This window comes from Streptomyces sp. NBC_01261 (genome assembly GCF_036226385.1).
Lineage (GTDB): Bacteria > Actinomycetota > Actinomycetes > Streptomycetales > Streptomycetaceae > Streptomyces.
The window spans coordinates 4,182,714-4,238,345 of the sequence record NZ_CP108463.1; the positions used below are offsets into that span (position 1 = coordinate 4,182,714).

Sequence of the window (55,632 nt, forward strand, 5' to 3'; positions counted from 1 at the left end):
CGCGCCGCCGAGGCCGACGTCACCCGCTTCCGTTCGGTCCGGGCGCGGCTGCGGGCGGTCTTCGAGGCGGCCGACGGCGGCGACGAGACGCTCTCCGTGAACCTGCTGAACTCGCTGCTGCTGGAGTTCCCGGTCAGCCCGCAGATCTCCGGGCACAACTTCCGCGACGACGACGGCCGCCCGCTGTGGCACATGCACCTCGCGGACCACCCGTCGAACGCGACGGCCGGCTACGCGGCGATCGCGGCCATGGGTCTGGCCTTCCACCTCACCGAGTACGGCGTCGACCGCCTGGGCCTGTGCGAGGCCGCGCCGTGCCGCAACGCCTACCTGGACACCTCGACGAACCGCTCCCGGCGCTACTGCTCGGACCGCTGCGCGACCCGCGCCAACGTCGCCGCCTACCGGGCCCGGAAGCGCCTGGAGGCCGACCGGTCGGGGAGCACGGGCCTGGCGGCCGAGAGCGCCCAGCGGACGAGCGCGAGCGGCGAACGCTGACCGGACTTCGGCGGCCGGTACCGGAAACGCACCTTGCCCAGCACCAGATCCTCGGGAACGGTGCCGTAGTCCGTGCTGTCGCCTCCGGCGAACGCGTTGTCCCCCAGCACCCACCACCCCCCGTCCCGCCGCTCCGCGGCCCGTTTCACGACCAGCAGGTCCTGCTGGAACGGATGCCTCAGCACGACGATGTCGCCGGGCCTGATCCGCGCCCCGTACTGCACCACGAGCAGATCCCCGTGCAGCAGCGTCGGCACCATGGACGGCCCGGTCACCTCGGCCGTCCCGAAGGGCAGTGCGGCCCTCCCGCGCTCGGTCTCCTGCGACAGCTCCGGCATCCCCGGCACCTCCCCGGTCCTATCCTCCACCAGTCTGAGTCCGACCCTGGACTTTTGTCCTAAGCCCATGGGGGCACTCGCGAAATCAGCTTCTCCAGGGAGTAATGTCCCACCTGAGAAGACGATCACGAGGAAGGAACGCTCCATGCTTTCCCGCCTGTTTGCCCCCAAGGTGAAGGTCAGCGCGCACTGCGACCTGCCCTGCGGTGTGTACGACCCGGCCCAGGCCCGCATCGAGGCGGAGTCGGTGAAGGCCGTGCAGGACAAGATGGCCGCCAACGACGACCCGCACTTCCAGGCGCGCGCCATCGTCATCAAGGAGCAGCGCGCCGAGCTCGCGAAGCACCACGTCTCGGTGCTCTGGAGCGACTACTTCAAGCCCCCGCACTTCGAGAAGTACCCGGAGCTGCACCAGCTGGTCAACGACACCCTGAAGGCCCTCTCGGCCGCCAAGGCGTCCACCGACCCGGCGACGGGCCAGAAGGCGCTCGACTACATCGCCCAGATCGACAAGATCTTCTGGGAGACCAAGAAGGCCTGACACCCAGTCGGCCCGTCCCGACCGACCGGCGATCGGTGCACCATCGCAGGTCAGCGGGTACGGGGAAGGGGCTCCGCCGGTTCGCCGGTGGGGCCCCTTCGTCGTTCCCGGCCTGGCGCGGGCGGCCCCGTGCCATCCTGGACGACGTGAACCGCGACGATCTCGTACGGCTGCGCCAGGCCCGCGACCGCATGAACCGCGAGTACGCCGAACCGCTCGACATGGCCTCGATCGCCCGCACCGCGCTGATGTCCCCGGGCCACTTCCAGCGCAGCTTCCGCGCCGCGTACGGGGAGACGCCGTACGGCTATCTCATGACCCGGCGGATAGAGCGCGCGAAGGCGTTGCTGCGGCGCGGGGACCTGAGCGTCACCGAGGTGTGCATGGCCGTCGGCTGTACGTCCCTCGGGTCCTTCAGCTCCCGCTTCACCGAGCTGGTCGGCGAGACCCCCAGCGCCTACCGGGCCCGTTCGCACGAGGCGGGCGCGGTGATCCCGTCCTGCGTGGCCCGCACCTTTACCCGGCCGAACCGGGCGGGACCGCCCCCGCGCCCCTAGCCTGTCCTGCATGGACCTGAAACTCCGCCAGTGCTTCATCGCCGTCGACGACCACGACAAGGCGCTCGCCTTCTACTGCGACGTGCTGGAGCTGGAAATCCGGAACGACGTCGGTTTCGAGGGCATGCGGTGGGTGACCGTGGGGTCGCCGTTGCAGCCGGACGTGGAGATCGTGCTGGAGCCGCCGGCCGCGAACCCGGACGCCTCCCCCGCCGACAAGCAGGCCATGGCCGAACTGCTCGCCAAGGGCACCCTGCGCGGGGTCAACTTCACCACCGCCGACTGCGACGCCCTCTACGCCCGGGTCCAGGAGTCCGGCGCCGAGGTGGTCCAGGAGCCGACGGACCAGCCGTACGGCGTCCGCGACTGCGCCTTCCGCGACCCGGCCGGGAACATGCTGCGGTTCATGCAACGGAGCGAGGACTGACCGGGGGCCGAAAAACACGCGGGCGGCTCCCCGCCCCGCGCCTACGATCACGCGATGAGCGCTACGAACATCCGCTGGACCTACGCCTTCGTCGACCGCCCGCACGGCCGCCTCGGCGCCGCCCGCGACTTCTGGACGGCCGTCACGGACACCCGGCTGTCCGAACTCCGGGGTGAGAAGGGCGAGTTCGTCACCCTGCTGGCCGACCGCACCGACCCCTGCGTGAAGATCCAGGGCGTGGACGCCGGCCCCGGCGGCGCTCATCTCGACTTCTCCGTCGAGGACGTACCGGCGTTCGTGGAGTCCGCGCTGCGGCTCGGCGCGGCGACGGTCGCCGAGCACGACGGCTGGGCCGTACTCCGGTCCCCCGCGGGGGAGTTGTTCTGCGCCGTCCCCTGGCACGGCGAGTCCGTACGGCCGCCCGTCGTGGCCGACACCCGCCTCGACCAGGTCTCCCTCGACATCGGCCCCGGCTCCTTCGACGCCGAAGTCGCCTTCTGGAGCGCCCTGTTGCCCGACTGGGCCGCACTGCCGGGCGCACTCCCGGAGTTCCACGTGCTCAAGCCCCCGCCCGGCCAACCGATCCGCATCCTGCTCCAGCGCCTCGGCGAGGAACGCCCCGCCACCGCCCATCTCGACCTGGCCTGCGCGGACATCGACGAGGCCGTCGTACTGCACGAGCACCTCGGCGCGACCGTCGTCTCCCAGGGCACGCACTGGACGGTGATGCGGGACCCGGCGGGCGGTGTCTACTGCCTCACGGGACGCGACCCGGAGACCGGCGGGCTGCCTGACCGTCCCTGACGCAGACGACGATCACCCGCGGGCCGTCGTACCGCGAGTCCGTCGGCCTCGGGCAGGCGCTCGCCGTGTCCTGATTCTCCTGCCGCTGCCGCTGCGTCCCGCTGGGCGCCCGTGCGTCACCGGAGTCCCGCAGCCACAGCGTGAGCCCGCCCCCGACGGCCACCGCGACCGCCCACGCGACCAGGGCCCGGCGCCATAACCGACTCACGCCGTCCACACCTCCACATCCACCACCGCGCCCACCGGAATCGCCCCGTACACATGCGGGAACTCCTCCCCGCCCGGCTCCGGCGCCTCGTACTTCAGCGGCGCGTCGAGCCGGGCCGGGTCCACGACCAGGACCACCAGCTCGTCGGGGCCGTCGTAGGAACCGTACAAAAAGGCCGCCACGCGCGGGAGTTGGGTACGGGTCGAGCAGTGGATGAAGCCCTCCTCCTGGAGGGTGCGGCCACGGGTCGACCACTCGTAGCTCCCCCGCGCGCGGGCCGCGTCCCACAGGGCGCGCTCGGTGATGTGGAGGACGGGGGTGGTGGTGAGTTCCTGTTCCGACATAAGCCCACGCTACGGCCCCCCTGCCCGCCCTCGCTACGGCTTCGGCTCGCGCCACATCGGGTACATGCTCGGGCCGTCCGGGAGGTCGAGGGTGGTGTCGGTGAAGGTGTAGCCGAGGCGTTCGTACAACTTGGTGCTGCGTTCGCTGCTCGCCTCCAGGTACGCGGGCAGGCCCTCGCGGTCGCAGCGGTCCAGGACGTGCCGGATGAGCGCGGCGCCGAGGCCGTCGCCCTGGCGGTCCGGTGCCACGGCGATCATCCACAGGTACTCGTGGGCCCGGCCGGCGGGATGCGACTCCGCCATGAGGCGGGCGATCGCCTCCACCCGCTCGTTGTCCGGATCGACCAACTCCCGTAGCCCTACGGCCTCGTCCTCGCCGTTCTCCGGATGCGCCTCGGCCGGTACCGACAGCCACAGCGCGCAGGCCGCGCCGTCCTCCGCGAGGTCGATCCGGCCGTCGGCGAACACCGCGTCGGTGAAGGCGGCCATCAGCCTGTGGTGGGTCGTACGGCGGTACTCGGCGTCGGGGAAGACCCAGCCGCTCACCGGATCGTCCTGGAATGCCTCGTCCAGCAGCCGGACGACCGGCTCTCTGTCGCCCTCGCCCGCCGCCCGTATCGCCACGCCCATGTTCCGCCCACCCCAAGGTCTCAACAGTCGTATTCCGTACGGGTGTTGAGCCTATCCGGGTTTCGGTGAACGATGGCGGGCCCCGCGCACCGTGGGGATGCGCGGGACCCGCCGGTCCGGGGCCTCCGGCTGCCGCGCGGGGTCAGGTCCGCGCGGTTCCGGAAGGTCCCGGAGTCATCAACTGCTGCGCCGGGTCACGAACTCGGCCAGTGCGAGCAGACCGCCCGCGTCCTGCGGGTCCGGGATCGCCCGGGCCAGCTCCTGCACGGCCCGCGCCATCCGGTCGGCCGCCTGGTCCTGCGCCCAGTCCCGGCCCCCCGCCCGCTCGACGGCGAGCGCGGTGCGCTCCAACTCCCCTTCCTCGTAAGGCATTCCGTACAGTTCCGCGAGTTCCACGGCCGCCGGTGTGCCCGAGGTGAGGGCGGCGACCACGGGCAGGGACTTCTTGCGGACCGCGAGGTCGGCGCCGGCCGGTTTGCCGGTGCGGCCGGGGTCGCCCCATATCCCGATGACGTCGTCGATCAGCTGGAAGGCGAGCCCGGCCTGGCGGCCGAACGCGTCCAGCGCCTCGACGTCCTCGGCGGACGCCCCCGCGTACAGCGCGCCCACCGCGCAGGCGCAGCCGAGCAGCGCGCCGGTCTTGGCCTCGGCCATGGTGAGCACCTCGTCGAGGGTGACCTCGCCGGGGGCGCGTTTCTCCATGGCCGTGTCCGCGTGCTGGCCCTCGCACAGTTCGACGACGCAGTCCGCGAGCCGGGCCGCGGCGGCCGAGGACGCCGGGTGCGGGTCCACGGCGAGCAGCCGGAGGGCCAGCGCCTGGAGGGCGTCCCCGGCGAGGATCGCGTCGGCGTCGCCGAACACGGTCCACGCGGTGGGCCGGTGCCGGCGGGTGGTGTCCCGGTCCATCACGTCGTCGTGCAGCAACGTGAAGTTGTGGACCAGTTCCACCGCCGCCGCGGCCCGTAGTGCGCTCGCCCGGGCCCGCTCGCCGCCGAGTGCGGTGGCGGCGGCCAGGACGAGGGCGGGGCGGATCGCCTTGCCGGCGTTGCCCGCCGCCGGTGTGCCGTCCGCGTGCTCCCACCCGAAGTGGTAGAGCGCGATCCGGCGCATCGAGCCGGGCAACGAGTCGATCGCCGCGCGCAGTTCGGGGTCGACGGACGTCCTGGCCCCCTCCAGGATCACCGCCGCCTCGTGCCCGTCGGACGGCGGTGCCGGCCGTATCGAAGATGTCGGCCGTGTCGAAGGTGTCGGCGGTGTCCCGTCGAGCGGCCGGGTCCCGTCAGGTGGTGGGCTGCCGTCGGCGGGGTGTTTCGTCTCCGTCCCGAACTCGGCCATGGGGTCCCCCTCGGAGCGTCCGCGGACGGTGACGTTTCCGCTGCGGCCGGTCGCGTTCGACCGGGGTGTACCCGCCCTTTTGGGCGGGAACACCGCGTCCAGCTGCTGAAACGTCACCTCCAGCGGCCGATCTCGACGTTCTCCAGGACGCCGAGGGCGTCGGGCACGAGGACCGCCGCCGAGTAGTAGGCCGTCACCAGGTATTTGATGATCGCCTGTTCGTTGATGCCCATGAAGCGCACCGAGAGGCTCGGCTCGATCTCGTCCGGGATGCCGGCCTGCTGGAGGCCGATGACACCCTGGTCGGCCTCGCCGGTACGCAGGGCGATGATCGAGGTGGTCCGCCGGTCGCTGACCGGGATCTTGTTGCACGGGTAGATCGGCACGCCGCGCCAGGTCGGGATGCGGTTGCCGCCGACGTCGATGGACTCCGGGACCAGTCCGCGCTTGTTCAGCTCGCGGCCGAACGCGGAGATCGCGCGCGGGTGGGCGAGGAGCATCCTGGTGCCGCGCCGCCTGCTGAGCAGTTCGTCCAGGTCGTCCGGGCTGGGGACGCCGTCGTGGGGCTGGAGCCGCTGGTCGTACTCGCAGTTGTTGAGCAGGCCGAACTCGCGGTTGTTGATGAGTTCGTGCTCCTGGCGTTCCTTCAACGCCTCGACGGTGAGCCGGAGTTGCTGCTCCGTCTGGTTCATCGGCTGGTTGTAGAGGTCGGCCACGCGCGAGTGGATGCGCAGGACGGTCTGGGCGACGCTCAGTTCGTACTCGCGCGGCCTGGCGTCGTAGTCGACGAACGTGTGCGGGATGTCCGGCTCGCCGGAGTGGCCCGAGGCGAGGTCGATGGACTTCTCGCCGTACTTGTTGGTGCGCTGCTCGGGGATCGCGCGCAGCTGTGTGAGGTGGTCGCGCAGGGTCTCGGAGCGCTCCGCGACCTGCTCGACGTCTCCGCGGGCCAGGATCAGCACCGTGCAGGCGGTGTCCGCGCGGGCCGTGTACTCCCAGATGGCCTCCGGGTCGAGCAGTGCCTGCTCGCCGAAGTAGGCGCCGTCGGCGAGGACCCCGAGGACCGTGTCGTCGCCGTACGGGCCCGTGCCGACCTTCTCCACCCTGCCGTGCGCCAGTAGGTACACCTCGTCGGCCTGGCCGCCGAACGACGCGATCGCCTCCCCGGGGGCGTACTCGCGCTGGCGGCAGCGGGTGGCCAGTTCCGAGAGCACCTCCTCGTCCTCGTAGTCCCGCAGCGCGGGCAGTTCGCCCAGCTCCGCGGGGATGACCTCGACGCGGTCGCCGGTCTTCACGAATGTCACCCGGCCGTCGCCCACGGAGTAGCTCAGCCGTCGGTTCACCCGGTATGTACCACCCTGCACGTTCACCCACGGCAGTGTGCGGAGCAGCCAGCGTGAGCTGATCTCCTGCATCTGCGGCGCGGACTTCGTGGTCGTGGCCAGGTTCCGCGCAGCCGCAGTACCAAGACTCTGCTGCGGCTTGTTCTGCTCCGCGCGGACCTCTTCGCCTACCGACATAGAGAAATGCCCTCCCCATTCATGCCCGGCACCTGTGCGCCCGGCATCGTTCTCGCGCACCAGCCTTCCTCACTGAGCGTGCTGGTGGTATTACCCGAAAGAGCGGGACTGGATCTTCAACTGCTGGGCACAGGGGCCGTTCACGTCGAATGGTGTTCGAGTTGCCGCTGGGTCGGCCGGTGTCCGGAACGGCTCGCACGCCGTGCGAACAAGTCGTCCGTACCGCGCTTTTTCGGTACAAGCAGCGATACGAGACGGCCTTGCACAGCGGCCGTCGCACAGCACGAAGGAGGCGTCATGGCCTCACCCATGTCCGCGGGCGGTTTCCTGGCCGGTATGAAGGCGGAGGGCGTCACCGTCGTCGAGGTCGGCGACTGGGAGCACCACAACCGCAACCACAAGGGCCCGTGGGGACCCGTCCACGGCGTGATGATCCACCACACGGTCACCAAGGGCAGCGCGCGGACGGTGGCACTGTGCCGCGACGGCCGCCCCGACCTCCCCGGCCCCCTCTGCCACGGCGTCATCACCAAGGACGGCCGCCTCCACCTGGTCGGCTACGGCCGCGCCAACCACGCGGGCCTCGGCGACGACGACGTCCTGCGCGCGGTGATCGCCGAGAAGGCGCTGCCGCACGACAACGAGGCCAACACCGACGGCAACCGGCACTTCTACGGCTTCGAGTGCGAGAACCTCGGCGACGGCGAGGACCCGTGGCCCGAGGCCCAGTTGGAGACGATCGAGAAGGTCTGCGCGGCGATCTGCCGCCACCACGGCTGGTCGGAACGATCGGTGATCGGCCACCTGGAGTGGCAGCCCGGAAAGGTGGACCCGCGGGGGTTCACGATGACGTGGCTACGGAACCGGGTCCACGACCGGCTGAAGTGACGCCTGGGTGGGGGGCGGCATGGGCTCGGGTGGCATGGGCCCGGGGCGCGGCGTGGGCGGGGTGGCATGGGTCGCCGGGCGGCATGGGTCGCGGGCGGCATGAGGAGGGGGGTGACACGGGCGGCACGGGTGAGATGGACGCCTTGGGCGGCACGGGCGCCTCTGACGGCCTGGGTGATTTCGAATGCCCTGGGCGACCCGGGCGCCTCGGGCAACCCCGCCGACACGGGAGGCACGGGAGCTTCGGGCAACCCGCGCGATCCGAATGCCCCGGGCGACACGAGCACCTCGGGCAACCCCGCCGACACGGGTGGCACGAGAGCTTCGGGCAACCCCGGCGATCCGGATGTCCCTCGCAACCCGAGCCACATGAGCTCCCCTCGCAGCCCCGGCAACCCCGGCAACCCCGGCAACCCGAACGCCCCGGGTGACAATGGTGCCGTGACCAGCACCGACCTCGCCGCTCTGCGGCCCCGGCTTCCGTCGCCGGTGGAGGAGATCGCGGATCGGCGCTTCGGCCGGCACGGCGTTCGGCTGTTGCTCAAGCGGGACGACCTGATCCATCCGGATCTCATCGGCAACAAGTGGCGCAAGCTCGCGCCCAATCTCACGGCGGCGGCCGGGCGTACGGTCGTCACGTTCGGCGGTGCCTACTCCAACCACCTGCGCGCCACCGCCGCCGCGGGGCGCCTCCTGGGGCTGTCGACAGTGGGCGTGGTCCGTGGGCAGGAGCTGTCCGACCGGCCGCTCAATCCGTCCCTGGTCCGGTGCGTGGCCGACGGGATGCGCCTCCATTTCGTCGACAGGTCGACGTACCGGCGCAAGACCGAGGCGGAGAGCCTGGCCGCGATCCTGCGCGGGGCGGGCGCGGAGGACGCGTACGTGATCCCGGAGGGCGGCAGCAACTCCCTTGCGGTGCGCGGCTGCCGGGCCCTGGGTGAGGAACTACGCGCGCGTGCCGACGTCGATGTCGTCGCCCTCGCGTGCGGGACCGGCGGCACACTGGCCGGACTGGCCGCCGGACTCGGCCCTGACCAGGGCGCCTTGGGGATACCGGTCCTCAAGGGCGGCTTCCTGAGCGCCGACACAGAGGAACTGCAGAAGCGCGCCTTCGGTGGCCGCCGGGGTGATTGGTCGCTCGACGACCGCTTCCATTTCGGGGGCTACGCGCGCGTGCCGGCCGAACTCGACGCCTTCGCCGAGGACTTCGAGGACCGGCACGGGCTTGCCGTAGAGCGTCTCTATGTCGCCAAGTTGCTGTGCGGACTTGTCGCCCTGGCCGATGAAGGCGCCTTCCCGCGCGGGAGCACGGTCGTCGCGGTGATCACCGGGCGGCCGTTGACGTAAGACCCCCTCCAGTGGCCGTAACCACCACTGAGCGCTCCGCTGGAGGTGCCGCGAGGTGCCGTCGGTCGTCTACGGCACCATCGTGACTGGTCGCGCCCGCGCGGTGGGGCCGCGGAATCGGCGCAGCCCCATGCCCCGCCCCGCTCAGGCCGCCTCCCGGTAGGCCGCCGCCTCCTCCAGGTCCAGCCTGCGCAGCAAGGTGCGGAGCATCTCGTCGTCGATGTAGCGGCCGTCGCGGAGGCGGACGAACATCGAGCGTTCGGCGCTGATCATCTCGCGGGAGAGGCGGCGGTAGGTGTCGTCGACGGTCTCGCCGGTGACGGGGTTGGTGGCGCCGAGGCGCTCCCAGACGGCGTTGCGGCGGCGTTCCAGGACCTCGCGGAGGCGGTCGGCCAGGGGAGGCGGCAGGGCGTTGCGTTCGTCCTCCAGGAGGGCCTCCAGGCGTTTTTCGGCGACGCGGGAGGCCTGCGCCTGGGCGTTGGCCTCGGCGAGGGTCTCGGCCTGCTGGTCGCGGCCGGGGAATTTCAGCAGCCGGATGATCGGGGGCAGGCTCAGCCCCTGCACCACCAGGGTGCCGATGACCGTCGTGAAGGTCAGGAACAGGATGAGATTGCGCTGCGGGAAGGGACCGCCACCGTGCACCGTGAGCGGGATCGAGAAGGCGATGGCCAGCGAGACCACGCCTCTCATGCCGGCCCACGCGGTGGTCATCGCCCCCTTCCAGGTGGGGCTGTCCTCGCGCTCCCTGATCCGCGCCGACAGGATGCGGGGGATGAAGGCCGCCGGGTACACCCATACGAACCGGGTCGCGACGACCACCAGGAAGAGCGCGATCGCGTACCAGGCGGCGTCCAGGCCCCGGTACTCGCCAAGTCCCTTGAGGACCACCGGCAGTTGGAGTCCGATCAGGGCGAACACCGCCGACTCCAGGACGAAGGCGACCATCTTCCACACGGCCTCCTCCTGGAGGCGGGTCGCGAAATCGACCTCCCACGCGCGGTGGCCCAGATAGAGCGCCACGACCACGACGGCGAGCACCCCGGAGGCGTGCACCTGCTCGGCGACCCCGTAGGCGACGAACGGGATCAGCAGGGAGAGCGTGTTCTGCAGCAGCGCCTCCTTGAGGTGGGTGCGCAGCCAGTGGATCGGCACCATCATCAGGAGCCCGACCCCGACCCCGCCGACGGCCGCGAGCAGGAACTCCCAGATGCCGCCGGCCCAGGTGGCACCCTCGCCGATCGCGGCCGCGAGGGCCACCTTGTAGGCGGTGATCGCGGTGGCGTCGTTCAGCAGGGACTCGCCCTGGAGGATCGTCGTGATCCGTGACGGCAGCCCGACCCGGCGGGCCACCGCCGTCGCCGCGACCGCGTCCGGCGGCGCCACCACCGCGCCCAGCACCAGCGCGGCGGTCAGCGGCAGCCCCGGCACGATCACGTAGGCGGCCCAGCCGACGACGAAGGTCGCGAAGAGCACGTAGCCGACCGACAGCAGTGCCACGGGCCGCACTTGGGCCCGCAGGTCGAGGTACGAGCTGTCGGTGGCCGAGGTGTACAGCAGCGGGGGCAGCAGCAGCGGCAGCACGACCTCCGGGTCGAGGGTGTAGTCGGGCACCCCCGGGACGTACGAGACGACCAGCCCGACCGCGACCAGCAGCAGCGGTGCCGGCACCGGGGTGCGCCGGGCCCCCGCGGCCACCACCGCGCTCCCCGCCACCAGCAACAGCAGTGGCATCACGTCCATCGTTCTCGCCCACCCTCGTTTTTTCGCGCGGCCAACCGCACACCCGTCGTAATCTGGCAATCATGAAACAGTGCACGCACGCCGACGCGCTGCCGCTCCCCGAACCGGGGCCCCAGAGCGAGACCTGTCTGGAGTGTCTGGCGGCAGGCACCCACCCGGTGCAGCTGAGACAGTGCCTCTTCTGCGGCCATGTCGCCTGCTGCGACTCCTCGCCCCTGCGCCACGCCACAGCACATCACAAGGACTCCGGACATCCGGTGATGCGGACGTTCGAGCAAGGGGAGAGCTGGCGCTGGTGCTTCGTCGACCACGTCCTCCTGTGACGCCGTGAATCACGTGCTCCCGTGACGCCGTAATCCGACCGCCGGTTTCGACGGTTCGACCGTCTGACGTCTGGGTACGTCAACCCGGCGCGCGCTCTTCCCAATTGGGCCCGCAGGACCCCTAGCCACGGAGCGTATCCGTAGGTTTACTATGAGTGACAACATGGGGTTGGGGTCCCGGGGACAGAAAAGTTCGGAGCGCGGTAGCGTCACCGCTGAACCAAGTATCGCGTTACCCCGGGGGGCGACCCCTGGGCCCCCGAAAGAGCTTGTACCACCTTGGAGGTGAGGGTGTCCCAGATCGCAGGCGAGCCCGCGACCCAGGACTTCGTGGAAGTCCGGCTGCCGGCTGCGGGTGCCTACCTGTCGGTGCTGCGTACGGCCACGGCCGGCCTCGCGGCCCGTTTGGACTTCACCCTCGACGAGATCGAGGACCTTCGCATCGCGGTGGACGAGGCCTGCGCGATCCTGCTCCAGCAGGCCGTGCCGGGCTCGGTGCTCAGCTGTGTCTTCCGTCTCGTGGACGACTCGCTCGAAGTCACCGTCTCCGCCCCGACGACGGACGGTCACGCCCCCGCGCGCGACACCTTCGCGTGGACCGTGCTCTCGGCTCTCGCGGGCAAGGTCTCATCGGCAGTCGACGAGGACAAGACCGTTTCGATCAGCCTCTACAAACAGCGCGGCGCGGGACCCGGGCCGGCGTGAGGAACGGGGACGGGCCGGTGCGGGACGAAGAGCGCGGCACACGGGAGCTGCCGGCCGAGGGCGGCTCAGACGGATCCCGCCGCACGGCGGACGACGGCTCCCTCGTGCCACGCGGCGGAATCCCCGAACAGGCCCGGCCGCACCCGGAGGAAGAACCCTCGGAGGCCGGTGTGATGGACGACGGTCAACGTGAGCAGGACGGTGCCGTGCGAATTGGTGGGGTCTCCCCCGTTGCCGGGGGTTCCCCCGCTCCGACTGGGTCGAGCGCGGGGGAGGAGGCGAAAGCTCGGGAAGGGGCGACGGGCCAGGCGATGAACGAGCACGAGCGGGACAACGTGGCGGCCACGCAGAGCGTGCAGGTCACACGGCACGACCCCCAGGACCGCAGCGGGGCGCGCGCGCTCTTCATCGAGCTGCGCACGCTCGATGGCGGCAGCGTCGAGTACGCGGAGCTGCGCAACCGGCTGGTCCGTATGCACCTGCCGCTCGTCGAGCACCTCGCGCGCCGCTTCCGCAACCGCGGCGAGCCGCTGGACGACCTGACCCAGGTCGCCACCATCGGCCTGATCAAGTCGGTCGACCGCTTCGACCCGGAGCGCGGCGTCGAGTTCTCGACGTACGCGACCCCGACGGTCGTCGGCGAGATCAAGCGGCACTTCCGTGACAAGGGCTGGGCGGTGCGCGTCCCGCGCAGGCTCCAGGAGCTGCGTCTGTCGCTGACCACGGCGACGGCGGAGCTCTCGCAGCGGCACGGCCGCTCCCCCACGGTCCACGAGCTGGCCGAGAAGCTGGGCATCTCGGAGGAGGAGGTCCTGGAGGGCCTGGAGTCGGCCAACGCCTACTCCACGCTGTCCCTGGACGTCCCCGACACGGACGACGAGTCACCGGCGGTCGCGGACACGCTCGGCTCGTACGACGAGGCCCTGGAAGGCGTCGAGTACCGCGAGTCGCTCAAGCCGCTGCTGGAGGACCTGCCGCCCAGGGAGAAGCGCATCCTGCTTCTCCGGTTCTTCGGCAACATGACGCAGTCGCAGATCGCGCAGGAGGTCGGCATCTCGCAGATGCACGTGTCCCGGCTGCTCGCCCGGACACTGGCCCAGCTGCGGGAGAAGCTCCTGGTCGAGGAGTAGAACCCGGCCGGGATCAGCTCTTCGGCTCTTCGGTTCGTCGACCGGGCCCTCGGATTCCGAGGGCCTGTGTCGTCGCCGGGTTCACCAGCAGCACCAGCGCGGCGATCGCGACCGCCGCGAGCGCGATACCGGCCGGGATGGCCACGCTGTCGGCCCGGAGCAGGTTGTAGGCCACCGGCAACGCCATGACCTGGGTGATGACCGCCGGACCCCGGCTCCAGCCGCGCCGCCCGATCAGCCCGCGCGCGGCCAGCAGCGGCAGCAGCGCGAGCACCACCAGGGTCACCCCACCGGTCACGGCCTGCTGCCGGTCGTCCGGTTCCCCGGTGACACCCAGGACGAGCATCCACACGCCGGCGACGGCCAGTGCCAGCCCCTCGACGGCGACGAGCACCGCCGCGTAGGTCAGACGGCGCGGACGGGGTCCGTCGGGGCCGTCGGTCTCCGGGGCGGGGGTCTGCTCAGCACTCACCCCAGAAGGGTAGCCCTCGGGATCCGGCCCCAGGTGTTCAGGCTCACGCCGTCTCCTCTTACCCAACGCCTACCTCGGTATGGGCCGAGTACCCCCCAGTAGGTACGCTGCAACTCATGCGTGCACTTCTCGTGGTCAATCCGGCGGCAACCACCACAAGCGCACGTACGCGCGACGTCCTGCTCCACGCGCTCGCGAGCGAGATGAAGCTGGAAGCGGTCACCACGGAGTACAGAGGCCACGCGCGCGACCTCGGCCGGCAGGCCGCGGAGAGCGGGAACGTCGACCTGGTCGTGGCCCTCGGCGGCGACGGCACGGTCAACGAGGTCGTCAACGGCCTGCTGCACACCGGCCCCGACCCGGAGCGCCTGCCCGGTCTCGCGGTGGTCCCCGGCGGCTCCACCAACGTCTTCGCCCGCGCCCTGGGCCTGCCCAACGACGCCGTGGAGGCGACCGGCGCCATCCTGGACGCCCTGCGCGAGGGCCGCGAGCGCACGGTCGGCCTCGGGCTGACCTCCGGGACGCCCGGCACCGAGGACGAGGCCGTGCCCTCGCGCTGGTTCACCTTCAACGCCGGGCTCGGGTTCGACGCCGGAGTGGTCGGGCGGGTCGAGCAGCAGCGGGAGCAGGGTAAGAAATCCACGCACGCGCTCTACGTGCGTCAGGTGGTCCGGCAGTTTCTCGGCGAGCAGCACCGCCGGCACGGGACGATCACGCTGGAGCAGCCCGGCGCGGACCCGGTCACCGATCTGGTGGTGGCCATAGTCTCGAACACCTCGCCCTGGACGTATCTCGGCAATCGCCCGATGTACACGTCACCTAAGGCGTCGTTCGATAAAGGCCTCGACGTACTCGGTCTCAGCCGCCTGTCCAGCGCCGCGGTTGCCCGGTATGGCACCCAGTTGCTCACTTCGTCCCCCGAACGCGGGCCCCATGGCAAGCACGCTGCGGCCCTGCACGACCTGAGTGAGTTCACCTTGCATTCGAAGGTCCCCCTGCCCCTCCAGATGGACGGCGACCACCTCGGACTGCGTACGAGCGTGACGTTCACAGGCGTACGCCGTGCACTGCGTGTGATTGTGTGAGCAGAAAGGGCTGAAGTCCTTTCACTCGAACGTTTAGACCAGGGTCCACCCCATGGAAGTACGGCTGTGACCTAGTCGACACCGAGGAATCAAAAAAAACTTTCCGGAAGGGGTTGTATCCGCCGCTGAGGTTTGCGAGTCTCTACGTGGCGATCGAGACGGCCCGCAACACCGGCCTCCACGGATCACCGGAACCCCTCTTCAATCCACAGGACCTCCGCCAGTAGACCTGGCGTTCGGCCCTTCACTTGTTGAGGGATTCGTGAAAGCGTTCACATTCACAAGCAACCCGCACGTAATACCAAGGAGAGGTAGCAGCCATGGACTGGCGTCACAACGCCGTTTGCCGCGAGGAAGACCCCGAGCTCTTCTTCCCCATCGGCAACACCGGTCCTGCGCTGCTGCAGATCGAGGAAGCCAAGGCCGTCTGCCGTCGCTGTCCCGTTATGGACCAGTGTCTGCAGTGGGCGCTTGAGTCCGGCCAGGACTCCGGCGTCTGGGGTGGTCTCAGCGAGGACGAGCGCCGCGCCATGAAGCGCCGCGCCGCTCGCAACCGTGCCCGTCAGGCATCCGCCTGACGCCCACCCCGCTAACAGCCTGAGCTTGGCGGCGCGTACAGCGAGTACGCATCTCCCGCCCCCGAGCCGCAGCGCGCAGTACCCCCGATGCGCATAGCAACGAGCGATTGGCCCCGGACCGTCAACTGGTCCGGGGCTCTTTGCTGTTCAGGTCCGCGCGCATACGACCGTCCAGGTCTGCGCGCGTAGCGCCGCTCAAGCACCCGTGTGCGTACGGCTGTTGACGCACGCGCGTGTGAAGATCGTGTGCACGTACGTCACTTGTGCGCCTGCACCGGGACGTCCAGGATCACCCGGGTCCCCCGCTCCGGACCCGGCACCATGTCGAACGTGCCGCCCAACTCACCCTCCACCAGCGTCCGTACGATCTGCAGGCCCAGGTTGCCGGAGCGGTGCGGGTCGAATCCCTCGGGGAGGCCTACGCCGTCGTCCTGCACGGTGACCAGGAGACGGGCGTCCTTCACGGTGCCCCCGCGGACCGCGGAGACCTCGACCGTGCCCGTCTCGCCCTCGCGGAAGCCGTGTTCGAGGGCGTTCTGCAGGATTTCGGTGAGAACCATGGAGAGCGGGGTCGCGACCTCGGCGTCCAGTATTCCGAAGCGTCCGCTGCGCCGGCCGGTGACCTTGCCCGGGGAGATCTCGGCGACCATCGCGAGCACCCGGTCGGCGATCTCGTCGAACTCCACTCGCTCGTCCAGGTTCTGGGACAGCGTCTCGTGCACGATCGCGATGGAGCCGACCCGGCGTACGGCCTCCTCCAGCGCCTCCCGGCCGCGCTCGGAGTCGATGCGGCGGGCCTGGAGACGCAACAGGGCGGCGACCGTCTGGAGGTTGTTCTTCACCCGGTGGTGGATCTCCCGGATGGTCGCGTCCTTGGTGATCAACTCCCGCTCGCGGCGCCGCAGTTCGGTGACGTCCCGGAGCAGGACCAGTGAACCGATGCGGGTGCCCTTGGGTTTGAGGGGGATCGCCCGGAACTGGATGACGCCGTCGCGTGCCTCGATCTCGAACTCGCGGGGCGCCCAGCCGCTGGCGACCTTGGCGAGCGCCTCGTCCACCGGACCCCGGGTCGGAGCGAGTTCGGCGGTGGTCACGCCCAGGTGCTGGCCGACGAGGTCGGTGGCGAGGCCCATGCGGTGGTACGCGGACAGCGCGTTGGGCGAGGCGTACTGCACGATGCCGTCGCCGTCGAGGCGGATCAGTCCGTCGCCGACGCGCGGCGAGGCGTCCATGTCGACCTGCTGGTTCGGGAACGGGAAGGAACCGGCCGCGATCATCTGCGCGAGGTCCGACGCGCTCTGCAGGTAGGTGAGTTCGAGGCGGCTCGGGGTGCGCACGGTGAGGAGATTGGTGTTGCGCGCGATGACACCCAGGACGCGCCCGTCCCGTCGTACCGGAATCGACTCGACCCGGACGGGGACCTCTTCGCGCCACTCGGGGTCGCCCTCGCGGACGATCCGGCCCTCGTCCAGGGCCGCGTCCAGCATGGGGCGGCGCCCGCGCGGGACGAGGTGGCCGACCATGTCGTCCTGGTACGAGGTGGGCCCGGTGTTCGGCCGCATCTGGGCGACGGAGACATAGCGGGTGCCGTCGCGGGTGGGGACCCACAGGACCAGGTCGGCGAAGGAGAGGTCGGAGAGCAGCTGCCACTCCGAGACCAGCAGGTGCAGCCACTCAAGATCGGAGTCGTCGAGTGCTGTGTGCTGGCGTACGAGTTCGTTCATGGAGGGCACGTCTGCGAGCGTACCCGCCGGTCTGTACCTGTCCTAAAAACACCCGCGGGCCGCGGCGCCTGAGAGGGACCCTCAGCCCTCTCGGCACCGCAGCCCGGAGCAGCAACGGCCACGGGGTGTGCGGTCCCGATCGGCCGATGGATGAGGAGCCGGGGCAGTCAGGGCAGAGAGCCTCGGTTCCTCGGTCCGTCCTCCTGTGCGGGGAGGACGGAGGCTTACGCCTTTAACACATTGTGGACTAGACCACATGCCGTGTCCATGCTTTGAAGGATGTTGACGAGCCTAACCGTGTCGGGTCCTGTGCGGGACTGATTGGTCATGCGAATTTCCGTGGCCGGACCACGGGCTCAGCGGGTCTCCGTCACCTTGGCCAGGGCGCGGGGCGCGTCCGGGTCCTGGCCGCGGGCGATGGTGACCTCGTAGGCGAGGAGCTGGAGCGGGAGGATCTCCAGGATCGGCTGGAGTTCCTCGGGGACGCCCTCCACGGGCAGGACGAAACCGGCCGAGGCCCGGTCGACCTGGCCGGCCGGGCCGATGACGACCAGGTCGGCGCCCCGGCCGCGCAGCCGGTCGAGGACGGGTTGGAGGGCGGAGCCGCCCTTGCCTGCCGTCACGACCGCGATGACCGGGGAGACGTTGTCGACCATGGCGAGGGGGCCGTGCAGGAGGTCGGCGCCGGAGTAGGCGAGCGCGGGGATGTAGCTGGTCTCCATCAGCTTGAGGGCGGCTTCCTTGGCGGTGGGATAGCCGTAGCCGCGCGAGGTGATCACCATGCGTTCGGCGAAGCGGTAGCGGGAGGCGAGGGTGCGGACCTCGTCCTGGCGGGCGAGGAGCTGCTCGGCGAGGTCGGGCAGCGCCTTGGCCGCCGCGCCGTCGCCGCCGCGCAGGCCCTCGACGAAGAGGTAGAGGGCGAGCAGGGAGGCCGTGTACGTCTTGGTCGCGGGGAGGGCCTTCTCCGGGCCGGCCATGATGTCGACGTGGTACTCCGACACGGCGGCCAGGGGTGAGTCCGGGTTGTTGGTCACGGCGACCGTGATCGCGCCGGCCTCGCGGGCGGCCCGGGTCGAGGCGACCAGGTCCGGGGAGCCGCCGGACTGGCTGACGGTGACGACGAGGACGTCGGTCAGGTCGGGGCGGGCGCCGTAGGCCGTGGTGGTCGACATCGAGGTGAGTCCGCAGGGCAGGCCGAGGCGGATCTCCAGGAGGTACTTGGCGTAGAGGGCCGCGTTGTCGGAGGTGCCGCGGGCGGTGAGCAGCACGAAGCGGGGCTTGCGGGCGGCGACCTCCTGGGCGACCTGGCGGATGCGCGGGGCGCCCTCGTCCAGGATCCGGCGCAGGACGGCGGGCTGCTCGGCCATCTCGCGGGCCATGATCCGGCCGGGGAGTTCGTTGTCGGGGGCCGGGGTCGTGGCGGTCATGCGGGGTCCTCCGGAGGTCGGTCGGGGCTGTGCTGCGGTGTCCATTTCACCCCCTCTGCGCGAGGTGCGCCCCTGTTGGGCGGTTACCGGTTCCCGGACAGGCGACGAACTCTGGGAGGCGGGAGCCTCCTCTGTTAGATTGGTGCGCGGATTGGTCTAAACCACACAGCTCTTCCGGGTTCCTCGAAGCCCCTCTGCAGAACGGCAGGCCAGCGTGGAAGTTGTCATCGTTCCGGACGCCAAGTCGGGCGGCGAACTCATCGCCGAGGCCATGGCACAGCTCCTCCGGCGCAAGCCGGACGCCCTTCTCGGCGTGGCCACCGGGTCGACGCCGCTGCCCATCTACGAAGCCCTCGCCGCCCAGGTCCGTGCCGGGGCCGTGGACACCTCGCGGGCCCGGATCGCCCAGCTCGACGAGTACGTGGGGCTGCCCGCCGAGCACCCGGAGTCGTACCGCTCGGTGCTGCGGCGCGAGGTGCTGGAGCCGCTCGGGGTCGGGATCGACGCGTTCATCGGCCCGGACGGGACCGCCCCCGACGTGCAGGCGGCGTGCGAGGCGTACGACCGGGCGCTGGGCGAGGCCGGCGGGGTGGACCTGCAGATACTGGGGATCGGGACCGACGGGCACATCGGGTTCAACGAACCGTGCTCGTCGCTGGCCTCGCGGACCCGGATCAAGACGCTGACCGAGCAGACCCGGGTGGACAACGCGCGGTTCTTCGACGGCGACATCGAGCAGGTCCCGCACCACGTCATCACCCAGGGCATCGGCACGATCCTGGAGGCCCGGCACCTAGTGCTGCTCGCGACCGGCGAGGGCAAGGCGGACGCGGTCGCCGCGACCGTGGAGGGACCGGTCGCCGCGGTGTGCCCGGCGTCGGCGCTCCAGTTGCACCGGCACGCGACGGTCGTGGTCGACGAGGGTGCCGCGTCCAAGCTGAAGCTCGCGGACTATTTCCGGCACACGTTCGTCAACAAGCCGGACTGGCAGGGGATCTGACAGGTTCTCACATCCGTACATGCCGGTGCCGGACCCGCTCGTGGAGGGTCCGGCACCGGTGTATTCGGGGGTGTTCCCCTGGTCGGGGTCGCTCCCCCGGCTCACGGTCACGCGCCCGCGATGACCTCCGCCGCCGCGTGGCCACAGACCCGGGCCGCGCCGTGAGTCGCGATGTGGAGGGCGCCCCGGGGCGGTGCCTGCGGAACGCCCATCTCGACCACGACGGTGTCGGGGCGGGCGGCGAGCAGGGTGTCCAGGGCGTCCGCCATCCAGGGGTGCCGGTGTTCGTCCCGGACCACGACGACGATGCGCCGCGTCCCGGCCGCCTTCAGGACCACGCCCCCCGCGTCCTCCCCGGCGAACCCGGCCGTCTCCGTGCCGGGCAGCAGCCGGGCGAGTTCCGCGGCCACGCCCCAGGGGGTCTCGTCGCCCACGGCGATGTTCGCGACCGGAGTGAGGAGGGCGACGTACGGCGGTTCGGTGAGCGGGGTGAAGTCGTCGGCCTCGGTGACCGTGAGGGCGCGACGGGCGGCGACGAGACCGACATCCACGCGCGTCACGCCTCCCGCTGACGCGGAGCCCGGCTGCGCGTCGGTCTCCGCTCGCGAAGCGGCGGCGGCACCGGAAGCCGTCCACCGGGCCAACCCCCGTACTCGTTCCGCCGCTTCGGCCAGGCGGTCCTCCGGGAGGTCTCCCGAGCGCACCGCTCCCACCAGCGCGTCGCGCAGGCGTCGTACCGTCTCGTCGTCCGCGAGGCCTCCGCCCACACAGATCGCGTCGGCGCCGGCGGCGATCGCCAGGACGCTGCCGCGTTCGATGCCGTAGGTGGCGGCGATGGCCTGCATCTCCATGCCGTCGGTGACGATGAGGCCGTCGTAGGCGAGTTGGCCGCGGAGGAGGTCGGTCAGGATGCGGAGGGAGAGGGTGGCCGGGTGGTCCGGGTCCAGGGTGGGGACCAGGATGTGGGCGCTCATCACCGCGCGACTGCCGGCGGCGATCGCCGCGCGGAACGGGAGCAGTTCGCGGTGCTCCAGGACCGTCGACTCCGCGTCGATGCGCGGCAGGGCGTGGTGGGAGTCGACCGCCGTGTCGCCGTGGCCCGGGAAGTGTTTGGTGCAGGCGGCGACGCCCGCCGACTGGAGGCCGGTGACGTAGGCCGCCGTGTGCCGGGCGACCAACTCCGGTTCCGCGCCGAAGGATCGGACGCCGATGACCGGGTTGGAGGGGTTGGAGTTCACGTCCGCGGAGGGGGCCCAGTTCAGGTTCACGCCGCAGGCCGCGAGTCTGCGGCCCAGCTCGTGGGCGACCGCCCTCGTCAGTTCCACGTCGTCCACCGCGCCCAGGGCGTGGTTGCCCGGGAAGGAGGAGCCCGTACGGGCCTCCAGGCGGGTGACGTCTCCGCCCTCCTCGTCGATCGCGACCAGCACGTCGTCCCGTTCGGACCTCAACTGGGCGGTCAACGATGAGAGTTGCTCGGGTGACGCGATGTTGCGGCCGAACAGGCCCACCGAGGCCAGGCCTTCGCCGAGGCGCCGGAGCAGCCAGTCGGGGGCCGTGGTGCCGAGGAATCCCGGCTGCAGGACGGTGAGGGCGTCGCGCGTCAGGCCGTCCTTTGCAGAATCAGACGCTGTTGTACCGCCGGCGAGTGTCGTCATCGGTTGGCGTTATCCCTTCACAGCGCCCGCGGTCAGCCCCGCGGCCATCTTGCGCTGGACGATGAGGAACAGGACGACGATCGGCACGGCCATCATCGTGGCGCCGGCCATCATCGGGGCGTACTCGGTGCCGTGCTTGGTGGTGAAGTTGCCGAGCCAGACGGTCGCCGTCTGGTGCTCCTGGCTGAGCAGCATGAGGGCGTACAGGTACTCGTTCCAGGCCTGGATGAAGCCGTAGACCGAGGTGGCGACCATGCCCGGGGCCAGGAGCGGGAAGACCACACGGATGAAGGCGCCGGTGCGGGAGCAGCCGTCGACCATGGCCGCCTCCTCCAGCTCCTTCGGGATGTTGACGATGAAGCCGCGCAGGGTCCACACCGTGAACGGGAGGATGAAGGTCAGGTACGTGATGACCAGGCCGGAGAGCTTGTCGTACTGGTCGAGGTCGTTCAGGAGCAGGAAGACCGGGATGATCATCGACACCAGCGGGACCATCTGGACCGCGAGGATGCCGACGATCACGACCTTGCGGCCGCGGAAGGCGAAGCGGGAGATGGCGAGCGCGGCCAGCAGGCCGACGACGACGCCGATCACGACCACCGACAGGGACACGATGAGGCTGCGGCCGACCGGGCCCCAGAAGTCGGCGATGTCCAGCGCCCGGCGGAAGTTGTCGAGCGTGATGCCGGTGGGCAGCAGGCTCGGGTCCGGGTCGATGGCGTCCTTCGCCGGTTTGAACGCCGTGTCGAGCATCCAGTAGAGGGGGAAGCCGACGACGACGAAGACGAGCAGGCCGAGGAGGTTCCAGCCGACCTTGGACTTCCGGCGCCCACCGGTCGGCTTCCGGGGCGCGTCGGTCGTGAGCGCGCTCATTCGACCTCTCCGATCTGAAGCATCTGACGCATGTAGACGGCGACGACCCCGAGCAGCAGCACCACCGTGACCAGGGCTATCGCGGAACCCTGTCCGTAGTCGTTGACGACGAACGCGCGGTCGTAGGAATAGGTGCTGAGCAGTTGGAAGTCGGCCTCGGGGTGACCGCCGCGCATCACGAACACCTGGGGGAAGACGCCCATGTCCCAGATCACCGAGAGGGTCGTGAGCATCACGATGATCGGCTTGAGGATGGGCAGGGTGACGTACCGGAAGACGCCCCACGCGCCGGCGCCGTCGAGGCGGGCGGCCTCCTCCAACTCCTGGGGGACCTGGGTGAGTCCGGCGCTGAGCGTGATCACCACGAAGGGCACCGCGCCCCACACCACGAGCAGCATGATGACGAGGAGGCCCTGCGGTCCGCTGGCGAACCAGTTGTGGCCGATCATGTCGACGCCCGGCAGCTTGCTGAGCAGCGCGTTGAAGACGCCGTAGTCCGAGTCGAAGAGCCACTTGAAGACGGTGGTCGCGACGATGACCGGCATGCCCCAACTGGCCACCAGGACAACGTTGATGAGCGTCTTCACCCAGCCGGAGACCTTCTGCTGGAGCAGGGCGAGCGCCATGCCCGCGACCATCGTGAAGATGACCGAGCCGGCCGCGAAGACGATCGTGCGGACGACGACGCCCCAGAACTCGCCGTCGCCGAGGATGCCGGAGAAGTTGTCGAAGCCGATCCACTCGGCGGGCTTGAAGCCCCACAGCTGGGACTGGCCGAAGGACTGGAACGACAGGGTGACCAGGCGGACCAGCGGATAGCCCATGACCAGGGCGAGGATGAGCAGACAGGGCGCGAGCAGCAGCCAGGGGACCCCGGCCCCTCTCGACGTCCGCCGTCCGCGGGGTGCGTCGGAGACGCGCGGTGGGGGCGCCTGCCGCGGCGGCGGCACCTTGGCAGGGGTGGTCGTGTCGGCACTCATCGCGCGCTCCTCAGCGATCCCTCAGGTCGTACGGCCGTGCTTCGTACGAGTGGCGGGGCCCTGCCCCGAGAACACCGAGGTGTCCAACAGGGCCCCGCACTGGGTCCTGCCGTCAAACTCCCGTCGTCCGCCCGGAGGGCGGGCCCGGCGCCAGGCGTCGCCGGGCAGGCGGGAGTTTGGCGGCAGGGCCCCTGGTCACTTGGTGTTGATGACCTTGTCGATCGCGGTGTCCGCGGCCTTCGCGGCGTCCTCGACCGACTGCTTGCCGGTGCCGATGTTCTGCAGCATGGTCTGCAGGACCTGGGCCTTCTCGACCTGGCCCCAGCCCGGTGCCATCGGGACGAACCAGTTGGACTCGGCCGCGGTGGCCGGGACCGCCGTCGCGGGGTCGCTCTTCAGCGTCGCGAGGTCGGTCTTGTTGTTCGGCAGGTTGCCCTTGGCCATCAGGCCCTTCTGGCCGGACGGACCGGTGAAGGCGTTGATCCACTCGGCCGCGAGGGCCTGCGCCTTGGACTTGACTGGGACGGCGAGGTCCGAACCGCCCAGGAACACGGGCATGTTCTTGCCGGACGGGCCGGGCATCACGAAGTTGACGAGGTCGGTCTTCAGCTTGCCGCCGGTCTTGTCGTTCTTCGGGTCGGCGGCGGTCGCGCCCTCCCACGCGGCGGCGAAGATCATGGACGCCTTGCCCTGGCCGTACACGATGTAACGGTCGGACTCGTCCTTGGTCTTGTCGCCGTGCATGTACTTGTCGATGACCGACTTCCACTCGTTGAGTCCCTTGATGGACTCGGGCGAGGAGAGGCTGGCCTTCCAGTCGCTGCCGGACTGGGTGGCGATGGCGCCGCCGGCGTCGTAGACGAAGGACATGGCCGCGTACCAGTCACGGGTGGGCTGGTACCAGGCGCTGAACTTGCTGCCTTCCTTCTTCTGGATCTTGTCCAGGTCGGCGGTCAGCTCGGCGTACGTCGTCGGGGGCGCCTTGACGCCGACCGAAGCGGCGATGTCCTTGCGCCAGTTGGCGACGCGGCCACCGGCGTAGTAGGGGACGCCGTAGGTCTTGCCGTCATAGGTCACGGAGGCCTTGAGGCCGTCGAGCCAGGCGGAGGAGTTGGTGAACTTGGCCGGGTCCACGGGTGCGAAGGCGCCCTTGACCATGTAGCTCAGCATCTCGGTGTTGCCCATCTCGACCACGTCGGGCACCTTGTCGGTGGCGAGAACCGCGTCGAGCTTGGTGTTCTTGTCCGGCCAGCCGTAGTACTCGTGCTTGATCTTGACGCCCGGGTGCGCCTTCTGCACGGCCGCGTCGGCCGCCTTCACCAGCTGGGGCCAGTTGTTCTGCGCGTCGACGGTGAGCCAGACGGTCAGCTCCTTGGCGTCGGCGCCGCTGTTCGAAGAGCTCTTGTCGTCGTTGCCCCCGCACGCCGCGATGGAGACCATCATGCCCGCGATACCGATCGCGGCTATCAGCTTGCGCTTCACGCCACCCTCCTCAGGGATGCCTGCCACACCTCCCGCCCAAGAGCCGGGACCTGAACCAATGGTGTAGACCAGTACCGGGAGCTTGGACCAGACCAGAGGGCCTGTCAAGGGTGCTCGAAACGGCCCTGACCAGCCGTTATGCGACCTACATATGCAGGAACCTTTAAGTAAGAAGGCAGCGAAAACAAAGGCGCCGGAGTACTCTCTTCCGCTAGACCACTTGGCGCTGTGGACTAGACCAAAAGAGACGGCGACGGTATACAGAGGGGATCACCAAGTGACCCTTGTCCGGAGCCCGGAAGGCGGAGCATGAGCACCGACGTCAGCAGTGCGGAGAACGAGGGTGGGGCCACCGTCCGCACCGCGCGTGTGCCGAAGTACTACCGCCTGAAGAAACACCTGCTCGACATGACGGAGACGCTGCCGCCCGGCACCCCCGTCCCGCCCGAGCGCACCCTGGCCGCGGAGTTCGACACCTCGCGCACCACCGTGCGCCAGGCACTTCAGGAACTGGTCGTCGAGGGCCGCCTGGAGCGCATCCAGGGCAAGGGCACGTTCGTCGCCAAGCCGAAGGTCTCCCAGGCCCTCCAACTCACCTCGTACACCGAGGACATGCGAGCCCAGGGCCTCGAACCGACCTCGCAGCTCCTCGACATCGGCTACATCACCGCCGACGACACCCTCGCCGACCTGCTCGACATCACCGCCGGCGGCCGGGTGCTGCGCATCGAGCGCCTGCGCATGGCCAACGCCGAACCGATGGCCATCGAGACGACCCACCTCAGCGCGAAGCGCTTCCCCGCCCTGCGCAGGTCGCTCGTCAAGTACACGTCCCTGTACACCGCGTTGGCCGAGGTCTACGACGTCCACCTCGCCGAGGCCGAGGAGACCATCGAGACCTCGCTGGCCACCCCGCGCGAGGCGGGCCTCCTCAGCACCGACGTCGGCCTCCCGATGCTGATGCTCTCCCGCCACTCCATCGACAAGGAGGGCAAGCCGGTGGAGTGGGTGCGCTCGGTGTACCGGGGGGACCGCTACAAGTTCGTGGCCCGCCTCAAGCGCCCGCAGGACTAGTTCGTGGCGAGACTCAAGCGCCCACAGAACTAGGGGACTTACGGAGTTACCCGGGTTGCTCTACGTTCCACCCGTCGTCGCATGGACGGGAGGGCAACCCGGTGCGTACCGCGAACGTCCGAACCATCGTCGTCTGGACCCTCGTCGCGCTCGTCGGCGCGGCGGGCTGGTCCGTGCTCGCGCTGGCGCGGGGCGAGAACGTGTCGGCCGCCTGGATGGTCGCCGCCGCGCTCGGCTCGTACGCCATCGCCTACCGCTTCTACGCGAAGTTCATCGCGTACCAGGTGCTCAAGGTCGACGGCACCCGGGCCACCCCGGCCGAACGCCTCGACAACGGCATCGACTACCACCCCACCGACCGCCGCGTCCTGCTCGGCCACCACTTTGCCGCGATCGCCGGCGCGGGCCCGCTGGTCGGACCCGTACTCGCCGCGCAGATGGGCTACCTGCCCGGCACGGTCTGGATCATCGCCGGGGTCATCTTCGCGGGCGCGGTCCAGGACATGGTGGTCCTGTTCTTCTCGACCCGGCGCGACGGCAGGTCACTCGGGCAGATGGCCCGCGAGGAGATCGGCCCGTTCGGCGGCGCCGCCGCGCTGGTCGCCACCTTCGCCATCATGATCATCCTGCTCGGCGTGCTGGCCCTGGTCGTCGTGAACGCGCTGGCCTCCTCCCCCTGGGGCACCTTCTCCATCGGCATGACCATCCCGATCGCCCTCCTGATGGGCTTCTATCTACGGGTACTTCGCCCCGGCCGCGTCTCCGAGGTCTCCCTGATCGGCGTGGCCCTGCTGCTGCTCGCCCTGGTCGCGGGCCGCTGGGTCGCCGAGTCGTCCTGGGCCGGCACCTTCACCCTCGCGCCCTCGACACTGGTGATCTGGCTGGTGGGCTACGGCTTCGTCGCCTCGGTCCTCCCCGTCTGGACCCTGCTCGCCCCGCGCGACTACCTCTCCACCTTCATGAAGATCGGCACCATCGGCCTGCTGGCGATCGGCGTCGTGGTCGCCCTGCCCGCCCTGAAGATGCCCGCCGTCACCGACTTCGCGAAGCACGGCAACGGCCCGGTCTTCGCCGGCTCCCTCTTCCCGTTCGTCTTCATCACGATCGCCTGCGGCGCCCTGTCCGGCTTCCACTCGCTCATCTCCAGCGGTACGACCCCGAAGATGATCCAGAAGGAAACCCAGATCCGCATGATCGGCTACGGCGCCATGCTGATGGAGTCGTCCGTCGCCGTCATGGCCCTGGTCGCCGCGAGCATCATCGACCCGGGTCTGTACTTCGCGATGAACGCCCCGGCCGGCGCGATCGGCACGACGGTGCAGAACGCCTCGCAGGTGGTGAGCAGTTGGGGCTATCACGTCTCCCCCGCCGACCTCGCGCAGGCCGCGAAGAACGTCGACGAGGCGAGCCTGCTGTCCCGCACCGGCGGGGCGCCCACCCTCGCGGTCGGTGTCTCGGAGATCTTCTCCAAGGTGAGCGGCGGGAGCCTGCGCGCCTTCTGGTACCACTTCGCGATCATGTTCGAGGCGCTGTTCATCCTGACCGCGCTGGACGCGGGCACCCGCGTGGGCCGGTTCATGCTCCAGGACATGCTCGGGAACGTCTACCGGCCTTTCAAGAACGTGAGTTGGCGGCCCGGCCTGGCCCTGACGAGCGCGATCGTGTGCGCGCTGTGGGGCTACTTCCTCTGGGTCGGCGTCCACGAACCCCTGGGCGGGATCAACCAGCTCTTCCCGATCTTCGGCATCGCCAACCAGCTTCTCGCGGCCGTCGCCCTCGCCGTCTGCACCACCCTCCTGGTGAAGTCCGGCCGCCTCAAGTGGGCCTGGATCACCGGGATTCCACTCGCCTGGGACGCGACGGTCACCCTGACCGCGAGCTGGCAGAAGGTGTTCTCCGGCGACCCGAAGGTCGGCTTCTTCAAGCAACGCTCGGTGTTCCAGGACGCGATGGACGCGGGCAAGGTCCTGCCGCCCGCCAAGTCGATGGACGACATGCGCACCGTGGTCACCAACTCCACGGTGGACGGGGTGCTTTCGGCCATTCTCGCGGTGCTCGTCGTGGTCGTGATCGCGGACGCCCTTCGCGTCTGCGTTCGACACATCCGCCGTCCCGCGCTCTCGACGCTGAGCGAGACGCCGTACGTCGAGTCGAACATCGTGGCACCGGCCGGGCTGATCCCGACCCGCGAGGAGAAGGAGGAGGTGGCACGCGATGCGGTCGGCGCCGATGCGGGCGGCTGACCGGCTGGTCCGTGGAGTGCGTTGGTACGTCCGGGAGTTGATGGACGAGTCGGCGTACGACCGCTACGTGGCGCACGTCCGACGGGACCACCCGAAGGCGGAGGTCCCCGGCCGCCGCGACTTCGAACGGATGCGGACGGACCGCCAGGAGGCCGACCCGCGCCAGGGTTTCCGCTGCTGCTGACACCGATGTCAGGCCTTCACAGAATCGACATGCCGATATGCGGACGAGGTCTTCCGTACGCGCGATGCCGTGACCTAGATTGCCTGCGCATTACACAGGCGATCATTGAGGTGACGGAGCCGCGACATGTCAGACGTACCCGAAGTTCCGCCCGAACCGGCACCACCGCTGGTGACACCGGCCCGCGTCGTCATCGCGGTCTGCCTCGTCGCGCCGTTCGTGGCGCTGCTCTGGGTCGGCTCCTACACCAAGATCGACCCCACGTTCATCGGCGTCCCGTTCTTCTACTGGTACCAGATGCTCTGGGTGCTGATCTCGACGGTGCTGACGATGACCGCCTACAAGCTGTGGCAGCGCGACCAGCGGACCCGCCATGGAGGTAACCGGTGAACGACGGCGTGAACGGCGTCGCTCTCGGCGTCTTCATCTTCTTCTTCCTGGCCGTCACGGTCCTGGGCTTCCTGGCCGCCCGCTGGCGCCGCGCCGACAACGAGCAGAGCCTCGACGAATGGGGCCTGGGCGGACGGTCGTTCGGCACCTGGGTCACCTGGTTCCTGCTCGGCGGCGACCTCTACACGGCTTACACGTTCGTGGCGGTCCCGGCGGCGGTCTACGCGGCGGGCGCGGCCGGCTTCTTCGCGGTGCCGTACACGATCCTCGTGTACCCCCTCATCTTCACGTTCCTGCCCCGCCTCTGGTCGGTGTCGCACAAGCACGGATACGTGACGACCTCGGACTTCGTGCGCGGGCGCTTCGGCTCCAAGGGGCTGTCCCTGGCCGTGGCGGTCACCGGCATCCTCGCGACGATGCCGTACATCGCGCTCCAACTGGTCGGCATCCAGGCCGTGTTGGACGTCATGGGGGTGGGCGGCAGCGCGAACTCCAACTGGTTCGTGAAGGACCTGCCGCTGCTGATCGCGTTCGCGGTGCTGGCCGCGTACACCTACTCGTCCGGCCTCCGCGCGCCCGCCCTGATCGCGTTCGTGAAGGACGGGCTGATCTACATCGTGATCACGGTGGCGATCATCTACATCCCGATCAAGCTCGGCGGCTTCGACGACATCTTCAGCGCGGCGGGCGCCAAGTTCAAGGCGGCCGGGGCGGGCGGACTCGTCCCCGCACCGGCGGGCCAATGGACGTACGCCACACTGGCGTTGGGCTCGGCACTGGCCCTGTTCATGTACCCCCACTCGATCACCGCGACGCTCTCCTCCAAGAGCCGCAACGTGATCCGCCGCAACACCACGATCCTGCCCCTGTATTCACTGATGCTGGGCCTGCTCGCGCTGCTCGGCTTCATGGCGATCGCGGCCGGAGTCAAGGTCACCAACGGTCAGTTGGCGATCCCCCAGCTGTTCGAGAACATGTTCCCGGACTGGTTCGCGGGCGTGGCCTTCGCGGCGATCGGCATCGGAGCGCTCGTGCCCGCGGCGATCATGTCCATCGCGGCGGCGAACCTCTTCACCCGCAACATCTACAAGGACTTCATCAAGCCGGACGCGACCCCGGCCCAGGAGACCAAGGTCTCCAAGATCGTCTCGCTCCTGGTGAAGGTGGGCGCCCTGGCCTTCGTCCTGACGATGGACAAGACGGTCGCCATCAACTTCCAGCTCCTGGGCGGCATCTGGATCCTCCAGACCTTCCCGTCCCTGGTGGGCGGCCTCTTCACCCGCTGGCCGCACCGCTGGGCCCTCCTCACCGGCTGGGCGGTCGGCATGATCTACGGCACCCTCGCGGCCTACGGCGTGGCCTCCCCGACCCAGGACCACTTCGGCGGCTCGTCCAAGGAGATCCCCGGCATCGGCGAGATCGGCTACATCGGCCTGACGGCATTCGTCATGAACGTGGTCGTCACGGTGGTCCTCACCTTCGCCCTGAAGGCGTTCAAGGCCCCCGAGGGCGAGGACGAGACAAGCCCCGGCGACTACACGGCGGACGCGGGCGACCCGGGAGTGAAGGAGGAGCTCCCCGTGATCGCCGGTCACTGACTCCACCCAAGGGGCGCGGGAACTGCGCGACCAGCCACGACGAACCCGCAGCGGGCCACCGGGAGCACCCCCTCGGCGGCCCGCTGTTCGTACACACTGACCCACATGGACATCCTCATCCGCCGAGCGGTCCCCACCGAATACGAAGACCTCGGCAACATCACGGCGCAGGCCTACCTACAGGACGGCCTCCTCGACTACGGCGACGACGACCCCTACCTCCCCGTGCTGAAGGACGTGGCAAGCCGAGCCGCAGCCGCCGAGGTCCTCGTCGCCGTGGAGGGCGACCACCTCCTGGGCGGAGTCACCTTCGTCCCCGGCCCCGGCCCCGTGGCCGACATAGCGCGACCCGGCGAGACAGAGATCCGCGCACTGGCGATCGCCGGCGTCGCCCGCGGCCGAGGCGCCGGCGACGCCCTCGTCCGCGCCTGCATCGACCGCGCCCGAGCCACCGAGGGCTGCACGGCCGTAGTCCTGTCGACCCAGAGCTCCATGCACGCGGCCCACCGCATCTACGAACGCCTGGGTTTCGTCCGCACCCCCGACCGCGACTGGAACCCCGTGCCACACCTGGACGATCTCACTCTGCTCACCTACAAGCTGACACTCTGAAACCACCGCGACACAACATCTGGTGGTGACGTGACAGGCGAGCACAAGATGTATGCTCATGCTCGCTGTCGCCGCAGGGGAATCCGGTGCGAATCCGGAACTGTCCCGCAACGGTGTACTTGCGTGCATATGCACGCCTGGCCAGTCCGAGGACCTGCCGACGGCGCGCGTCCGGCCACCCGGCCGGGCGCATGACGTCCGGGCCTCGTGGAGTGGGCCGGTGGACGCGACGCCCCGTGCGCTCGTGTACTGCCGCCTGCCCTCGGCGAGGCCCCGTGCCGAGCGAGGGAGAGCCCCACCGTGACCATCGCGCCAGCAGAGCCGGCATCAGCGACCCAGGTGAACGAGGCGATCGTAGCGACCGCGACCGGACCCGGAACCGACGTTCCCGGAACGGCTGTTCAGGGCGCCGACGGCCCCGGTACCGCGATCCTGCGGACCCTGACCGAGCTGACCGCCGACCTCCCCGACGCCGACCCGGGCCGGGTCGCCGCCGCCACGTTGCGCGGCCGGTCCGCGCACGCGGACGTGGCGGAACTGCGCGAGCTGGCCACGGAGGCGGCCGCCGGCCTCATCTCCGAGGACCCGGTCTACTCCCGGCTGGCCGCCCGGCTGCTGACGATCAGCATCGCCGCCGAGGCCGCCTCCCAGGGCGTCACGACGTTCACCGAGTCCGTCGTCGTGGGCCGGCGCGAGGGCCTCATCGCCGACCGCACCGCCGAGTTCGCGACGCTGCACGCGGCCCGCCTCGACGCGCTGATCGCCGCCTCCTTCGACGAGGGCGCCGACGACCGCTTCGGCTACTTCGGCCTGCGCACCCTGTACAGCCGCTACCTCCTGCGGCACCCGATCACCCGCAAGGTCATCGAGACCCCCCAGCACTTCATGCTGCGCGTGGCCGCCGGTCTCGCCGAGGACGACTCGACCCGCGCCCTGGACGAAGTGGCCGCGCTCTACCGCCTGATGAGCCGCCTGGACTACCTCCCGTCCTCCCCCACGCTCTTCAACTCCGGCACCCGGCACCCCCAGATGTCGTCCTGCTACCTCCTCGACTCCCCGCTGGACGAGCTGGACTCCATCTACGACCGCTACCACCAGGTCGCCCGCCTCTCGAAGCACGCCGGCGGCATCGGGCTGTCGTACTCCCGCATCCGCAGCCGGGGTTCGCTGATCCGCGGCACGAACGGGCACTCCAACGGCATCGTCCCGTTCCTGAAGACGCTGGACGCCTCGGTCGCCGCGGTGAACCAGGGCGGCCGGCGCAAGGGTGCCGCCGCGGTGTACCTGGAGACCTGGCACTCCGACATCGAGGAGTTCCTGGAGCTGCGGGACAACACCGGTGAGGACGCCCGCCGTACGCACAACCTGAACCTCGCGCACTGGATCCCGGACGAGTTCATGCGCCGGGTGAACGCGAACGGCGACTGGTCGCTGTTCTCCCCCGCCGACGTGCCCGAGCTGGTCGACCTGTGGGGCGCCGAGTTCGACGCCGCGTACCGCAAGGCCGAGGCGCAAGGACTCGCCAAGAAGACCATCCCGGCCCGTGACCTCTACGGCCGCATGATGCGCACCCTCGCGCAGACCGGCAACGGCTGGATGACCTTCAAGGACGCGGCCAACCGCACCGCCAACCAGACGGCCGAGCCGGGCCACACGGTCCACTCCTCCAACCTCTGCACGGAGATCCTGGAGGTCACGGACGACGGTGAGACGGCGGTCTGCAACCTGGGTTCGGTGAACCTCGGCGCGTTCGTGGTCGGCGACGACATCGACTGGGAGCGCCTGGACGAGACGGTCCGCACGGCCGTCACCTTCCTGGACCGCGTGGTCGACATCAACTTCTACCCGACCGAGCAGGCGGGCCGTTCCAACGCCCGCTGGCGCCCGGTCGGCCTGGGCGCGATGGGCCTCCAGGACGTCTTCTTCAAACTCCGCGTCCCCTTCGACTCCCCGCAGGCGCAGGCCCTTTCCACGCGGATCGCCGAGCGCATCATGCTCGCCGCCTACGAGGCCTCCGCCGACCTCGCCGAGCGCAACGGCCCGCTGCCGGCCTGGGAGAAGACCCGTACCGCCCGCGGTGTCCTGCACCCCGACCACTACGACGTGGAACCGACCTGGCCGGAGCGCTGGGCCGCGCTGCGGGAACGTATCGCCCAAGTCGGCATGCGCAACAGCCTGTTGCTGGCCATCGCGCCCACCGCCACCATCGCGTCCATCGCGGGTGTCTACGAGTGCATCGAGCCGCAGGTCTCCAACCTCTTCAAGCGCGAGACGCTGTCCGGCGAGTTCCTCCAGGTCAACTCCTACCTGGTGAACGAGCTGAAGCAGCTCGGCGTGTGGGACGCCCGCACCCGTGAGGCCCTGCGCGAGGCCAACGGCTCGGTACAGGCCTTCAGTTGGATCCCGGCCGAGGTCCGCGCCCTGTACCGCACGGCGTGGGAGATCCCGCAGCGCGGCCTGATCGACATGGCCGCCGCCCGCACCCCGTTCCTGGACCAGTCCCAGTCCCTGAACCTGTTCCTGGAGACGCCGACGATCGGCAAGCTCTCCTCGATGTACGCGTACGCCTGGAAGCAGGGCCTGAAGACGACGTACTACCTGCGCTCCCGCCCGGCGACCCGCATCGCCCGCGCCGCCCAGGCCCAGGCTCAGACCCAAACCCCCATCCCCGTGCAGCAGTTGACCCCCGACGAAGACGCGGTCGCCTGCTCCCTTGAGAACCCCGAGTCCTGCGAGGCCTGCCAGTAATGAGCTCCACCGAAAAGAACCTCCTCGACCCGGGCTTCGAGCTGACCCTCCGCCCGATGCGCTACCCGGACTTCTACGAGCGCTACCGGGACGCGATCAAGAACACCTGGACCGTCGAGGAGGTCGACCTCCACTCGGACGTCGCCGATCTCGCGAAGCTCACGCCGGGTGAGCAGCACATGATCGGCCGGCTGGTCGCGTTCTTCGCGACGGGTGACTCGATCGTGGCGAACAACCTCGTGCTGACGCTGTACAAGCACATCAACTCCCCCGAGGCGCGGCTGTACTTGAGCCGCCAGCTCTTCGAGGAAGCGGTCCACGTCCAGTTCTATCTGACCCTCCTGGACACCTACCTCCCCAACCCGGAGGACAGGGCCGCCGCCTTCGACGCGGTGGAGAACATCCCCTCCATCCGCGAGAAGGCCGAGTTCTGCTTCAAGTGGATCAACGAGGTCGAGAAGCTGGACAGCCTCCAGACCCAGGCCGACCGCCGCCGCTTCCTCCTCAACCTCATCTGCTTCGCCGCGTGCATCGAGGGCCTGTTCTTCTACGGCGCGTTCGCGTACGTCTACTGGTTCCGCAGCCGGGGGTTGCTGCACGGCCTCGCCACCGGCACCAACTGGGTGTTCCGCGACGAGACCATGCACATGAGCTTCGCCTTCGAGGTGGTCGACACCGTCCGCAAGGAGGAGCCGGAGCTGTTCGACGACCAGCTCCAGCAGGAGGTGACCGACATGCTGCGCGAAGCCGTCGAGGCGGAGCTGCAGTTCGGACGCGACCTGTGCGGTGAGGGTCTGCCGGGCATGAACACCGACTCGATGCGCCAGTACCTGGAGTGCGTCGCGGACCAGCGCCTCCAGCGGCTGGGCTTCGCGCCGGTCTACGGTTCCGAGAACCCCTTCTCCTTCATGGAGTTGCAGGGCGTCCAGGAGCTGACGAACTTCTTCGAGCGCCGCCCGTCGGCGTACCAGGTGGCGGTGGAGGGCACGGTCGACCTGGACGAGGACTTCTAGCCCCACCCGGTCGGCCCCCGGCCGCCCTTTATCTGTGTCTTACTTCGCGGACGGCCCATGGAGCTTCCATGGGCCGTCCATGGAGTTTCTATGGAGCGGCAAAGTTCATGGGGTGCGTCTGTTCGCGGTCTCGTCGCCCCGGCTACGTTCCACCCGTCCTGTTCATGTCATTCACCCATGGCCCCACAGGACGCTCAAAGTGTCATGCCCATGACGACGTCATCTGCCGCCGCTACGCGCGTCACAGGCCTGCCACCACGCCGAGGAACCCCACTCCAACGATGGAGGCAGTACCCCATGCGTGAGAAGCCCAGACGGAGTCTGCGAAGACTGCTGACCGCCGCCGTACCCGCCCTCACCCTCAGCGTCTTCGGGCTCGTGGCGGCCTCCCCCGCCGACGCGCAGCCCGCCCCACAGGCCGCCGTCCAGTCCGCCCAGGTCTCCAAGGTCACCCAGAACTCCAAGGCCCTGACGTCCCCCGCGGCCCAGGCCGTCCACTCGACCGGCAAGGCCGGGCAGAAGGTGCCGACCGAGCACCTGTGTGCCGCCGCGGCCCCCGGTCACGCGTCCTGCTTCGCCCAGCGGCGCACCGACATCAAGCAGCAGCTGGCCGCCGCCGTGCACTCGGACGCCGCGGCCGCGGTCTCCGGGCTGAGCCCGGCCAACCTGCACAGCGCGTACGCGCTCCCCTCGACCGGCGGCTCCGGCCTGACGGTCGCGGTGGTCGACGCGTACAACGACCCCAACGCGGCCTCGGACCTGGCCACGTACCGCTCCAACTTCGGGCTGTCGGCCTGCACCGTGGCCAGCGGCTGCTTCAAGCAGGTCAGCCAGACCGGCTCGACCACCTCCCTGCCGACGAACGACACCGGCTGGGCGGGCGAGGAAGCGCTCGACATCGACATGGTCAGCGCGGTCTGCCCGAACTGCAACATCATCCTGGTGGAGGCCACTTCGGCCACCGACGCCAACCTCGGTGCCGCCGAGAACGAGGCCGTCGCCCTGGGCGCGAAGTTCGTGTCCAACAGCTGGGGCGGCTCCGAGTCCTCCTCGCAGACCAGCGAGGACACCTCTTACTTCAAGCACCCGGGCGTCGCGATCACCGTCTCCTCCGGTGACGAGGCCTACGGTGCCGAGTACCCGGCGACGTCCCAGTACGTGACGGCGGTCGGCGGCACCGCGCTCTCCACGTCGTCCACCACCCGCGGCTGGACCGAGTCCGTGTGGAAGACCAGCAGCACCGAGGGCGGCGGCTCCGGCTGCTCCGCCTACGACGCGAAGCCGACCTGGCAGACCGACACGGGCTGCACCAAGCGCATGGAGGCCGACGTCTCCGCCGTCGCCGACCCCGCCACCGGCGTGGCCGTCTACGACACCTACGGCGGCTCCGGCTGGGCGGTCTACGGCGGCACCAGCGCCTCGTCCCCGATCATCGCGGGCGTCTACGCGCTGGCCGGCACCCCGGGCTCCAGCGACTACCCGGCGAAGTACCCCTACTCCCACACCAGCAACCTGTACGACGTCACGAGCGGCAACAACGGCTCCTGCACGACGAGTTACTTCTGCACCGCGGGCACCGGCTACGACGGCCCGACCGGCTGGGGCACCCCGGACGGCACCGCCGCCTTCACCTCCGGCACCACCACGGGCAACACGGTGACCGTCACCAACCCGGGCAGCCAGTCCACGGTGACGGGTTCCACGGCCAGCCTGCAGATCTCGGCCACGGACAGCGCGAGCGCGACCCTCACCTACAGCGCGAGCGGGCTGCCGACCGGCCTGTCGATCAGCAGCTCGACCGGGCTGATCTCCGGCACCGCGTCCACCGCCGGCACGTACGCCGTCACGGTGACCGCGACCGACTCCACCGGCGCCTCCGGCTCGGCCTCCTTCACCTGGACGGTCAGCACCTCCGGCGGCGGCAGCTGCACCTCGACCCAGCTCCTGGGCAACGCGGGCTTCGAGTCGGGCAACACCACCTGGACCGCGAGCAGCGGGGTCATCACCAACGACACCGACGAGGCGGCCCGCACCGGTTCGTACAAGGCCTGGCTCGACGGCTACGGCTCGACCCACACCGACACGCTGTCCCAGTCGGTGACGGTCCCGAGCGGCTGCACGGCCACGACGTTCACCTTCTACCTGCACGTCGACACCGCGGAGACGACCACCAGCACCGCGTACGACAAGCTGACGGTCACCGCCGGATCGACCACCCTGGCCACCTACTCCAACCTCAACGCGGCCACCGGATACGTCGCGAAGTCCTTCAGCCTGTCGGCCTTCGCCGGTACCACCGTCACCCTGAAGTTCAGCGGAGTCGAGGACTCCTCCCTCCAGACCAGCTTCGTCGTCGACGACACCGCCGTGACGACCGGCTGACCTCCTCATGAGCCGGGCCCCGGTCGTCTCGCAGCGGCCGGGGCTCTGTCATGTCCACGAATACTTCACGGTTCACGGGGGATCCGGATACGACCGTGACACGTCAAAGGGACAAAGGAGGCCCCCCATGCGCCGATCGATTCTCGGTCCGTCCCTCGCCGTCGCCACCCTGGCGCTCGCCCTCACAGGCTGCGGCGGCACGAAGTCCGACACCGGCAGCGGCAGTGTGTCGCCGTCGTCCTCCCCCACCCCGAGCAAGAGCAGGTCGGCCTGTACGGCGAAGGAGACGCTCGCCGCCACCGACACGAACGGCACGTTCTGTGTGACGACCGGCAACACCGTCCGCATCCTGCTGGACGGGACGACCACCCGCCCCTGGGCGCCGGTCAAGACGGTGGGCAGCGGCCTGAAGGCCACCAACAGCGGGATCCTGATCCGCCCCGGCGACGCGAGCAACGCGTACCAGGCGGTGTCGGCCGGGACCGTGAAACTCACGTCGTCCCGGCCGCTCTGCGCGACCGCGCCGCACAAGATCTCGTGCAAGGGCATTCAGGAATGGTCGGTCACCGTCGTGGTGTCGAAGTGACGATCCGGTGGGCGGTCCTGATCTGACGGTCGACGCGCCGGTCGTGCGCGATACCGAGCAGCGACGGGAAGGTCACGGCCACGAAGATGCCGACGACGGTGAGGAGGGCGATGAGGTTGTCCATGGCTGTGTTCATGGACATGAGTCTCGTCCCTTTGACTCCTTACCGTGAGTGGCAGGACTGCCGCACACCCTCGATTTACTGCCATTCCGGGGGCACACTGGCAGCATGCTGACAAACGTGGCCGTGGTCCTGCTCGACGGCGTCGCCCCCTTCGAACTCGGCGTCGTCTGCGAGGTGTTCGGCCTCGACCGCAGTGACGAGGGGCTGCCGGTCTACGACTTCGCGGTCGCCTCGGCCGAGGGGCCGACCCTCACCACCCACGCGGGCTTCTCCCTGACCGTCGACCACGGCCTGGAGCGCCTGGAGACCGCGGACCTCATCGCGGTACCGGCCGGCGCGACCTATGCGGAGCGCGAGTACCCGGAGGAACTTCTCGACGCGCTGCGGCGGGCCGTGGACCGGGGCGCCCGGGTGCTCAGCGTCTGCTCGGGCGTGTTCGTGCTGGCCGCCGCCGGGCTGCTGGACGGGCGGCGGTGCGCTGTGCACTGGCACCACGCGGAGCTGCTCGCCCGGCGGTACCCGAAGGTCGTCGTGGAGCCCGACGTGCTGTACGTCGACGAGGACCCGGTGATCACCTCCGCCGGCACCGCGGCCGGTATCGACGCCTGTCTGCACATCGTGCGCAAGGAGCAGGGGCCGGAGGTCGCCAACGCCATCGCGCGGCGGATGGTCGTACCGCCGCACCGCGACGGCGGCCAGGCCCAGTACATCGAGCGGCCGCTGCCGCGCTCGCAGTGCGACACGGTGGGCGAGGTGCTGGTGTGGATGGCGGAGCACCTCGACCAGGAGGTCACCGTCGAACAGCTCGCCGCCCGTGCCCACATGTCACCGCGGACCTTCGCCCGCCGCTTCCAGCAGGAGACCGGGACCACGCCGTACCGCTGGATCCTGCGTCAACGGGTGCTGCTGGCCCAGCAGTTGCTGGAGGGGACGGACGAGACGATGGATGCGATCGCCTGGCGCGCCGGCTTCGGCACCGCACCCGCCCTGCGCCACCAGTTCGTCCGGGCGCTGGGCACCACCCCGAACGCCTACCGACGCACGTTCAGGGGCCCGGAAGCCGCCTGAACGTACGCCTTCGCGTCTCACCTCAACACGGGCCTGAGCAGCAGCCGGTTGGGGCGCAGGGTGATGCCGACGCGGGTGGTGTCGTCGGAGCCGGACACCCGCTCGAAGCGGTACCTCGTGGCCACCGCCGCCGTGATCAGGCTCAGTTGGGCCATCGAGAAGTGGTCGCTCGGACACTTCCGGTTGCCGTTGCTGAACGGGCTCATGGCGAACTTCGGTACGTCCTTGGACCGTTCCGGAAGCCAGCGGTCGGGGTCGAACTCCTCGTTGTGCGCATACGAACGCGCGTCGCGCTGGATGGCGTACGGACTGTAGATGATGTCGGCTCCGGCCGGAATCCGATAGCCCCCCAGTTCGGCGTCGGCGACCGCCCGTCGCGTCAATATCCATACGGCGGGACGCAGCCGCATCGCCTCGACGACGACATTGTTCGTGTGCGTGAGCTTGCGGACGTCGTCGAATGCCACCGGGCGCCCACCCGTCACGGATTCGACCTCTTCGCGTACCTTGTCGGCGTGTTCCGGGTGTTCGGTGAGGACCTGGAGCAGCCACATGATCGTGGACGCGATTGTTTCGCTTCCGGGGGTGAGGATCGCGACGACCTGGTCGTGGATCTCCTGTTCCCCGATCGGGTCGCCATTGTCGTCCGTCGCCTCCAGCAATGCCGTCAGCAAATCGTCCGGCTTTTGACCAGATTCGCGTCGCTCGGCCACGATCTCGTCGACGAGGAGATGCAAATCGGCCAGTGCCCGGTTGAATTCGCGGTTGGCCGGGAGGGGCAGCCGGTAGAGCGGTCCGGCCGGTACCACCATCCGCCGGTACATGCCCCGGAAGACCGTGGCGAGCGCGACGCACAGCCGCTCGGCGCGCTCGTCCATGAAGTCGCCGCGCAGCAGACAGCGGGCCGCGATCCGCACGGCGACCCGGAAGGACTCGGAGGTGCAGTCGATCGTCTCGCCGGTCCGCCAGCGCTCGGTGAGCGCGTGCGCCTCCTCCTCCATGATCGGCCCGTACGCGGGGATCGCGTCGAGCCGGAACGCGGGCTGGATGATGCGCCGTTGGCGCCGGTGCAGGGACCCGTTGGCCGTGGCCACGCCCTCCTTGCCGAGCAGTCCCTCCAGGGACTCCCACAGCGGGCCCGCGATGATGAAGTCGGGGTTCAGCGCCAGGGCGCCGGTGAGGGCCGGCGCGGTGACGGCGTAGACCGTCTTCGGGCCGAGGCGGAGCCTCACCACGTCGCCGTGGTCGCGGAGTTGGGCCATGAAGGCCAGGGGGTCGCGGACCAGCTTCCAGCCGTGGCCGAGAAGCGGGATCCTGCCGCCCGCGACGGGCGGCTCAAGCAGCTCCGGCACCTCGGATGCCGCGGGCTTCACAGACTCGACGGTCATTTCTCACCTGCCGCTTCGTTGTTGACGTACGGGGGTGTGGACCGGTCGTCCCAGCTGTCGACCATGTAACGGCCGGACTCGTGGTGGAACCAGTAGACGGTGCTGAACCAGTTCCGCATATTGCCGAGGCAGGTCCGTACCGCGGCACTCAATTCCATTCCGCGCACGGTGCCGTCGTCCAGCCGGTCGGCGAGACGTAAGGTGTCCTGTTCCGCGACGAGGAATTCGGTGACGCATTCCTCGATACGGTGCCTCAGTTCGGCGACCGCCTCTTCAAGGGTCAGCCCCTCGTGCTTGATGAGGCTGATTCCGAGATTGTGGACCTCGTCGCCCGCGAGCTCTTTCGGCAGCGAGCAGAGGTCGTTGTACCAGGCGGCGAATTCCTGGCTGAGCAGGGCCGCCCGGCGATATCCCGGGTGTTTCCGCACGGTGTCCGGGAGTTCGAGTCCCGCGCTCGCCTCCAGCAGATCGGTCCAGATCCAGTGGGCGAAGGTGAGCCGGCGCAGCGCGAGGTATTCCTCGACCGTGGGGACGGTCCCCTCGGTGCGGTTGCGGAATTCACGGTCGTAGGCCTCGATGACCGCGTGGAAGTGCCGGGCGAACCGCGCGTTCCAGGTGTCGGGCAGGAACGAGTAGATCCGCATCATGCTGTCGGCGAACCCGGCGACCAGGGGATCCGGGTGGAGCAGATGGTGCCGTGGTGAATCCAGTGCCGCGTGCAACCGGAACCTCAACCGCCGCCAGGCGTCGGGGCGTTGGTGCACGATGTCCCGGTCGTGGCGGTCGTCCCAGACGAAGAACCACGCGCTGTAGTCCGCTATCGCCTGGAGCACCTCGTCCGGTGCGCCCAAGTAGTACCCGGCCATCAGGTCCGTGTAGCAAAGACCGTCGGCATATTCCCTTACCTTGTCCGCCGGCATGAGGCGCTTTTCCAGGAGCCAGACGCGTGTCTTCTCCTGGAGCCTCGGCCAATACGGATGCAGTTGCCGGGGAAACGCCGCCTCGATCACCGGGAGAGAGAGCGACGGTGGAACCGCGATCGCCGTCGTTTCCGTTGCCGTAGTCGATGTGGTGCTGTGTGAGAAAGCAGGCACGAACAAACCCCTCTCAGCCGCCAGTTGCGCACGCCCCTCCCGCTGTGCCGGGCGTGCGCCGTTGCGTATCCCCGCACTTCCTATTCAGCACCACAACTGACCGTTCTGGGAACGGATTTGCTCCCTTCACTACCCCCAAGTGCCGAGAATCCCCCCTTGCGTGACCGATTCTGGATCATTACACGCACGGAAACGATCGAATGTGCGAGGGACAGACGAACGGCGCCTGGTCAGGGAGTTGCACCTGAACAGACGCCGTACGTAAGGGAGATGTGTCGACCGCTGGGGTCGGCCGGATCAGTCGTTGGCGACCACGGGGTAACGGGGCTCGTTCTCGGCCATCTGCCGCAGCGCGTCCTTGCGGTCGCGCTTGGAGAGCCGGTCGATGTAGAGGTAGCCGTAGAGGTGATCGGTCTCGTGCTGCAAACACCGAGCGAAGTAGCCGGTGCCGCGGACCTTGATCGGATTGCCCCGCTCGTCCTGCCCGGTCACCTCGGCGTAGTCGGGCCGTGCGAGCGGCGCGTACGCGGTCGGCACGGACAGACACCCCTCGTTGCTCTCGTCCAGATGCCGCTTGTCGGCGGGCAGATCGACGAGCTTGGGATTGCAGACGACACCGACGTGCCGTTTGCCCTCGTCGTCCATGCAGTCGTAGACGAAGACCTTCAGGCCGACGCCGACCTGGTTCGCGGCGAGGCCGACGCCCTCGGCGGTGCGCTGCGAGGCGAACATGTCGGCCACCAGCGTCTCCAGCTCCGCGCCGAAGTCGGTGACGTCCCCGCACTCCTTGTGCAGCACCGGATTCCCGACGACCGTGATCGCCCGTGAGACCCCCCGCTCCCGCCAGGCCGCCTCACGCTCCTCGGCCTCCTCGGTGTCGACGACAAACCCCTCGTCATCCACGGGGAGCACGCCCACGTGCTGCTGATCGGTGTCCTGCTGCGCCATGACCGACGTAAGCCTTCCTGAAAACCAAGGGGGAGAAGTTGCTGATACAGGGTACGTGGAGTTCTTCAAGAGACGTGGGGCTATGTCAATGCCCTGTCTTCAAGGGGCGCGGGATTGTGCCGATGTGCGGCTCCGCCGCGCGAGCGCGCCCTGGCCTTCAGGGGCGCGGGGAACTGCGCGACCAGCCACGACGGCGCGGCATCCGACCACCGATCTCAGCAGACCTCTTCCAGATCCCGCCAGTCCCGTGAATCAGGGCTGTCGGCGACCCACCCGTCCAACAATCCCCGAACAAGCGACGCCGGCGCAGCCAACCCGCACTCACGCTCAGGCACCCACAACTGCCCGTCCGTCCGATGCCCCAGCGGCCCAGGATGCCCCGGCTCACTGTGATCATGCGGATCAAGATGCTCCCCGTCGCCCTCGTCGGAAGGCATCCGGGACTCGGAACACATCCGGCACAGCAACCGCACGGAAGACGACCAGTCCTCCGCCGCGAACCCCGCGTCCGCCGCCAACTGCTCCAACGCATCCCGGTCGGCCTCGGCGGCAGCCTCCAGCAGCACGACCCACGTGGGCACAGGAGAGGGCGCCCACAACTCGATCTCGTCGAACACGGGGTACGAGTGCCCGGCGGCAGTCGTCCGCTCCCCGTGCGGAACCCCGTCGTGGAGCACGACCTCACCCCACCGCCGCCCGGACGAGGGAAGCGGAATCGACAGCACCTCGATCCGCGCGGGATCCAGCCGCCGCCCCCACACCACCTCGGCCTCCCCCTCGGGAGAGAGCCGTACGGCCGCGCTGCCGAGATCCATCCCGGCCGGCTCACCCGCCCCGGTGACCCCACCCGGCACCCGCAGCCCGTACGCCTGCCAGGCCCGCCGAGCCAGCGGCCAGTCCTGGAGCGCGGTGGCCGCGATACCCACGTTCCACCAGTCAGGCGCGCCGGCCTCCCGGTCGAGCAGTGCGACGGCCCGCAGCCCGGCCGCCCGCGCCTGCTCCCAGTCGTGCCGGAACTTGTGCAGAAGGGCGAGGTTGAACCAGGACTCGGACAGCCAGGGCTCCAGATCGGCGGCCCGCGTCAGCAGCGCGCCCGCGTCCTCGTACCGACCGTCGCCGATCAGCGTGAACGCGCGGTCTGTGGCCTGCCGCCAGGAGGCGGAGGGCCGGTGCCGTCCCTTGCCGAAGATCCTCACGATTCCCGCCTGCCAGTTCCGTTCAGTGGGCTGGCTCTGCCCCCGGACACCCTCTTCTTCGCATCCAACCACGTACGGCTGGGAGGGCGCTCATTACCCATGGGTTACCCAGCCGAAGGCAAGGTCAGACAGTCCCGGGACAGTACCCGGGCCAGTGCTTCCACGACCTCGGGAGCGTAGTCCCCGGCGGTCCCGAGGCGCAGCTCCTCCAACGCCTGGAGAGGCCCGCCGGGGCCGCCTGCCCGGGTTTTCTCCTCGTACGCGTTCACGGCCCGGACGATCCGCGCGGACAGCGGCTGCTCCCGGCACGGGTCGGCCTGCCGCTCCACGACGGCCGCCACCTGAGGACTCACCCCGGTCTGCCGTACGACGGCCCCGCCGAGCAGCGCTATCCGCCGCTGCTCCGCCGGCGGGAGTACGGCGGTGGCGCCGGCCGGTACCGGGTCGACGAGGCTGAGCTGGCCGATGTCGTGCATCAGGGCCGCGTACTCCAGGACGGTGAGGTCGGGCTCGGACAGCCCCAGGTCCCGCCCGACCGCCTGGCACAGCGCGGCGACCCGGCGGGCGTGCCCGGCAGGCGTGTATCCGGCTATCTCGGTGGACCGGGCGAGGGAGGCGATGGTCTGGCGGTAGGTGTCCCGTACGGCCGCGTAGCGCCGGAAGGACAGCTGGGTCAGCAGCAGTGGCAGCGAGAACACGGGCAGCGCCCACAGCCCCACCACGGCGACCGCGAGCGCCATCACCGCGCCGGTCGCGCACACCGCCGACCCGATCCCGAGCATCCCCCGCAGCTCGTCCCGCAACAGCGGCCCGAACGGCCACCGGGTCCGCGAGTGCGCGAGCGCGGCGGCGAGCACGGCGTCGCAGAGCGCGGTGAGGGAGAGCAGCGCGAGGAGCAGCAGGGCGTAGGCGGGTCCGCCCCAGTGCCCGAACACGCCCTGGTTGTACAGGGGTTGGAAGCACACGGCCACGAAGCCGACCGTCAGGACGCGCCGTGCCATGTGGTCGGGGGTACGGCTGTGGCCGCGGGCGATGTGCGGCACGCAGCCGACGAGGGTGGCGGCCACGACCACGGCGACGGTCTGGAAGACGCCGTGGTGGGTGGGCCGGCCGGCGTCCGCGCCGAGCAGGGCGTAGGAGAGGGCGCCCGCGGCGCCGAGGGGGGCGGTTTCACGGAGACCGGTCGTGCCGTTCCATCGGCTCAACTCCCCCACGGCGACGAGTACTCCGAAGGCGAGGGCCACTCCGGGTTCGTCGAGGCCGGTGCGGAGGGTGAGGGTGAGGGAGGTCAGGGCGAGGAGCAGGGCGGCGGTGTGGATGACGGCGAGGATCGAAGGGGGGCGTGTCGAGGGCACTTGGTCACCCCCTCAACACAGTGGAAACAGGCGGGCTGGGTGGGAAGACGATGGACGACTGGACCTCGTCGGCTGTCACCGCCGGATGCCACCCGCACCGCCCAAGGGCCCGCGCCAACGCCCGCACCATCAACGGGTCGAACTGCGTCCCGGCGCAGCGCGACAGTTCCTCCAGCGCGACCGACACCGGCCGAGCCCGACGGTAGGACCGCGTGGACGTCATCGCGTCGAAGGCGTCGGCTACGGCGACCACCCGTGCGGACTCCGGGATCTGACTCCCCAACAGCCCGTACGGATAGCCGCTCCCGTCCAACCGTTCGTGGTGGTGCAGGACGGCCGCACGGGCCTCCCCGAGGAAACCGATCCCGCGCACCATCTCGTGGCCGTACTCGGGATGCAGTTCGATCACCCGCCGCTCCTCGGGAGTGAGCGGCCCGTCCTTGCGCAGCAGGCGCGTGGGGACGCCCAGCTTTCCGACGTCGTGCAGGATCCCGGCGAAGCGCAGCACTTCGACCCGGGAGTCGTCCATGCCCAGCTCCCGCGCGATCATCATCGAGGCCTGCCCGACCCGCTCGCTGTGCCCGCGGGTGTACCCGTCCTTGATGTCGACGGCCTGGACGAGGGCGCGGATCGTGGCCTGATGGGCGGCGCGTTCCTGGTGGTACTGGGCGAACACCCACCAGGACACCCCCATCGGCAGCAGCACGAGGAGCGCGGCGACGGGGCCGTAGGGGCTGCGCCACAGGACGGCCATCATCAGCCCGGCGAGCCCGTGCACGCCGATGGGTGCCAGGGACCGTAGGAACAGGCCTCGCCAGGCCCGTCGCACGGGCATCCTCCCCCACTGCCCGAAAGGCGTGGGAGGTACCCCCACGCCCAGCGCGAGAATCCCGCCGTCGAGCACGGTGAGGACCAGGCAGAAGGCGAGGACGGCGGCCAGGGCGGGCACCAGGGCGTACGGGAAGTCGGACGCGACGACGGCGTCGCGTCCGCCCAGCGCCCAGTGCACGCGTGCCGCCGCCCACACGCCCAGCGCGAGCTGCGCGGCCCGCCAGCCGCGCCGCAGCCAGGGCGAACCCTGCTCGACGCGGGACAACAGCGCCCCCGGCAGCGGCACGAGCGCGGCTGCGGGGGGCGGGAGGAGGAAGGCCGCGGCGAGCAGCACCGGGTAGAAGGTGCCCGCGAAGCGGCGCCGGGCGACCTGCTCGCAGCCGGCGTAGAGCACGGCCAGCAGTGCGACCGCCCACCAGGGTGTGTGGACGGTCGGCAGCGGCAGCAGGCACCACAGGGCACCGGCGACGACACAGACGACGTACGCACGTGCCCGTGCCGGTGTCGCCTCCATGGCTGACGCCCTTCCCCCGACCATGCCTGTCCAGGCCGAGGAGCCTAGGGCGGTCGGGGGCGGGCTGCGGGCGTATCACCCGCGGATTAGCACGTTCGGGTGACGATCGCCCGTTCAGGACGCGTGTTCAGGAAACGGTCAGGATTCCTGCGGCGCGGCCGTCAGGTCGTGGTCGGGCACGGCCTGCCCGGAACGGATCAGATCGAGCCGCCCCAGGACCTTGGCCCGCAGGTCGGTCGGGACGTCGTCCCGGCCGCAGCACCGCTTGACCAGCTTCTTCACGGCCTCTTCGAGCCCGTACTTCTCCAGGCACGGCGAGCACTCCGTGAAGTGCTGCTTGAACTTGGCGCGGTCGACGTCCGGCATCTCGCTGTCGAGGAACTCGTAGAGATGGTCGAGGACCTCACTGCAGTCCGTTTCGTGCGGCTCTCCGCAGCTCATGAGCCCGAGCCTTTCGCTTCGTTCGACTCTCCGGCACCGGCCGGGACCAGTCCGCGGTCACGCGCGTAGTCCTCAAGCATGCCGCGCAGTTGACGACGGCCCCGGTGCAGCCGGGACATCACCGTACCGATGGGTGTCCCCATGATGTCCGCGATCTCCTTGTACGCAAAGCCCTCGACGTCCGCGAGATAGACGGCGATGCGGAATTCCTCGGGGATCGCCTGGAGCGCTTCCTTCACGTCCGAGTCGGGCAGGTGGTCGAGCGCCTGCGACTCGGCGGAGCGCAGACCGGTCGACATGTGCGACTCGGCGCGCGCCAGCTGCCAGTCCTCGATCTCCTCGGCCGCGGAACGCTGGGGTTCACGCTGCTTCTTGCGGTACGAGTTGATGAACGTGTTGGTGAGAATCCGGTACAGCCACGCCTTGAGGTTGGTGCCCTCGCGGAACTGGTGGAAGGACGCGTACGCCTTCGCGTACGTCTCCTGCACCAGGTCCTCGGCGTCGGCCGGGTTTCGCGTCATGCGCAGCGCGGCCGAGTACATCTGGTCGAGGAATTCGAGCGCGTCCCGCTCGAAGCGCGCACTGCGCTCCGAGGTCGATTCCGCTGCGACCTCACTCGTGCCCTGGCCCTCGGGCTGCTCCGCCTGGCCGTGTTCGGTCCCTGCGTCGGTACCGGGAACCGGACCCACCTCCTCAAGATTCCGGGTGGCACCGAAGCCGATGTCACCAGAATCGGAGGATAGACGACGATCCGGTCCGCCCGCCGCCCCAATGGGCGTGGCCTTGGTCGCGTGCAGCACCGACCAGTCCAGGTCGGAGCGGCTGCTACGGGCCGGGCAGAAGGTCGAACCCATGCGGCGGACTTCCTTTCTACGACTCTCTGTGTCCGCCACAACAGTGGTAAGAGCCCCGGCATTCCCGCCCCTTACCCAAGTGTTCGAGTCCACTCCACCACGCGCCCCGTGATGATCTCCAGCGCCTCGTCCTGCCCGATCTCCGCCCGCTTGGGCACGGCGAACCCATGATCGGCGTACGGCACCTCGACCAGCTCGTGGTCGCCCTCCGGGAACTCCGCCGGTCTCCCGAAGGGGTCGTTCCCGCCCTGCACGACGAGCGTGGGCACCCCGGCCCCGAGGAGTTCGCCGGCCCGGGACTTCTCGGGCTTGCCCGGCGGATGCAGCGGGAAGCTCAGCGCGAGGACGGCGACCGCGCCCAGCTCCGCAGCCGTACGACAGGCCACGCGGGCTCCCGCGCTACGACCCCCGGAGATCACCGGCAGCCCCGGCTTCGCGACGGCCGCCCAGATCCCCCGCCACCCCACGTCGAGCGTCCTGGGCGCGGACGCCACCTTCTTCCCGGCGACCCGCCACGGCTGCTCGACGAGCGCGACGGTCACCCCGTGCCCGGGAAGTACGGCGGCGAGGGCCTGCAGATCCCGGGCGTCGATACCGCCACCGGCGCCGTGACCGACGGCAAGGACGAACCGCGCCTGCTTGGCCTGGTGCCAGGTGACACGGGCGTCCCCCGCGTCGGTCTCAACCGTCTCAACTGTCTCGCTGGACATGATCTCGCTCACGCTAGAAGAGTGTGCCCTCCTCGGGCCCCTCCAGCTCCTTCAGCAGCTCCGGCCCGTTGTTGCGGACGTTGCTCACGGCCGTGGACACCGGGTACGCGCGCATCAGCCCGGCGGGCGGCGGGGCGAGCAGCTCGCGCAGGTCGTCCGGATCGGTGCGGGAGGGATCGAGCCAGGAGTCCCAGCGGTCCGGGGTGAGCATCAGGGGCATCCGGGGATGGATGTCGGCCAGCGTGTCCGGTCCCTCGGCCGGGGGCACCGCCAGCGGGGTCGTCTCCGCCTCGGTCGTGATCACCGAGCAGGTGAACCACCAGGCCAGCGGATGGTCGTCGGGCAGGGTCCGGTCCCGCCAGAACTCGTACAGCCCGGCCATCGCGAACACCGACCCGTCGGCGGGCAGCACGAAGTACGGCTGCTTGCGCCCGCGCTTCTTCCTGCCCTCGACCTCCAGCTCCCGCTCGTCCTTGGCGGTGACCCACTCGTAGTAGCCGTCGGCGGGGATGATGCAGCGCCGGGTGGAGAAGGCGCGACGGTACGACGGCTTCTCGTGCACGGTCTCGGCACGCGCGTTGATCATCCGCGCCCCGCCCTCGGGCGTCTTCGACCAGCTCGGCACGAGCCCCCACTTGAGCCTGCGCAGCTGGCGAACCGGCGCCGGGCTGTCCGCGTCCTTAAGTGGACGGTCGAGGACTGCATAGACCTCTTTGGTCGGGGCCACGTTGTAGTCGGGGGCCAAAGCCTCCTCGGGCTCCCACTTCTCGATCTCAAAGACTCCTGCGAGATCCTCGGGCCCACGACTCGCTGCATACCGTCCGCACATACGTGCCAGACTGCCAGATTCGACGAGACCTACGGGAGCCTCCGCCACCCATGGACAGCACCGCAATCCCCTCGATCACCGCCCTGTGGGACGAGGTCTTCGGCAACCAGCCGGACCCCGACCTGTGGGTGGTGATCGCCACCCTGGTCGCCGCCCTGGCCGTGGTGGTCCCGCACAGCCTGTGGCGCCTCTCCCGCAATGCCATCACCATCGCCCACGAGGGCGGCCACGGCCTGGTGGCCCTGCTCACCGGCCGCACCCTCACCGGCATCCGCCTGCACTCCGACACCAGCGGCCTCACGGTCAGCCGCGGCAAGCCGCACGGCCTCGGCATGATCCTCACGGCAGCCGCCGGCTACACCGCTCCCCCACTCCTCGGCCTGGGCGGCGCGGCCCTCCTGGGCGCCGGCCACATCACCCTCCTCCTCTGGCTGTCGACCCTCCTCCTCATAGCCATGCTGGTCATGATCCGCAACGCCTACGGCGCCCTCACGGTCGTCCTCAGCGGCGCAGCCTTCCTCCTCGTGTCCTGGCTGACGGGCCCCCAGGTCCAGGCGGCTTTCGCGTACGCGGTGGTGTGGTTCCTGTTGCTGGGTGGCGTACGCCCCGCGTTCGAGTTGCAGGCGAAGAGGTCGAGGGGCGGCGCGGGAGACTCCGACGCAGACCAACTGGCGCGCTTGACGCACGTACCGGCGGGTCTGTGGTTGTTCCTGTTCCACCTGGTATCCCTGTGCTCGCTGATAGGCGGCGGCAGGTGGCTGCTGGAACTGTGAAGCGCCCCCGAAGGGGCAAGCTTCAGGGGCGCGGGGAACTGCGCGACCAGCCCCAACGGCGCGGCACTCGACAGACGGCCTGCTTATACAGTGGGGCCATGGCCCCGAACGACTCACAAACCGCCCTCTGGCCCGCCCCCACCGCCGCCGGAGCCGTCAACGCGACGGTCCACGTCCCGGGGTCCAAGTCCGTAACCAACCGCGCCCTCGTCCTGGCCTCCCTCGCCAGCGAACCGGGCTGGCTGCGCCGTCCCCTCCGCTCCCGGGACACCCTCCTGATGGCAGCCGCCCTCCGCGCGATGGGCGTAGGCATCGAGGAGGGCGTAGGCACGGAGAAGGGCTCCGGCGAGTTCTGGCGGGTCATCCCCTCCGGCCTGCACGGCCCGGCCACGATCGACGTCGGCAACGCAGGCACCGTGATGCGCTTCCTGCCCCCCGTCGCCGCCCTGGCCAACGGCCCCATCCGCTTCGACGGCGACCCGCGCTCCTACGAACGCCCCCTGCACGGCGTGATCGACGCCCTGCGCGTCCTCGGCGCCCGCATCGACGACGACGGCCGGGGCGCACTGCCCCTGACGGTGCACGGCGGAGGCGCGCTGGACGGCGGCCCCGTGGAGATCGACGCGTCCTCCTCGTCCCAGTTCGTGAGCGCCCTCCTGCTCTCCGGCCCGCGCTTCAACCAGGGCGTCGAGGTCCGCCACATCGGCTCCTCGCTCCCCTCGATGCCGCACATCCGGATGACGGTCGACATGCTGCGCGCGGTCGGCGCCCAGGTGGACACCCCGGAGTCGGGCGGCGAGCCCAACGTCTGGCGGGTCACCCCGGGCGCGCTGCTCGGCCGGGATCTGACCGTCGAACCGGATCTGTCGAACGCCCAGCCCTTCCTCGCCGCGGCGCTCGTGGCCGGCGGCAAGGTCGTCGTACCGGACTGGCCGGCCCGGACCACCCAGCCCGGTGACCGGCTGCGGGAGATCTTCACCGAGATGGGTGGTTCCTGCGAACTGACCGAGTACGGGCTGGAGTTCACCGGTTCGGGTGCGATCCACGGCATCGACGTGGACCTGGGCGAGGTCGGCGAACTGACCCCCGGCATCGCGGCCGTCGCCGCCCTCGCGGACTCCCCGTCCACGCTTCGGGGCGTCTCGCACCTGCGCCTGCACGAGACCGACCGGCTGGCCGCGCTCACCAAGGAGATCAACGAGCTGGGCGGTGACGTGACCGAGACCGCCGACGGTCTGCACATCCGCCCGCGCCGCCTGCACGGCGGGATCTTCCACACCTACGAGGACCACCGTATGGCCACCGCGGGCGCGATCATCGGCCTCGCCGTCGCGGGCGTGCAGATCGAGAACGTGGCGACGACGGCGAAAACCCTTCCGGACTTCCCCGACCTGTGGACCGGGATGCTCGGGAGCGATGGGGCGTAGGGGACACACGCCATGCGTCGCTACGGCAAGAACACCGACGAGGACGACATCCGCCAGCGCCCGAACCGCAAGGGCAACCGGCCGCGCACGAACATCCGCCCCAAGCACGAGGAGGCGGTCGAGGGCATGGTCGTCACCGTCGACCGGGGCCGGCTGACCTGCCTGGTCGAGGACCGGGTCGTGATGGCGGTCAAGGCCCGCGAACTGGGCCGGAAGGCGGCGGTGGTCGGGGACCGCGTCGGCATCATCGGCGACCTCTCCGGCGACAAGGACACCCTCGCCCGCATCATCCGCATCGAGCCGCGCACCTCCGTGCTGCGCCGCACGGCCGACGACGACGACCCGTACGAGCGCGTGGTCGTCGCCAACGCCGACCAGCTCGCCATCGTCACCGCCCTCGCCGACCCCGAACCGCGCCCGCGCCTGATCGACCGCTGCCTGGTCGCGGCCTACGACGGCGGCCTCGACCCACTGCTCGTGCTGACCAAGTCGGACCTCGCCCCACCGGACGAACTCCTGGAGATGTACGGCGCGTTGGGCGTCCCCTACGTCGTCACGAGCCGCGAGGAGCTGGAGAACGGCACCGCGGTGGAGCGGGTCCGCAAGCAGCTCGACGGCAAGATCACGGCGTTCGTCGGCCACTCCGGTGTCGGCAAGACGACCCTCGTGAACGCGCTGGTCTCGCTGGAGCGGCGGCGCAGCACCGGCATCGTCAACGCCGTCACCGGCCGCGGCCGGCACACCACGACCTCGGCGCGCATGATCCCGCTGCCCGACGACTCCGGCTGGGTCGTCGACACCCCGGGCGTCCGCTCCTTCGGCCTGCACCACGTGGACCCGTCCCGGGTCATCAAGGCCTTCCCCGACCTGGAACCGGGCACGGAGAACTGCCCGCGCGCGTGCAGCCACGACGAGCCGGACTGCGCGCTGGACCAGTGGGTGGCGGACGGCCACGCGGACCCGCAGCGGCTCTACTCGCTACGGCGGCTGCTGGCCACCCGTGAGCGGACAGAGGGCGACTGATCACCGGCTGACCACCGCGTGTTTGTGGGGACTCAAGTTCGGTAAGTGCATAATCGCACCGAGCCGGACAAACGGGAGGACAGCACAATGGCGTGGCTGCTGGTTGTCGTGGCCGGAATTCTGGAGACCGGGTTCGCCGTGTGCCTGAAGCTGTCGCACGGCTTCACGCGTCTGTGGCCGACGGTCGCCTTCTGCTCCTTCGCGCTGGGCAGCTTCGGCCTGCTCACCCTCTCCCTGAAGAAGCTCGACGTGGGCCCCGCCTACGCCGTGTGGACCGGCATCGGCGCGGCCGGCACCGCGATCTACGGCATGATCTTCCTCGACGACCTGGTGTCGACCCTGAAGATCGTGTCGATCAGCTTCGTCATCATCGGGGTCATCGGGCTCCAGTTGTCGGGCTCCGCGCACTAGGCAGGCAGGCCCGTCAGGCACCCAGGACCCGATGGGTCGGCGTCAGCGCACCGCGCACCAGCTCACCGACCCCGCCCTCCCCCGGCGGTGCCGCCACACAGGACAGCGCCAGTCGCACGACGAGTTCGCAGGAACGGGCCAGGTCGGCGGTGTCCGGCTTGGCCGCCCCGGGTCCGGCGAGCGCCGCCACGGCACGGTCGCGGACGACGGCCACGAAGTCACCGGGTGAGGGCAGTGGCCCGTCGGCCCGGCGCTGGGCCGGTACGGCGGAGGAGGACGGCACCGCGGACAGGGTCGGCGAGGGCAGCCGCTCGCTCCAGCAGCCGGTGAGCATGGCTCGTACCAGCGCGTTCTCGCGGGCCGCCGACGCGGTCCACTCGGCGGTCGCGGTCAGCCGCTCGCGGGCGTCGTTGTGGCTCCCGAGCGCCCGCTCGACACCGACGAGATAGCCGTCGGCCTCCCTTCTGACCAGCGCCCGCGCGAGCCCCTCCTTGCTCCCGAACTCGTTGTACAGCGTCTGCCGGGACACTCCGGCGGCGGCGGCCACGTCCACCATCCGTACGGTGGACCACGACCGGCGCGCCAGCGCCGTATAGGCGGCGTCCAGCAGGGTTTCCCGCGCTGCAGGCATCATTCGCCTCCCGGGGCGAGCGGCTCTGCGCCCAGATTTGACGCGCACGGGAGCAGTGTCAAGGGTTCGCGGCGGTGCCGGGGGGCGCACTTCGGCCATTGCGCGCGGGAGTTGGGGCGGGGGTTGCGGTGAGGGGTGCGGTGAGGGTTCTCCCTTGACGATCTCCCCGGGGTCCCCCACCTCCCGTTTCGCCCACCGGACCCTGTAGCCCCGGCGCGACCCCTGAAGATACGGTTCACGCATGGCCGACTATCACGATGACCTGCGCCTCGCCCACGTCCTCGCGGACGCCGCCGACGCCGCGACGACCGCGCGGTTCAAGGCCCTCGATCTCAAGGTCGAGACCAAGCCGGACATGACTCCGGTCACCGAGGCCGACAAGGCCGCCGAGGAACTGATCCGCGGCCATCTGCAGCGCGCCCGCCCGCGCGACGCGATCGTCGGCGAGGAGTACGGCAGCGAGGGCACCGGCCCGCGCCGCTGGGTGATCGACCCGATCGACGGCACCAAGAACTACGTACGCGGCGTTCCGGTCTGGGCCACGCTGATCTCCCTGATGGAGGCGGCGGAGGGCGGCTTCCAGCCGGTCGTCGGCCTGGTCTCCGCGCCCGCGCTCGGCCGCCGCTGGTGGGCCGCGAAGGGCCACGGTGCCTACACCGGGCGCAGCCTGTCCTCCGCGTCCCGGCTGCGCGTCTCCGAGGTCTCGAAGCTGACGGACGCCTCCTTCGCGTACTCCTCCCTCACCGGCTGGGAGGACCAGGGCCGCCTGGGCGGCTTCCTCGACCTGACCCGCGAGGTGTGGCGGACGCGCGCGTACGGCGACTTCTGGCCCTACATGATGGTCGCCGAGGGCGCGGTCGACATCTGCGCAGAACCCGAACTCTCCCTCTGGGACATGGCCGCGACCGCGATCATCGTCACCGAGGCAGGCGGCACCTTCACGGGCCTCGACGGCCGCCCCGGCCCGCACAGCGGCAACGCGGCGGCGTCGAACGGCATCCTGCACGACGAGTTCCTGGGGTATCTCAACCAGCGCTACTGACCTGACTTACGGCCTGGCCTGGGCGTTTCCCCCTTACTCAGGACCCCTGGGCCGTCGTGGGGCCGTCATCGGTCTTCGGGCCGTCCTCGAACGCGCCGTTCACCGCTTCCCGCGTGCGCTTCTCGCTGCTCGGCATCAGGTGCGTGTACGTCCGGAGCGTGAAGCCCGGGTCGTGGTGCCCCAAGTACTCAGACAGGGCCTTGATGTTCTCCCCCGCGTCCAGCAGAACGGACGCGTAGAAGTGCCTCAGGGCGTGCATGCCGTTCTCCCTGCCTCGCGGCACCCCCACGGTGTCGAGGGCGGGTCGCCACGCCACACGGTTGAAGACGACGCGATTGACCGCACGCTCTCCGACGTTGGTGAAGAGCAGGGAGGCGGTCACCGGCCGGCCGTCGACCGACCGCCACGGCAGCGATACGGCGGTGGGCGGATGCTTCGCGATGTGGTCCTCAAGCGACCGCGCGACGCTCTCAGGCAGAGGGACAGCGCGCGTCTTGCCGCCCTTGGGTAGAGCGAACACCTGCTTACCGGCGATGAGCTTGACCTGTCGCACAACGTGAACCACCCCTTCCACGAAGTCCACGTCGTCAACGGCCAGACCGAGCACTTCGCCCTGCCGCATGCCGCATCCGCCGGCCAGGTCCACCGTGGCTCGGTACCGTTCCGGCAGTGCCGAGCGCATGGCGAGGACGCGCTCAGGACGCCACGGCACGATCCGGCGGGGTTCCAGCTTGGGTGCCTTCACCGACGACGAACGGCAAGGGTTGAACGGGATCAGGCGGTCGTCGACGGCCGCCGCCAACATGGCGTTGAGGTTCGCGAAGATGACCCGCTGATAGGCGGGAGCTACTCCCCCGTCTTGGAGCTTCCGCAGCCACTCACGCACGTGGATCGGCCGGAGCGAGTCGAGCGAGCGGCTGCCCAGATACGGCACTACGTGCAGCCGGATGCGCTGTTCGGTGCTCACAAACGTGCCTGGGTCCATCGTGAGCGAGGCCAACCACCGTTCGGCGTGCTGCCGCACGGTGAGGCGGCCGGCACGCGGGTCGATGTACTGCCCGCGCGCCATGTCCGCCTCGATCTGGGACAGCCACTTCTCCGCGACGCGCTTCTGTCCGTCGGGGAAGCTCTTCGACTTCTCGGTGCCGTCGGGCCCGACATAGCGGGCCCGGTAGCGCAGCCCGCTTCCGTAGCGGTCGGACTTAACGCGGACGGTCTTGCCGTGAGCGTCCGTTTCTGCCTTGTACCAGCGGTCTTGGATGTGGCCTGCCATGCGGGGGTGTTCCCTTCTGGGCATGGGAAGGGAGGGCCACGGTGTGGCCCTCCCTGGGGTGTTGAGCTGTGAAGTTGCGGCCGTTTCAGGCGGCGGTGCGGTCGTCGGTCTTGCGCTGGGTGACGTACGCGCGGACGTCGGCGGGGTCGTAGCGCACGTACTTGCCGATGCGGAAGCTGGGCGGGCCGGTGTTCTTCTTGCGCCACTGGTAGACGGTCTCTTTGGGCACCTCGAACATCTCGGCGATGTCGTCGGGGGT

56 protein-coding genes and 1 riboswitch (2 of these 57 running past the window's edge) are annotated in these 55,632 nt (G+C 69.8%); of the genes, 29 read left to right on the plus strand and 27 right to left on the minus strand.

The window, feature by feature from the left end; all coding sequences use genetic code 11:
• Positions 1 to 498, plus strand: partial view of a CGNR zinc finger domain-containing protein gene (locus OG226_RS17960; RefSeq protein ID WP_033282100.1) — the 3' portion only. It extends 132 nt beyond the left edge of the window; the window shows 498 of its 630 coding nt (coding positions 133-630); the start codon falls outside the window, past its left edge; its stop codon occupies positions 496 to 498.
• Here OG226_RS17960 and sodX read toward each other — a convergent pair.
• Positions 402 to 836, minus strand: a complete 435-nt coding sequence (gene sodX, locus OG226_RS17965; RefSeq protein ID WP_328679149.1) for a nickel-type superoxide dismutase maturation protease — start codon at positions 834 to 836, stop codon at positions 402 to 404. The two genes, OG226_RS17960 and sodX, sit on opposite strands and share 97 nt — an antisense overlap.
• Positions 837 to 981: 145 nt before the next feature.
• On the opposite strand from sodX, the gene sodN reads away from it, so the two are divergent.
• The 4 genes from sodN to OG226_RS17985 all read left to right on the plus strand — a co-directional run bounded on the left by sodN (position 982) and on the right by OG226_RS17985 (position 3,165).
• Positions 982 to 1,377: a superoxide dismutase, Ni gene (gene sodN / locus OG226_RS17970; RefSeq protein WP_019058247.1), complete on the plus strand. Its 396-nt coding sequence runs from the start codon at positions 982 to 984 to the stop codon at positions 1,375 to 1,377.
• Positions 1,378 to 1,523: 146 nt separating this feature from the next.
• Entirely contained in the window at positions 1,524 to 1,934 is a 411-nt protein-coding gene (locus tag OG226_RS17975; protein WP_328679150.1) for a helix-turn-helix transcriptional regulator, read from the plus strand.
• A 10-nt stretch (positions 1,935 to 1,944) separates the two neighbouring features.
• Positions 1,945 to 2,361 carry a VOC family protein gene (locus tag OG226_RS17980; protein WP_318018756.1) on the plus strand — a complete coding sequence of 139 codons (417 nt, stop codon included), beginning with the start codon at positions 1,945 to 1,947 and terminating at the stop codon, positions 2,359 to 2,361.
• A gap of 54 nt (positions 2,362 to 2,415) precedes the next feature.
• Positions 2,416 to 3,165: a VOC family protein gene (locus OG226_RS17985; RefSeq protein ID WP_329349456.1), complete on the plus strand. Its 750-nt coding sequence runs from the start codon at positions 2,416 to 2,418 to the stop codon at positions 3,163 to 3,165.
• 204 nt (positions 3,166 to 3,369) lie between these two features.
• Here the strand turns inward: OG226_RS17985 and OG226_RS17990 are convergent, their stop codons facing one another.
• The 4 genes from OG226_RS17990 to OG226_RS18005 all read right to left on the minus strand — a co-directional run bounded on the left by OG226_RS17990 (position 3,370) and on the right by OG226_RS18005 (position 7,202).
• Entirely contained in the window at positions 3,370 to 3,717 is a 348-nt protein-coding gene (locus OG226_RS17990; RefSeq protein WP_328679152.1) for a DUF952 domain-containing protein, read from the minus strand.
• Between the two features lie 33 nt (positions 3,718 to 3,750).
• Complete coding sequence (locus OG226_RS17995; protein ID WP_328679153.1) at positions 3,751 to 4,347, minus strand: GNAT family N-acetyltransferase; 597 nt, start codon at positions 4,345 to 4,347, stop codon at positions 3,751 to 3,753.
• Between the two features lie 177 nt (positions 4,348 to 4,524).
• A complete protein-coding gene (locus OG226_RS18000; RefSeq protein WP_329349457.1) occupies positions 4,525 to 5,682 on the minus strand; it encodes a family 2 encapsulin nanocompartment cargo protein polyprenyl transferase in 1,158 nt (385 codons plus the stop codon).
• Between the two features lie 113 nt (positions 5,683 to 5,795).
• Entirely contained in the window at positions 5,796 to 7,202 is a 1,407-nt protein-coding gene (locus tag OG226_RS18005; protein ID WP_328679155.1) for a family 2B encapsulin nanocompartment shell protein, read from the minus strand.
• Positions 7,203 to 7,499: 297 nt separating this feature from the next.
• On the opposite strand from OG226_RS18005, the gene OG226_RS18010 reads away from it, so the two are divergent.
• Positions 7,500 to 8,090, plus strand: coding sequence for an N-acetylmuramoyl-L-alanine amidase (locus tag OG226_RS18010; protein WP_329349458.1), 591 nt, complete (start codon positions 7,500 to 7,502; stop codon positions 8,088 to 8,090).
• A 441-nt stretch (positions 8,091 to 8,531) separates the two neighbouring features.
• Positions 8,532 to 9,437 (plus strand): 1-aminocyclopropane-1-carboxylate deaminase/D-cysteine desulfhydrase, encoded by a 906-nt coding sequence (locus OG226_RS18015; RefSeq protein ID WP_329349459.1) that lies wholly within the window; start codon positions 8,532 to 8,534, stop codon positions 9,435 to 9,437.
• Between the two features lie 144 nt (positions 9,438 to 9,581).
• On the opposite strand, the gene OG226_RS18020 is transcribed toward OG226_RS18015, so the two are convergent.
• Positions 9,582 to 11,177: a Na+/H+ antiporter gene (locus OG226_RS18020; protein WP_033282091.1), complete on the minus strand. Its 1,596-nt coding sequence runs from the start codon at positions 11,175 to 11,177 to the stop codon at positions 9,582 to 9,584.
• 62 nt (positions 11,178 to 11,239) lie between these two features.
• On the opposite strand from OG226_RS18020, the gene OG226_RS18025 reads away from it, so the two are divergent.
• From OG226_RS18025 to OG226_RS18035, 3 genes are all read left to right on the plus strand, one after another.
• A complete protein-coding gene (locus OG226_RS18025) occupies positions 11,240 to 11,500 on the plus strand; it encodes a UBP-type zinc finger domain-containing protein (protein ID WP_328679158.1) in 261 nt (86 codons plus the stop codon).
• Positions 11,501 to 11,791: 291 nt separating this feature from the next.
• Positions 11,792 to 12,205 carry an anti-sigma regulatory factor gene (locus OG226_RS18030; protein ID WP_019058277.1) on the plus strand — a complete coding sequence of 138 codons (414 nt, stop codon included), beginning with the start codon at positions 11,792 to 11,794 and terminating at the stop codon, positions 12,203 to 12,205.
• Entirely contained in the window at positions 12,202 to 13,335 is a 1,134-nt protein-coding gene (locus OG226_RS18035) for an RNA polymerase sigma factor SigF (RefSeq protein ID WP_328679159.1), read from the plus strand. Before OG226_RS18030 ends, OG226_RS18035 begins: the two co-directional genes overlap by 4 nt.
• Positions 13,336 to 13,348: 13 nt before the next feature.
• Here the strand turns inward: OG226_RS18035 and OG226_RS18040 are convergent, their stop codons facing one another.
• Complete coding sequence (locus tag OG226_RS18040; protein ID WP_328679160.1) at positions 13,349 to 13,807, minus strand: hypothetical protein; 459 nt, start codon at positions 13,805 to 13,807, stop codon at positions 13,349 to 13,351.
• A gap of 116 nt (positions 13,808 to 13,923) precedes the next feature.
• Between OG226_RS18040 and OG226_RS18045 the strand changes: the two genes are divergently transcribed.
• Both OG226_RS18045 and OG226_RS18050 read left to right on the plus strand, forming a co-directional pair.
• Positions 13,924 to 14,892, plus strand: coding sequence for a diacylglycerol/lipid kinase family protein (locus OG226_RS18045; protein ID WP_328679161.1), 969 nt, complete (start codon positions 13,924 to 13,926; stop codon positions 14,890 to 14,892).
• A 320-nt stretch (positions 14,893 to 15,212) separates the two neighbouring features.
• On the plus strand, positions 15,213 to 15,470 hold the full coding sequence (locus OG226_RS18050) for a WhiB family transcriptional regulator (RefSeq protein WP_006142322.1): 258 nt from the start codon (positions 15,213 to 15,215) through the stop codon (positions 15,468 to 15,470).
• 257 nt (positions 15,471 to 15,727) lie between these two features.
• Here the strand turns inward: OG226_RS18050 and OG226_RS18055 are convergent, their stop codons facing one another.
• On the minus strand, positions 15,728 to 17,194 hold the full coding sequence (locus OG226_RS18055) for a sensor histidine kinase (RefSeq protein WP_328686348.1): 1,467 nt from the start codon (positions 17,192 to 17,194) through the stop codon (positions 15,728 to 15,730).
• Between the two features lie 356 nt (positions 17,195 to 17,550).
• On the minus strand, positions 17,551 to 18,621 hold the full coding sequence (locus tag OG226_RS18060) for an SIS domain-containing protein (RefSeq protein WP_329349460.1): 1,071 nt from the start codon (positions 18,619 to 18,621) through the stop codon (positions 17,551 to 17,553).
• A 214-nt stretch (positions 18,622 to 18,835) separates the two neighbouring features.
• Here OG226_RS18060 and nagB point away from each other — a divergent pair, with 214 nt between their 5' ends.
• Positions 18,836 to 19,621 (plus strand): glucosamine-6-phosphate deaminase, encoded by a 786-nt coding sequence (nagB, locus tag OG226_RS18065; RefSeq protein WP_328679163.1) that lies wholly within the window; start codon positions 18,836 to 18,838, stop codon positions 19,619 to 19,621.
• Between the two features lie 107 nt (positions 19,622 to 19,728).
• Here nagB and OG226_RS18070 read toward each other — a convergent pair whose 3' ends face one another.
• The 4 genes from OG226_RS18070 to OG226_RS18085 all read right to left on the minus strand — a co-directional run bounded on the left by OG226_RS18070 (position 19,729) and on the right by OG226_RS18085 (position 24,611).
• On the minus strand, positions 19,729 to 21,276 hold the full coding sequence (locus tag OG226_RS18070; RefSeq protein ID WP_329349461.1) for a glycoside hydrolase family 3 protein: 1,548 nt from the start codon (positions 21,274 to 21,276) through the stop codon (positions 19,729 to 19,731).
• Between the two features lie 9 nt (positions 21,277 to 21,285).
• On the minus strand, positions 21,286 to 22,149 hold the full coding sequence (locus OG226_RS18075; RefSeq protein ID WP_327401385.1) for a carbohydrate ABC transporter permease: 864 nt from the start codon (positions 22,147 to 22,149) through the stop codon (positions 21,286 to 21,288).
• Positions 22,146 to 23,129 carry a carbohydrate ABC transporter permease gene (locus OG226_RS18080; RefSeq protein ID WP_327401386.1) on the minus strand — a complete coding sequence of 328 codons (984 nt, stop codon included), beginning with the start codon at positions 23,127 to 23,129 and terminating at the stop codon, positions 22,146 to 22,148. The genes OG226_RS18075 and OG226_RS18080 overlap by 4 nt, the downstream gene beginning before the upstream one ends.
• 195 nt (positions 23,130 to 23,324) lie before the next feature.
• Positions 23,325 to 24,611: an extracellular solute-binding protein gene (locus OG226_RS18085; protein ID WP_328679165.1), complete on the minus strand. Its 1,287-nt coding sequence runs from the start codon at positions 24,609 to 24,611 to the stop codon at positions 23,325 to 23,327.
• A 309-nt stretch (positions 24,612 to 24,920) separates the two neighbouring features.
• Between OG226_RS18085 and OG226_RS18090 the strand changes: the two genes are divergently transcribed.
• The 10 genes from OG226_RS18090 to OG226_RS18135 all read left to right on the plus strand — a co-directional run bounded on the left by OG226_RS18090 (position 24,921) and on the right by OG226_RS18135 (position 37,441).
• Positions 24,921 to 25,685, plus strand: a complete 765-nt coding sequence (locus tag OG226_RS18090; RefSeq protein ID WP_328679166.1) for a GntR family transcriptional regulator — start codon at positions 24,921 to 24,923, stop codon at positions 25,683 to 25,685.
• 101 nt (positions 25,686 to 25,786) lie between these two features.
• Positions 25,787 to 27,928, plus strand: a complete 2,142-nt coding sequence (locus OG226_RS18095) for a carbon starvation CstA family protein (protein WP_329349462.1) — start codon at positions 25,787 to 25,789, stop codon at positions 27,926 to 27,928.
• On the plus strand, positions 27,900 to 28,112 hold the full coding sequence (locus OG226_RS18100; protein WP_329349463.1) for a YbdD/YjiX family protein: 213 nt from the start codon (positions 27,900 to 27,902) through the stop codon (positions 28,110 to 28,112). The genes OG226_RS18095 and OG226_RS18100 overlap by 29 nt, the downstream gene beginning before the upstream one ends.
• Before the next feature lie 126 nt (positions 28,113 to 28,238).
• The gene (locus tag OG226_RS18105; RefSeq protein ID WP_328679169.1) at positions 28,239 to 28,502 is read left to right on the plus strand and encodes a DUF3311 domain-containing protein; all 264 of its coding nucleotides are present in this window, start codon (positions 28,239 to 28,241) and stop codon (positions 28,500 to 28,502) included.
• The gene (gene mctP, locus OG226_RS18110; protein ID WP_328679170.1) at positions 28,499 to 30,100 is read left to right on the plus strand and encodes a monocarboxylate uptake permease MctP; all 1,602 of its coding nucleotides are present in this window, start codon (positions 28,499 to 28,501) and stop codon (positions 30,098 to 30,100) included. Before OG226_RS18105 ends, mctP begins: the two co-directional genes overlap by 4 nt.
• A 105-nt stretch (positions 30,101 to 30,205) precedes the next feature.
• A complete protein-coding gene (locus tag OG226_RS18115) occupies positions 30,206 to 30,712 on the plus strand; it encodes a GNAT family N-acetyltransferase (protein WP_329349464.1) in 507 nt (168 codons plus the stop codon).
• A 52-nt stretch (positions 30,713 to 30,764) separates the two neighbouring features.
• Positions 30,765 to 30,888: riboswitch (cobalamin riboswitch) on the plus strand.
• A 124-nt stretch (positions 30,889 to 31,012) separates the two neighbouring features.
• Entirely contained in the window at positions 31,013 to 33,460 is a 2,448-nt protein-coding gene (locus OG226_RS18120; protein WP_329349465.1) for a ribonucleoside-diphosphate reductase subunit alpha, read from the plus strand.
• Positions 33,460 to 34,473 (plus strand): ribonucleotide-diphosphate reductase subunit beta, encoded by a 1,014-nt coding sequence (locus OG226_RS18125; RefSeq protein ID WP_328679173.1) that lies wholly within the window; start codon positions 33,460 to 33,462, stop codon positions 34,471 to 34,473. The genes OG226_RS18120 and OG226_RS18125 overlap by 1 nt, the downstream gene beginning before the upstream one ends.
• Before the next feature lie 297 nt (positions 34,474 to 34,770).
• Entirely contained in the window at positions 34,771 to 36,855 is a 2,085-nt protein-coding gene (locus OG226_RS18130; RefSeq protein WP_328679174.1) for a putative Ig domain-containing protein, read from the plus strand.
• A gap of 127 nt (positions 36,856 to 36,982) precedes the next feature.
• Positions 36,983 to 37,441: a hypothetical protein gene (locus tag OG226_RS18135; RefSeq protein WP_329349466.1), complete on the plus strand. Its 459-nt coding sequence runs from the start codon at positions 36,983 to 36,985 to the stop codon at positions 37,439 to 37,441.
• On the opposite strand, the gene OG226_RS18140 is transcribed toward OG226_RS18135, so the two are convergent.
• On the minus strand, positions 37,419 to 37,583 hold the full coding sequence (locus OG226_RS18140) for a hypothetical protein (RefSeq protein ID WP_328679176.1): 165 nt from the start codon (positions 37,581 to 37,583) through the stop codon (positions 37,419 to 37,421). The two genes, OG226_RS18135 and OG226_RS18140, sit on opposite strands and share 23 nt — an antisense overlap.
• Positions 37,584 to 37,670: 87 nt before the next feature.
• Between OG226_RS18140 and OG226_RS18145 the strand changes: the two genes are divergently transcribed.
• A complete protein-coding gene (locus OG226_RS18145) occupies positions 37,671 to 38,633 on the plus strand; it encodes a GlxA family transcriptional regulator (RefSeq protein WP_328679177.1) in 963 nt (320 codons plus the stop codon).
• A gap of 17 nt (positions 38,634 to 38,650) precedes the next feature.
• Here OG226_RS18145 and OG226_RS18150 read toward each other — a convergent pair whose 3' ends face one another.
• The 10 genes from OG226_RS18150 to OG226_RS18195 form a co-directional block, all read right to left on the minus strand.
• Positions 38,651 to 40,021, minus strand: coding sequence for a bifunctional albaflavenone monooxygenase/terpene synthase (locus tag OG226_RS18150; protein WP_328679178.1), 1,371 nt, complete (start codon positions 40,019 to 40,021; stop codon positions 38,651 to 38,653).
• Positions 40,018 to 41,115: an epi-isozizaene synthase gene (gene cyc1 / locus OG226_RS18155; RefSeq protein WP_328679179.1), complete on the minus strand. Its 1,098-nt coding sequence runs from the start codon at positions 41,113 to 41,115 to the stop codon at positions 40,018 to 40,020. The genes OG226_RS18150 and cyc1 overlap by 4 nt, the downstream gene beginning before the upstream one ends.
• Positions 41,116 to 41,412: 297 nt before the next feature.
• Positions 41,413 to 42,063, minus strand: a complete 651-nt coding sequence (gene def / locus OG226_RS18160; protein ID WP_328679180.1) for a peptide deformylase — start codon at positions 42,061 to 42,063, stop codon at positions 41,413 to 41,415.
• Between the two features lie 215 nt (positions 42,064 to 42,278).
• On the minus strand, positions 42,279 to 43,259 hold the full coding sequence (locus OG226_RS18165; protein WP_033282065.1) for a tetratricopeptide repeat protein: 981 nt from the start codon (positions 43,257 to 43,259) through the stop codon (positions 42,279 to 42,281).
• Between the two features lie 104 nt (positions 43,260 to 43,363).
• Positions 43,364 to 44,614 carry an HD-GYP domain-containing protein gene (locus OG226_RS18170; protein WP_328679181.1) on the minus strand — a complete coding sequence of 417 codons (1,251 nt, stop codon included), beginning with the start codon at positions 44,612 to 44,614 and terminating at the stop codon, positions 43,364 to 43,366.
• Positions 44,615 to 44,618: 4 nt separating this feature from the next.
• Positions 44,619 to 45,959 carry an HD-GYP domain-containing protein gene (locus OG226_RS18175; RefSeq protein WP_329349467.1) on the minus strand — a complete coding sequence of 447 codons (1,341 nt, stop codon included), beginning with the start codon at positions 45,957 to 45,959 and terminating at the stop codon, positions 44,619 to 44,621.
• A 138-nt stretch (positions 45,960 to 46,097) separates the two neighbouring features.
• Entirely contained in the window at positions 46,098 to 46,400 is a 303-nt protein-coding gene (gene rsrA / locus OG226_RS18180) for a mycothiol system anti-sigma-R factor (protein ID WP_327401405.1), read from the minus strand.
• Positions 46,397 to 47,089 (minus strand): RNA polymerase sigma factor SigR, encoded by a 693-nt coding sequence (gene sigR / locus OG226_RS18185; protein ID WP_328686349.1) that lies wholly within the window; start codon positions 47,087 to 47,089, stop codon positions 46,397 to 46,399. The genes rsrA and sigR overlap by 4 nt, the downstream gene beginning before the upstream one ends.
• A 236-nt stretch (positions 47,090 to 47,325) precedes the next feature.
• Complete coding sequence (locus OG226_RS18190) at positions 47,326 to 47,964, minus strand: alpha/beta hydrolase family protein (protein ID WP_329353428.1); 639 nt, start codon at positions 47,962 to 47,964, stop codon at positions 47,326 to 47,328.
• Between the two features lie 13 nt (positions 47,965 to 47,977).
• Positions 47,978 to 48,793, minus strand: a complete 816-nt coding sequence (locus tag OG226_RS18195) for an SOS response-associated peptidase (protein ID WP_329349468.1) — start codon at positions 48,791 to 48,793, stop codon at positions 47,978 to 47,980.
• A gap of 50 nt (positions 48,794 to 48,843) precedes the next feature.
• Between OG226_RS18195 and OG226_RS18200 the strand changes: the two genes are divergently transcribed.
• From OG226_RS18200 to OG226_RS18215, 4 genes are all read left to right on the plus strand, one after another.
• A complete protein-coding gene (locus OG226_RS18200) occupies positions 48,844 to 49,566 on the plus strand; it encodes a M50 family metallopeptidase (protein ID WP_328679184.1) in 723 nt (240 codons plus the stop codon).
• Positions 49,567 to 49,664: 98 nt separating this feature from the next.
• Positions 49,665 to 50,993, plus strand: a complete 1,329-nt coding sequence (gene aroA, locus OG226_RS18205) for a 3-phosphoshikimate 1-carboxyvinyltransferase (RefSeq protein ID WP_328679185.1) — start codon at positions 49,665 to 49,667, stop codon at positions 50,991 to 50,993.
• Between the two features lie 12 nt (positions 50,994 to 51,005).
• Entirely contained in the window at positions 51,006 to 52,016 is a 1,011-nt protein-coding gene (gene rsgA / locus OG226_RS18210; protein WP_328679186.1) for a ribosome small subunit-dependent GTPase A, read from the plus strand.
• 87 nt (positions 52,017 to 52,103) lie between these two features.
• Positions 52,104 to 52,427 carry a DMT family transporter gene (locus OG226_RS18215; RefSeq protein ID WP_327401410.1) on the plus strand — a complete coding sequence of 108 codons (324 nt, stop codon included), beginning with the start codon at positions 52,104 to 52,106 and terminating at the stop codon, positions 52,425 to 52,427.
• A 13-nt stretch (positions 52,428 to 52,440) separates the two neighbouring features.
• Here the strand turns inward: OG226_RS18215 and OG226_RS18220 are convergent, their stop codons facing one another.
• Positions 52,441 to 53,061 carry a TetR/AcrR family transcriptional regulator gene (locus tag OG226_RS18220; protein ID WP_328679187.1) on the minus strand — a complete coding sequence of 207 codons (621 nt, stop codon included), beginning with the start codon at positions 53,059 to 53,061 and terminating at the stop codon, positions 52,441 to 52,443.
• A gap of 238 nt (positions 53,062 to 53,299) precedes the next feature.
• On the opposite strand from OG226_RS18220, the gene hisN reads away from it, so the two are divergent.
• The gene (gene hisN, locus OG226_RS18225; protein ID WP_328679188.1) at positions 53,300 to 54,100 is read left to right on the plus strand and encodes a histidinol-phosphatase; all 801 of its coding nucleotides are present in this window, start codon (positions 53,300 to 53,302) and stop codon (positions 54,098 to 54,100) included.
• Between the two features lie 37 nt (positions 54,101 to 54,137).
• Here the strand turns inward: hisN and OG226_RS18230 are convergent, their stop codons facing one another.
• Both OG226_RS18230 and OG226_RS18235 read right to left on the minus strand, forming a co-directional pair.
• Complete coding sequence (locus OG226_RS18230) at positions 54,138 to 55,373, minus strand: tyrosine-type recombinase/integrase (RefSeq protein WP_329349469.1); 1,236 nt, start codon at positions 55,371 to 55,373, stop codon at positions 54,138 to 54,140.
• Positions 55,374 to 55,458: 85 nt separating this feature from the next.
• A protein-coding gene (locus OG226_RS18235; protein ID WP_329349470.1) for a helix-turn-helix transcriptional regulator crosses the window boundary here: on the minus strand, positions 55,459 to 55,632 show its 3' portion. 69 nt of this gene lie beyond the right edge of the window; only the last 174 of its 243 coding nucleotides appear in the window; its start codon lies off the right edge, out of view; its stop codon occupies positions 55,459 to 55,461.

What these genes read in the sequence shown, in the direction of transcription:
- OG226_RS18200 (WP_328679184.1), top strand. Translation starts at nt 48,844, where the DNA reads ATGGACAGCACCGCAATCCCCTCGATCACCGCCCTGTGGGACGAGGTC.
- rsrA (WP_327401405.1), bottom strand. Translation starts at nt 46,400, where the DNA reads ATGAGCTGCGGAGAGCCGCACGAAACGGACTGCAGTGAGGTCCTCGAC.
- OG226_RS18130 (WP_328679174.1), top strand. Translation starts at nt 34,771, where the DNA reads ATGCGTGAGAAGCCCAGACGGAGTCTGCGAAGACTGCTGACCGCCGCC.
- OG226_RS18060 (WP_329349460.1), bottom strand. Translation starts at nt 18,621, where the DNA reads ATGACCGCCACGACCCCGGCCCCCGACAACGAACTCCCCGGCCGGATC.
- OG226_RS18080 (WP_327401386.1), bottom strand. Translation starts at nt 23,129, where the DNA reads ATGAGTGCCGACACGACCACCCCTGCCAAGGTGCCGCCGCCGCGGCAG.
- OG226_RS18045 (WP_328679161.1), top strand. Translation starts at nt 13,924, where the DNA reads ATGCGTGCACTTCTCGTGGTCAATCCGGCGGCAACCACCACAAGCGCA.
- OG226_RS17980 (WP_318018756.1), top strand. Translation starts at nt 1,945, where the DNA reads ATGGACCTGAAACTCCGCCAGTGCTTCATCGCCGTCGACGACCACGAC.
- OG226_RS18075 (WP_327401385.1), bottom strand. Translation starts at nt 22,149, where the DNA reads ATGAGCGCGCTCACGACCGACGCGCCCCGGAAGCCGACCGGTGGGCGC.
- OG226_RS18100 (WP_329349463.1), top strand. Translation starts at nt 27,900, where the DNA reads ATGCGGTCGGCGCCGATGCGGGCGGCTGACCGGCTGGTCCGTGGAGTG.
- OG226_RS18195 (WP_329349468.1), bottom strand. Translation starts at nt 48,793, where the DNA reads ATGTGCGGACGGTATGCAGCGAGTCGTGGGCCCGAGGATCTCGCAGGA.
- aroA (WP_328679185.1), top strand. Translation starts at nt 49,665, where the DNA reads ATGGCCCCGAACGACTCACAAACCGCCCTCTGGCCCGCCCCCACCGCC.
- OG226_RS18000 (WP_329349457.1), bottom strand. Translation starts at nt 5,682, where the DNA reads ATGGCCGAGTTCGGGACGGAGACGAAACACCCCGCCGACGGCAGCCCA.
- OG226_RS18190 (WP_329353428.1), bottom strand. Translation starts at nt 47,964, where the DNA reads ATGTCCAGCGAGACAGTTGAGACGGTTGAGACCGACGCGGGGGACGCC.
- OG226_RS17995 (WP_328679153.1), bottom strand. Translation starts at nt 4,347, where the DNA reads ATGGGCGTGGCGATACGGGCGGCGGGCGAGGGCGACAGAGAGCCGGTC.
- OG226_RS18215 (WP_327401410.1), top strand. Translation starts at nt 52,104, where the DNA reads ATGGCGTGGCTGCTGGTTGTCGTGGCCGGAATTCTGGAGACCGGGTTC.
- OG226_RS18135 (WP_329349466.1), top strand. Translation starts at nt 36,983, where the DNA reads ATGCGCCGATCGATTCTCGGTCCGTCCCTCGCCGTCGCCACCCTGGCG.
- OG226_RS18005 (WP_328679155.1), bottom strand. Translation starts at nt 7,202, where the DNA reads ATGTCGGTAGGCGAAGAGGTCCGCGCGGAGCAGAACAAGCCGCAGCAG.
- OG226_RS18140 (WP_328679176.1), bottom strand. Translation starts at nt 37,583, where the DNA reads ATGTCCATGAACACAGCCATGGACAACCTCATCGCCCTCCTCACCGTC.
- OG226_RS18220 (WP_328679187.1), bottom strand. Translation starts at nt 53,061, where the DNA reads ATGATGCCTGCAGCGCGGGAAACCCTGCTGGACGCCGCCTATACGGCG.
- OG226_RS18090 (WP_328679166.1), top strand. Translation starts at nt 24,921, where the DNA reads ATGAGCACCGACGTCAGCAGTGCGGAGAACGAGGGTGGGGCCACCGTC.
- hisN (WP_328679188.1), top strand. Translation starts at nt 53,300, where the DNA reads ATGGCCGACTATCACGATGACCTGCGCCTCGCCCACGTCCTCGCGGAC.
- OG226_RS18175 (WP_329349467.1), bottom strand. Translation starts at nt 45,959, where the DNA reads ATGGAGGCGACACCGGCACGGGCACGTGCGTACGTCGTCTGTGTCGTC.
- OG226_RS18115 (WP_329349464.1), top strand. Translation starts at nt 30,206, where the DNA reads ATGGACATCCTCATCCGCCGAGCGGTCCCCACCGAATACGAAGACCTC.
- OG226_RS18230 (WP_329349469.1), bottom strand. Translation starts at nt 55,373, where the DNA reads ATGGCAGGCCACATCCAAGACCGCTGGTACAAGGCAGAAACGGACGCT.
- OG226_RS17985 (WP_329349456.1), top strand. Translation starts at nt 2,416, where the DNA reads ATGAGCGCTACGAACATCCGCTGGACCTACGCCTTCGTCGACCGCCCG.
- OG226_RS18025 (WP_328679158.1), top strand. Translation starts at nt 11,240, where the DNA reads ATGAAACAGTGCACGCACGCCGACGCGCTGCCGCTCCCCGAACCGGGG.
- OG226_RS18105 (WP_328679169.1), top strand. Translation starts at nt 28,239, where the DNA reads ATGTCAGACGTACCCGAAGTTCCGCCCGAACCGGCACCACCGCTGGTG.
- def (WP_328679180.1), bottom strand. Translation starts at nt 42,063, where the DNA reads ATGGCGCAGCAGGACACCGATCAGCAGCACGTGGGCGTGCTCCCCGTG.
- OG226_RS18020 (WP_033282091.1), bottom strand. Translation starts at nt 11,177, where the DNA reads ATGGACGTGATGCCACTGCTGTTGCTGGTGGCGGGGAGCGCGGTGGTG.
- OG226_RS18145 (WP_328679177.1), top strand. Translation starts at nt 37,671, where the DNA reads ATGCTGACAAACGTGGCCGTGGTCCTGCTCGACGGCGTCGCCCCCTTC.
- OG226_RS18070 (WP_329349461.1), bottom strand. Translation starts at nt 21,276, where the DNA reads ATGACGACACTCGCCGGCGGTACAACAGCGTCTGATTCTGCAAAGGAC.
- sodN (WP_019058247.1), top strand. Translation starts at nt 982, where the DNA reads ATGCTTTCCCGCCTGTTTGCCCCCAAGGTGAAGGTCAGCGCGCACTGC.
- OG226_RS18050 (WP_006142322.1), top strand. Translation starts at nt 15,213, where the DNA reads ATGGACTGGCGTCACAACGCCGTTTGCCGCGAGGAAGACCCCGAGCTC.
- OG226_RS18125 (WP_328679173.1), top strand. Translation starts at nt 33,460, where the DNA reads ATGAGCTCCACCGAAAAGAACCTCCTCGACCCGGGCTTCGAGCTGACC.
- OG226_RS18055 (WP_328686348.1), bottom strand. Translation starts at nt 17,194, where the DNA reads ATGAACGAACTCGTACGCCAGCACACAGCACTCGACGACTCCGATCTT.
- sodX (WP_328679149.1), bottom strand. Translation starts at nt 836, where the DNA reads ATGCCGGAGCTGTCGCAGGAGACCGAGCGCGGGAGGGCCGCACTGCCC.
- OG226_RS18150 (WP_328679178.1), bottom strand. Translation starts at nt 40,021, where the DNA reads ATGACCGTCGAGTCTGTGAAGCCCGCGGCATCCGAGGTGCCGGAGCTG.
- rsgA (WP_328679186.1), top strand. Translation starts at nt 51,006, where the DNA reads ATGCGTCGCTACGGCAAGAACACCGACGAGGACGACATCCGCCAGCGC.
- OG226_RS18010 (WP_329349458.1), top strand. Translation starts at nt 7,500, where the DNA reads ATGGCCTCACCCATGTCCGCGGGCGGTTTCCTGGCCGGTATGAAGGCG.
- OG226_RS17990 (WP_328679152.1), bottom strand. Translation starts at nt 3,717, where the DNA reads ATGTCGGAACAGGAACTCACCACCACCCCCGTCCTCCACATCACCGAG.